Source organism: Kaistella haifensis DSM 19056 (genome assembly GCF_000735695.2).
GTDB classification, from domain to species: domain Bacteria; phylum Bacteroidota; class Bacteroidia; order Flavobacteriales; family Weeksellaceae; genus Kaistella; species Kaistella haifensis.
On record NZ_JASZ02000012.1, the window covers coordinates 1 to 57,671 of the forward strand.

Here is a 57,671-nt window from a genome sequence, read left to right on the forward strand (position 1 = left end):
TTATAAAGATGTTTCAGAAGCAAACAGCCCACCATAAAACGAATCGGATGGCTCGGATTGCCCACTTTAGAGTACAACGGCGAAAATTCGTTCTCGAAATAATTCCAATCTATTTTATCTGAAAGCAAAACGAGTTCGTGTTTATCATCAATAAAATCAACCAACATCGGGCGGAATAATTCTGGCAGTTTTTCTGGATTTTTTCCTAACATATTTGCAAGGTTTTAAAGCTCTAATATACAAATTCTTGCAATAAAAAACAAGCTATTTTAAACCCAAAATACTAATAATCAGTAAATTATAAGTGGTTTAAGGAGAGACTATTTATGGTGAGGTCTATCGAACTAACGCCACACGATGTTTTATTCAAAAATGAATCAGCAGAACTGCTTTTCGAAGGTTTTAAATAAACTCTTAATGTAATATCATTGGATACGGCATAGCAAGTAGGATCAACTCTGTTAAATGCTTTGGCATAAACGACATAATCGCCTGTTGTTGCACTCCAAAAGTAGCCAGCCATGTTCAAGTTTGGTTTTTTAGGATCGCCAACATCTACACCGGGAACAATTTCACTATTGTCAGATTTGTTATAGAACTTAATATCAAATTGATTGGTTGGATCTAATTTAGTTTTGATGGCATTAAAATCGAAACGGTTCGTATTATTATCTGTACCTGCGCAACGCTCTTGCATCGGAACGGTTGGCAAAACGGTGGCTGTTCCTCGTGTGAAACTCACGGTAGTAGTTACCGAACATCCGCCGGGAATTGTAGTTTTTACTACAACTTGTTTGCTTACGTCTACCGCACTACCATCGCCTGCACTGCTTCCATCGGTATAATTGTATTGATAAAAATAAAACGGATACGAAGGTTTCTGGAAATACGCTTTCAAGTCGAAAATAGTTGCAGAAGCACAAAGTGAAATGGTTTCTGCAGGAGGCATGCTCAGAAAACCAATTGATAACGCTCCGGTATGACAGGCATTGATACCGGAACCTTCGAAAACAGCAAATCCCAAATGCATATTGGTATTGGCAGGAAGTACAAAATTCTCTGGATCAGGAACTTCTACTCCGGTACCGCCTCCTATACTCGTATAGAATTTAATGATATAAGGTTCTCTACCCGAAGCAGGATCATATTTCGGGTAATAAATATTATATAAATTAATGGTTTTCGAAGCTAATCCTGTATTATCACAAACGGTATAGCTAGTGGTTTTCAATCCCGGGAAACGTTGTTTGTCATAGGTCAATCGGTTACTTTCATCACCGGAAGAACAAATTGGGGAACCATCCAGTTTGGTGACTTTCACATAATAATCTCCGGTTGTTTGTGTAGTACGATGAATTGGATAAACCCGATCAGTCCTTATAGGCGTTGGATCTCCTACTTTGTACCAAGTATATCTTAAGGCAGAATCATAAGTAGCATCAGAAACTTTCATTTCATAAGAACAATCCAGAGTAGCTTCAATCACCGGTGTATTCACCTTTTTAAAAGTTATTTGATCCCAAACCGCTGCACCAACCTGAGCTCCCGAAGGATCATGATAAGTTACTTCCACTTTCAGAACATCATTTGCATTGGGTAAAAAATCGTTTAAAGTATCGCTGGTTTGCCCAGTAATCTCTGTTCCATTTCTAGTCCATTTGAATTTCGGAGTTAGTTTTTGGCTGGGAGTGAAGAGCCAAGTTTGATTTGTATTACTCCATTGGCCATTGTTATAAGGTGAAGTTGTTTCTGAATCTACTGGCCATTTTGCTTGATCTCCTGTTTCGTTTTGTAAACCAATAATTGCATGACCTGTGTTATTGGATTTTGTAACTTTAATATAGATTTTGTGGTCTTCCAATATCAGCACCTGACTGGTAATGGTGGAACTATAACCTCCGGAAACTGTTCTTTCTAAAACTTTATCAAAATTGATTAGCAATCCGTTCTTTCCATTATAAATTACAGAACCGTAAGTTAGTTTGTTATAATAATTGGCATCCCAATATCCAATATCAGTATAGCCAAAGAAAATCTGCGCAAAATTTAATATTCTTGAAGGATCGGCGGAATCAATCTGGTTATACGCAACATTGGGAAGTTTAATATTGGTAGAACTACTATCATTTCCGCTATGTATTTTATCTACATATTGAGAGGTATGCAAATTATCAAAATCGGTTCCAGATCCAAAAAGCAGTCTCCCATTTGAGCCAACTACCAATTTAGAATATTGCTTACCATAGAAATCGAATGTAAAAGGAATGGAGATTGGGTTGCTAAAATGATTATTCCCTACTTTATTTGAAAAAGGAACATTAATACTTGCAGCAGGCAAATTAAAACCCGTAACTGGCGAAATGCTATAATCCCCCGTCGAAGTCGCCACTGCATCAACTTTCAGATTGAATTTTTCGCCAGTACAGAAATACTGCTGTGCAGGATATGCTGATGCTGCATTATCCGCAGGATTAATAATATTTACAGATTGGGTAAAACCTGAGACAAATGATAAAATAAACAGTAAAAAATAGATCTTCCGCATCAAATAAATGTTAGTCAAAATTACGACATTATTATGAACCAAAAATTTACCATTTTTATTATACTGAATCAAAAAAAATATAATTTTTAAAATTTTCCATTACATTTGTGTAAATTAAAATTTTTATGAACCAGCTTTTCAGAAGAAAACAATACAGTGATCAGGAAGCTCCTTCGGGCTTGCTGCGTGTTTTAGGGGTGTGGGATATTGTTTTTTTTGGCATCGCCGCCATCATAGGAGCCGGTAGTTTCAGCAGTTTGGGCGAAGCAGTTTTCCGTGGAGGACCGGGAGTCATTATTCTCTATATCATTTGTGGTTTTGCTTGTGGTTTCACCGCACTTTGCTATGCGGAATTTGCCAGTAGAATTCCGACTGCTGGTTCTGCTTATACCTATGCTTACGCAAGTTTTGGAGAACTCATTGCTTGGGTTATTGGCTGGGCACTTATTATGGAATATTCATTCGGGAATATTTATGTAGCCTTTTCTTGGAGCGATTATTTTACAAGTTTTATGGAAAGAATTGGCGTACATATTCCTGATTATCTTACTTGCAGCTACACTGAAGCCAAGAAAGCTTTCCTGGGAGGTTCGGAAAACAAAGAACTGATCAACGCTTGGAAAACCGCACCAATCATTGGAAATTTAAAAATAATTCTCGATGTTCCCGCTTTGGTCATCAATGGTTTAATCACTTGGCTTTGTTATGTTGGAGTGAAGGAATCAAAGAATTTCAACAATATTTTTGTTCTTTTAAAACTATTTATCATCCTTTTGGTTATCGCAGTAGGAATTGCGTATATCAATGCCGATAACTGGTTTCCGGTAAACACAGAAACGGGTGTTGCGTCATTTATGCCGAATGGTTTTGCAGGAGTGATGAGTGCCGTTTCGGGCGTGTTCTTTGCTTATATAGGGTTTGATGCACTCAGTGTTTTGTCAGAAGAAACCAAGAATCCTCAGAAGAATCTACCACGAGGGATGATTATTTCATTGGTTTTATGCACGGTTATCTATGTTGTTCTAACGTTGGTACTCACCGGAATGGTCGATTACCGAAAATTCGACGGCGTAGGCGATCCACTTGCTTTCATCTTCGAGAAATCGAATGCCAATGTTGCTTGGATGGAATTTGTGGTATCGTTGGCGGCCATTATTGCCATTACCACAGTTCTTTTGGTATTTCAAATGGGTCAACCGAGAATTTGGTATGCAATGAGTCGCGACGGATTAATGCCTAAAAAGTTCATGGAAATCCACCCAAAATACAAAACTCCTAGTTTTGCGACCATAATCACCGGAATTGTAGTGGGGGTTCCTATCCTATTTACGGACAAATCTTTCATCCTCGATTTCACAAGTATCGGAACCATTTTCGCGTTCGTGTTGGTATGTGGTGGAGTATTGATGTTGCCGGCAAAAGAGAAGCTAAAAGGCCGTTTCCACCTTCCATATATCAATGGAAAAATTATTTTCCCTGTTATTTTTATTGGTGGATTGGTATTTTTCTACTTTTGGCAGCCTGCATTTTTCAATCATATAACCGATTGGAATGACCCTGAAAAAGGCGAATTCCGTATTTCAATAGTCATCTTTATCATCATTAATTTGGTATTGTGCGTATTGGCTTTCCTTAAAAACCTTTCCCTAATTCCGCTGATTGGTTTAAGTTCTTGTTTGTATTTATTAACAGGAATGAGCCACAACAATTGGTTTTGGTTTCTGCTTTGGTTTGCCATCGGGATGATTATTTATTTCTCTTATGGCTACAACAATAGCAAACTCAACAATGAGTTAAATGGCGATTTAAACTAAAAGAAATGGCTGAAAGGATTAAAACATTTAAGGAATTTTACGCTCTTTATTTAAACGAACACCGCAAATTGGGAACAAGGATTTTTCATTTTGTCGGAACGCTACTTGTATTTGCTGTTTTGATTTATGTAATCCAATCAGGGAAAGAAAGATTTCTGTGGTACATTCCGATCTTTGGGTATGGATTTGCTTGGTTCAGCCATGCTGTTTTCGAAAAAAACAAACCCGCCACCTTCAAATATCCTTTATGGAGTTTAATTTCCGATTTCAAACTCTTTTTTGAACTATTAATAGGCAAACAGAAATTCAAAGTCTAGAACAAAAAAAACTCTCGATTTGTCAAGCAGATCGGGAGTTTTTAATTTTATAATTTTGTGATGAGTTCAAGATTTTTGGCTTCTATTTCACCTTCATCCAGCTTCGTTTCGCCTTTCCCTTTATCTAAATCGAGAACAACATTCGGATGATTCACCTCCATAAATGTTTTGAATTCCTCGATGTTCTTAAAGAGATTGAAAGATTCCTTTTCTGCATCATAAATCACACCTTTTGTTCTTCTAGCAGCTGCAGCAGCGATTAATCCGCCCCACATTGCCGCACTATTGCTGGTGAAATAATCTCTTACAAAAAGATAACCGCCCTTGTTTTCGGCTTTCAGGTAATAAATTCCTCCATCGTAACCTTGCCCTTTATCTTCTGAGTTGAATTTTCTAATCAAATTTACGACATGGATATACAATCCCGTTCCATCAGAAACCGCAAATACTTTTTTGAGTTTTTTACCTTTATCATCCAAATTATTGAAGCGATACGCAATTTGATCATCAGTCATCGCATTAGAAAGATTTGGAGTGGATGTTGGTGTTTTGGCTCTGAAATCTTCATACGTTTCATAAACACCTTTCGGATATTGATCCGGAGAGAAATTCTGAGAAAAACCTAAAGTAAAAGCTGCTAAAGACAAAAGTGTAATTAATTTTTTCATTGTAAATTTTTTTCTAAATATATAAATTTCTGAGAAAATAAATTATTTTTGGTAAAAAAGATTAATATAGCCCAAAGTGGCTAATAAAGAGTAGTTTACAAGAACCGAAGGTGCTATCGGTAACGATTTAGTAATGGTGCTTACTGCACTCGCTTTCATCTGATTACCTTGTAAATCATTATTGCAAATTTAATAAAAAAAGGGTTAAGTCGTAGTGTACTTAACCCTTTTTCTGCTTTTCCAATATACATCAAAAAGCGTAATTGGAAATAAATCTTTCCCAATATGGGGACACAATGTGATAATGGTTTACATATTATTTCCAAGTTTTGGTATATCAATTAAAATGTGGTTCCGAAACAAGTAGTGATAACTTTTAACAGACTAAGCTATGGAAATCGTGTTGAGTAAAATATTATCGCAAATTCAGCATCAGGAAGATAATCTTTCTTCTCAAATTATGCAAACTGCTGATGAGGCTTACCAAATGACCTTATTCCTGAAGGAAATGCTATTTACCATAAAGATGAAAGTCTTACAAACCGGATTTAAGGATGAACAGCAGGAAATCAATTTTTTCAAGAACATTAAACCGCAGATTTTAGGAAAACTAATTTATTACAATAAAGTATTCCGTATTGAAACCACCTGTCCTGTAAGTACCGGGAGAATACATCAAAGCTATTTTGAAAACCAACTGAAAATCCTGAAATCCGAATATAAGGAAAGCATATCCAATGAAGATTTTTACAGGTACTACCGTGCAGGCAGAACAGACCGTGACCACAGTTATTTCAGGCTCGGAAAAGTCAATTACCACGATGGTTTAAAGAGTGCCGTATTTGAAATTGACCTTAGCTTTTCAACCTACTACGATAACAAAGTTGCCCACATTATAGCCAATGAATTACTCTATACTTTTTTGCTTACCAAAATCAATCCTGAAAAAAATCCCGATACCATTTTAATGAACGGGGATGCAAGCAAAGACATTTCGTGGACTAATTCACAAAATGCACTGATAGAATTGATTTACGCCCTGTATGCTTCCAATTCTATTGCATACGGTAAAATAGGCATCAGAAAATTAGCTCTGATTTTTCAAATCTTATTCCGAACGCCCTTGAACGATATACACCATTCTTTCCACCGAATGAAAACAAGGGCAGGCTCCCGGACGGCGTTTTTAGACCAACTCAAAATTTCCCTCGAAGAGTATATGGATAAAGACCTTTAGCCGTAACAGCAAAAGTGTTTCAAAGCAGTACATTTTGTGTACTGCTTTTTTTGTCCATATCTGCCAATTGGCAAAAGTTGGCAAAAAGCTACAACAAAATAACTGAAACACGCTAAAACCCTTATTAAACAAGGATTTTCCTCATTGCAAAAAAAAATCAAAAAAGTGCCAAACCAATGGGTAAGCATTGGCAGACAAACACTGCCACACTTCTGAATTTTGCCCTGTGAACATTAAACAGCAGTGCAATGAATATTATAACAGTTGACGAAGAAGTGTGGAAGCACCTCAATGAGCGGTTGAAAGCCATTAGCGAATATATCCTCAAACTGGAAGATACAAGCTACGATAGTTTGTGGCTCAACAATCACGAAGTCTGCCAGTATCTCCACATCAGCGAAAAAACATTGTGGCGTATGCGCACCAATGGGCAGATAGCCTTTTCAAAAATGTACGGGCAGTATTACTATACGATTGGTGCTATCAAGGAAATGCTCAACGCTAACGCTGTGCAGACCACCGATGAATATGTAGAGCAGCTTATGGCGAAAGGCAAAAGCTATATCGAAAAAGGCAGAAAGCTGAAATCAGGTAATAATTAAAAGCGTACCCGTATGAATATCGACAAAATGGAATTTGTGGCGTGGATGGAACGCATAATGGATAGGCTGGACATTCTTGGCAATCACATAGACGATTTACAAAAGAAGCGCAACAGCATAGACGGCGAAGAATTACTGGACAATCAGGATTTATTGCAAATGCTGAAAATCAGTAACCGTTCCCTGCAACGGTATCGCTCCATAGGCAAGCTCCCTTATTATACCATTAGCGGAAAACTGTATTACAAACTGTCTGATGTGCATCAGTTCATCAGGGAAAGTTTTAACCCTCCCTTGCCCAAACTGGATGCCAATAAATGACAAACGCTGCCTTTGAATGCCACATAACGCAAATCAGTGAAGGCTTCCTTTACATTCGACCGTGAAATTTTAAAATTTTCAGACTATGAGCGAAGAAACAACAAATAAACAGGAAATGCCCGAACAGCTTTCGGACATCTTACTCGTACTGGATAAAGAGAAAATGAAAATCCAGGCGGTAAAGAGTATAGGCGAAAACGGGAAAATGGAAACCGTTGACCCTACCAAGAAGAACCAAAATCAGTTTATGCGTGTGGACAAAAGCGGCGATTTCTTTTCCAACTTCTTTTCCAATTTTTTCAGCCAGTTAAAGAACCCTACAAACTTTACTTTCTTCAAAGTGCCTGCCCCTGTTGCTGCTGAAAAAGCAGAGGAACTGCAAAAGCACGTAGATAAGCCCACTCCACAGGGCGAAAAAGTGCTGAAAGAACACGAAGTAAAAGCAGAACCCCAACCGGATAAAAAACAAGAAAATCAAAATAATATGGCAACAGCACAAACAACAACGGAAGCAAGCGAATACCGCTACAAGCCGGAGCAGATTGATTGGGACACAATGAAAAACCTCGGATTAAGCAAAGAGTATCTTGAAAAAAGAAACTTGCTCGACCCTTTGTTACGAGGTTATAAAACCAATGAACTTTTACCGATAGGTATTAACCTCGGTGGCTCTATCCTCCGCACAGATGCCCGCCTGTCTTTACAGCAAGGCGAAGACGGCAATGTTATCGTGGCAATACACGGTATCAAAAAAGAACCTAACCTGCACTTTGAGTTTTTCGGTCACAAGTTTACGGATGAAGACAAGAAAAACCTGCTTGAAACGGGCAATATGGGGCGTGTCGTTAATTTAGTAAATTCCAAAACAGGCGAACTGATGCCGTCCATTATCAGCATTGACAGGCTGACCAATGATGTGATTGCGCTACGTACGGAGTTTATCAAAATTCCCGATGAAATTAAGGGCGTAAAGCTGAATGACGAACAAAAGCAAACGCTGATGGAGGGCAAACCACTCTATTTAGAGGGTATGATTTCGACTAAGGGAACGGAGTTTTCAGCAACGGTACAATTCAATGCGGACAAACGATATGTTGAGTTCCTGTTCGACAGAAGCAATAACAATCAGCAAGCGCAAACTAACCAACAGAATACCCAACAAAGCAATCAGCAAAGCCAACCGCAGGAAGCTCCAAGAACTTTCAGGGGCAAAGAACTGGATGATGAGCAGTACAACAAGTTTAAAGCCGGACAAACCATATACGTTGAACTGAAAGATAAAAAAGACCAACCGTATAAGGGTTATATCACTTTCGATAAAGATACCGGAAAGACCAATTTTGAGTTTCCCGGTCAGTACAAAGCACGGGTAGAACCTGCCGAAACCCATAAAACGCAGACTGCCGTCAATTCGGAGGGTAAAACCAACGAAGCGACCAGGAACGTCCAAGAGCCTTTGAAGTCCGGGCAGCAAAGACCGAAAAACGAAAAGCAGCAGGAACAACAGGACAACAAGCCTGCAAAATCCAAAGGCAGAAAAATGTAGTACATTATGAAAACAATCATTGCAGAAAAACCAAGCGTAGCAAGGGAAATAGCCGGACTTGTGGGAGCATCCGATAAAAAGGACGGCTACCTGACAGGTAGCGGCTATTTTGTTACGTGGGCATTTGGTCATTTGATAGGACTGGGAATGCCCGAAGACTACGGGATTTCGGGATTTGACAAAGCATCCCTGCCAATATTGCCCAACCCCTTTTTATTGACCGTTCGCAAGGTCAAAAAGGACAAAGGGTACACCGCCGATACTGGCGCATTAAAGCAACTGAAAGTCATTGAGCAGCTTTTCAAGCTAAGCAACAGCATCATCGTTGCTACCGATGCAGGTCGTGAGGGCGAACTCATTTTCAGGTACATTTATGAATACCTGAAATGCAGCAAACCTTTTGAACGCCTTTGGATAAGTTCACTTACAGAAAAGGCAATAAAGCAGGGCTTTGACAACCTAAAAGACGGGGCAGCATTTGCCGGACTGTACCAGGCAGCACAAGGCAGAAGTCGTGCCGACTGGCTTGTGGGCATTAATGCTACGCAGGCATTGAGCATTGCCGCAGGTAACGGTATCTATTCGCTCGGAAGAGTGCAAACACCTACATTGGCTTTGATATGTAAACGCTACCTCGACAATAAGAATTTCACGGTTAAGAAATACTGGCAGATACAATTATCACACAATAAAGCACAGGTTGATTTCAAAAGTATTTCCGCAACCAAATGGGACGAAAAGCAGCTTGCCGATGATACCCTTAAAGCTATTCAGCGTGGCGCAACGCCTACCGTTAGCTCGGTAGAAACTAAAAGCGTTACAGAACAACCGCCCTTGCTTTTCGACCTGACAGGCTTACAAAAGGAAGCCAATAAAAGGCTGAAATTATCTGCTGAAGCAACGCTCAATATTGCACAAAGCCTGTACGAAAAGAAGTTTATCACTTACCCACGTACCGGAAGCAAATACATCCCTGAAGATATGTGGGCAGAAATTCCAACCCTTGTGCGTGCATTACAGAACCGTGAAGATTGCAAGCAAGCCCTTACCAAAATCAAATGGGGACGGTTCAACAAACGTATCGTGAATGACCTCCGTGTAACGGACCATCACGGTTTGTTGATTACGGACAAAGTGCCGTCCGTACTCAATGCAGACGAAAACAAGATTTATAATATGATTGCGCTCCGGTTACTTGAAGCCATATCACAAGCCTGTGTCAAAGAAATAACCGATGTATCATTACAGGTATTGCATTACGACTTTACGGCAAAAGGCTGTAAAATTCAGGAAGCGGGTTGGCGTTCCATTAAAGGGAGTTTTACAGACGATGGCGAAGACCCAGTGCAGGAACTACCTGAACTGCATAAAGGCGACGAACTTGCCATAAAGGAAGCCGCCGTTTTGGAAAAGCAGACCAAACCGCCAGTGCTTTACACCGAAGCCGGGCTTTTGTCGGCTATGGAAACCGCAGGGAAAGAAATCGAAAACGAGGAAGAACGAAAAGCCCTCAAAAATATCGGTATCGGTACGCCCGCAACAAGAGCCGCCATTATCGAAACCCTGTTTACCCGCAATTATATCGAACGTGATAAACGTTCCTTAATCCCTACGGAAAAAGGATTGCAGGTGTACGGGCTTGTCAAAGACCGGAAAATTGCGGATGTGGCAATGACCGCCGAATGGGAACTGGCATTGCAGAAAATCGAGAACAACGAAGCGGATGCCGGAACGTTCCAAAAGGAAATGGAAGCCTATGCCAAATCCATTACCGATGAATTGCTGCAAACTTCCATTGCAAGCACCAACCAACCCAAACTGACCTGCCCTAAATGCAAAAGTCAGCAGCTTATTATCCGTGACAAGATTGTGAAATGCCCTGATGAGGCTTGTAACTGGGTACAGTTCCGCACCGTCTGCGGTGTACAAATCAGTATCGAAAACATAACAAGCCTTGTCAATAAAGGCAAAACCTCTCTTATCAAAGGAATGACAAGCAAAGCCGGAAAGAAATTCGATGCGTACATCGTACTGAAAGAAAACGCCGAAAGTTCCTTTGAGTTTGAGAAAAATAAAAGCACAAAACGCAATGGAAAATAAACCGTCAATCGTACCCAAAGAAATCAGGAACCTGATTTATACCATCCGAGGCAAACAGGTAATGTTGGATAGTGACCTCGCTGCCTTATATCAAGTAGAAACAAAGAACCTGAACAAAGCCGTAAAAAGAAATATTGAGCGTTTTCCTGTATCATTCTGCTTTCAACTGACCGAAGAGGAAGTTGAAAACTTGAGGTTCCAAATTGGAACCTCAAGTTTAAATTACGGCGGCAGACGTTATTTGCCCTATGTTTTTACCGAACAAGGCGTTGCAATGGCATCTGCCATACTCCGTTCAGATATAGCCGTTAAAATGAGTGTGGAAATAATGGAAGCCTTTGTAGAAATGCGGCGTATGCTCATTAGCAACGCTTCTTTGTTTCATCGTTTGGATAATATCGAGTTAAAGCAACTGGAAGCCGACCAAAAATTTGAAGAGATTTTTAAGGCTTTGGAAAGCGACAAGCTCCACAGTGAAAAAGGCATTTTCTACGACGGACAGGTATTTGATGCCTACGCCTTTGTTTCCGATATTATCCGAAGTGCAAAAAACTCCATTATCCTATTGGATAATTATGTGGACGATACGGTGCTGACCTTATTGGGAAAACGCAATGACAATGTAACCGCCACTATCTATACCAAAAATATCGGCAATCAGTTACGGCTGGATATGCAACGGTACAACAGCCAATATCCTCCCATTGAAATAGAGATTTTTTCCGATGCTCACGACCGATTTTTGATTATTGACCATACGGAACTCTACCATATCGGAGCTTCCCTTAAAGACCTGGGCAAAAAATGGTTTGCCTTTTCGAGAATGGATATTGAGGTTGGCACGATGCTACAAATTTTACATAATCCATAGAATGAACCTCAGAATATTCAGAGGGCTTTGTAGCTGCTATTTGATTAGTTCAGTTATTTTGATATTGGTTTGAAACAATACAAAAAAATTAAATAGAATATTTCAAAATTCTTACTCTTTTAAAACTTGCATAATTCGTCCTTTTTATAGGTGTTGTCCTATATGTCCGATTAAAATTTTTCCGTTTTGTATATTCGGCAACCCTTCGTGAAAATAAATTCTTCTGTCATTAGAGTAAGCATTACTCGTGTCACTATAACAAAGTTTCAAATGAGGCTCGCAACAAACTTCTTCGGCTTCGTTCAGACTGTTTTTGAAACTGAATGTAAAATCGGGTTTACGTGCTGCATTACCTTCTAAAGATGCTGTTTCGTCTAACGCGGCAGTAGTTGAAAATACTTCCAATATCTGTGTTCTGTTTCTGTTTGTTGTGTCAATATTTTTTAATTTGTCATTAAGAGCTGATAAATGATAGACAATCTTCTTTGGACAATCATTAAGTATGGCTCTAATGCTTTCACGATTGCGTTCGTGGAAGAAAAGATTCGGAAAATACTTGATACACTCGTCAATGTAAAAATTTTCATTCTTAGGATACAATCCCAAAAAGTGCCGTCTGAAATCAAACCAACCGTTTAAGTGATAAACTATTTGAAGTTCAGGATTTACATTTGCGACGGGATTGAACGCAATTAAACCGTGACAAAGATTCTCATCGTGTTCAGGCAAAAGAACTTCTATGACTTCCTGTGAAGTAGTGTTTGTTGTGGCAGACTCAACGATAATTCTTTGCAACGCATTGTAAACATCACGGTCAATATGTGTTTTTGCCACTTGCGGATTGAACAATAAATCAGAAAGCAAAACTCCATTCAAAAAATTCACATTGTAAATATCGGGGTGAACAAGAATCTTATTCGTATCGTTATGTTTTCGGATATGAACAAAATCTTCTGCAAGTGTTTTTGTTTTAGTTTCAATTTCTGATGTTGCCAAATTTGTATTGTTGGCGAATGATTCCGCTACTATGTATAACTCTGCAACCATAGGATTTACTTTGAAAATCTAAAAATGTTTGCCAAATCAATTTCCTGCTGGTCAAAAAATCCTTCTGGCCAATTTTCGATTTTTCCTTTTTCATCAACTGACAAAGTATTAGGCGTAAACCCCTCGTTGAAGTAAGTGATGGAAATGTCGTTATGGGAAATTTTTACTTCTGGGTTTAAAGCACAAACTCGCAAACCATTCAAAATATGTTCACTGTGTGATTCAATAAAAACCTGCACACCACACGACGCAACTTTTGCGAAGAACTCTGTGATTTTTGATTGCGCTCTTGGGTGTAAGTGAGCTTCAGGATTTTCTACAATAATTATATCTCCTTCTTTTGCAATTAAACCCGTCAAAACCAATGGTAAAATGTAACTATATCCAAATCCAACATTATTTGGTTTGTAACTGTAAGAATTTTTCCTACTATTTATCAGTAGAGATAAAACGCTACTTTGTTTATCTTTACCGATGATTTCAATTTTTGCACCTTCTAAAATATAGTTTAACCATTCTTCTGTTTGCTGAATTACAGATTTTGAGTCTTGCCCTAAATATAAATTGTCGTTTACTAATGGCAACTTATCTGAATTGTGCAATATGTTTATACTGTGTTCGCCAGTAGTACCTACGTGTATAAATTCAGGCAGATTGGTTTTGTCAACATACTTAACTGGTCCTAGACGGTCAGCACTCACAAAGTGAATTTTTCTAAGAATATCGGCAAGAATTATAACATTTTCGTTTTGCTCTTTTGTCGCTTTTTGTTGTGTGCTTACTATATCTTTTGAATCAATTATTGAAATCTCTTGTAAGTCTGCGAGCAAAGCATCTGTTTCATTTTCCGTATATTCAAATTTTGCTTCTTTAAGAAGAGCAGAGTAAAATTTTAAATTGAATTGTATATTTTTTTCTCTTGTAGTTTCGCTGTTCTTAATGTCATCAAAGTTCCCAAGTTGAACAAATTCATCATTAATGAACAGTTGTTTAAGGTCAGAATTTTTACGTGCAGATTGCGATAGAATAAGAAACGTTTGAAGCAATGAAGATTTTCCTCTGCCGTTTATCCCCGTGAGTAAATTTAGTTTTGAAAAATTAAACAATGGTGAATTTTGAAAACATTTGAAGTTTTGTATCTGTAATCCTTTAATCATTTTGTATCTTTTTCTAAAAGTTCATATGCTAATCTGAATCTATCAAGAACTTTTGTTTTGTTTCCTGTAGATTTAGTAACAGATTCATAATAAACATCATTGTTAATTAATTCAGCATAATTTTCTTCAATTTGGGTTATATTCTTTTCAAGAAACTCATCGTTTTTTGATGCTATATAATTACAGACCGATTCTAATATGGCAGTATTAATTGTTCCTCTTGTTTGTTCTGTTGGTATTCTGAAATTTCGGTTTCCCCAAATCTGAAAAGACCATTTCATAACCCTCTCAAAATCGGCTTTCATTTTTTCAATTCTGCTGTCGTCAAGTTTGTTGATTCGCTTCATTGCTGTTTCAACATAATCGCTCATATCTCCTGTATATTCATCTTGATAATTAAACCACCGAAAAGCCAAATAACGCAAAACCGCTTCTCGGTCTTTCATCCTTGTGTCTTTAATACCCCAATTTATTGCTTCTTTAAAATACTGTTGTTCTGAAAGTTCTTTCAAAAGTTTAGTCGAGTTACCAATAAAAATGCAATTGCGAACCTCTTGTCTATTTAATTGTGTCCCACCAGTATTGATTCGGTTGAATAAATCGTAAATAACAACCATTGGCGTAGAAGGTTTCAAAACAAAAATTGTAAGTTTTTTGTCCTCAAACTTTGAACGAAGTGTTTCTGGTAAACTTTGGAATGTTTCACCGTTATATTTTGGCAATGCTTCAAGCCCTCCCAAAGTAATTTTACCCGAATAAAATTGACTAAGTGCAGTTGTCCTTTGCAACCCATCAATGACAATGTACTGCGCCTCTTTTGTTTCATTTAAGTAAATCGGTGGTAACGGAAAATTTAATAAAATTGATTCGATGAATTTACTTTTTTGTGTATTATTCCATACCTGATTCCTTTGAAAATCTGGCTGAACAACTATTTTCCCTTTTTCAAGTTGTCTTAAATACTCAAAAATTGAAAATGGAGCTTCTCCAATTTCAATTTCTGTATAAGCTGGGTCATAAGGATATAAACCGCCATCAGTTTTGCCATCTTCTAGCTCTGTGTCCTTGTCAAATTCTATTATATCGTTTAATGGTTCTGCCATTTTACTTTGGTTCTAAATATTACAAATATAGTATTTTATGTGCTTATAATTTTCATTCATAGAGGGATAGACATATTCCCAATATAATTGGTGATTATGTTAAAATTAGGCTGAATTACAATACTTATTTTCCCAAAAGTACAAATTAAATTCCTCCCTACTAACAACCTTACGCCAAATCCCGCCACTCAACGCCAAACCCTACCACATTCTCAAAGGCATTCGCTCCCGCATCTAATTTTAGAATTTAAGTAAAATTCTAAACAAATAAAGTATGGATGTACAGCAAAAAGACCTGTCGTATTTCAGATTACGACTGCAAGAATTATTAAACAGCAGCTTTCCCGAAAAGGCACACGACCAAAAATTTATAGACCAACGGTCTTCGTGGGCTGCCAATGCTTATGAGGGTGCTTTCCGTTCGGGAAACGCCGTTGAGCAATGCGACGAAATAGCCAATTACATACTTTTTGAGGGCTTGCACTTCTCCAAGTTCGACACGGTTTTCAAAGTGGTATGCAATGAGTTTGATACCATAATGGCAGACGAGGAACTGCGACTGTTCGCCCTGAAAATGTTCCCTGTATGTGAGCCTGTTTTCGCAGGATACAAATTAACCGATGATTTCGCCTATGGGTATGAGTTTGATGTACTCTACACCGAACTGACTGGAACCATCTCAATATGGATTGAGGAAAATGGGCTTCAGTAAACGGTTCCATCTCCAACAGAATATTGATGCCCTGCGAATTGTTTTTAAACTGGAAAAGGAGAAACGGCAAGCCACCGTAGGCGAAAGACTGCTAATGATGCGATACAACGGATTTGGCGGTCTTAAATTCGTTCTGAACCCCATAGAAAACGAAATAGATATCAATCATTGGAGAAAAACAGAACACGACCTTTTTCCACTCACGCAGGAACTCCACCAACTACTCAAAGAAAATTCCCAAGACGATAAGCAATACCGCAGGTATGTGGACAGTATGAAAAGTTCCGTACTGACGGCTTTTTATACACCGCCAAAGGTTATAGATGCCATTTCATCTGCCTTGCGGGATAATGGTCTGCACATTGATAAATTCCTCGAACCCTCCGCAGGTATCGGTTCATTCATCCAATCCTTTTCGGAAAATCAGAAAGCAAGTGTTACCGCTTATGAAAAGGACTTGCTTACAGGCAAGATTTTAAAGCAGCTTTACCCCGATAGCAATATCCGTATAAACGGTTTTGAAGAAATCCCCGAAAGGGAACAAAACAGCTATGATATAATTGCCAGTAATATCCCTTTTGGCGATACTTCCGTATTCGATTTATCCTTTTCCCGAAGCAGGGACGATGCCAAAGTACAGGCTGCCCGAAGCATACACAATTACTTTTTTCTGAAAGGTGCTGATATGCTCCGTGAGGGTGGTTTGTTGGCTTACATCACTTCGCAGGGCATTCTGAATAGCCCTAAGAACGAACCCATACGCAGGGCGTTGATGCAGGATAATAATTTGGTTTCGGTTGTAAGACTGCCCAACAATCTGTTTACCGAATATGCAGGTACGGAAGTGGGCAGCGACCTGATTATCCTGCAAAAAAATACGGCAAAACAAAATCTGACCGACAGGGAAGATCTGTTTTGCCAAAGCAAGCCAACCGAATACAATACGCCGGGCAATGCGCTCTTTCAGGACGGTACAAGAATTATCCATACCGACCAAAAATTAGATACCGACCCATACGGTCAACCTGCCTTAATCTATACGCATAAAGACGGTGTTGAGGGTATTGCCAAAGATTTGAAACAAATGCTTTCCGAAGATTTAGGGAACCATCTGAATTTGAATTTATACAAAGGCGAACGCAATGATGAGCCTATGATACAAATTCCGATTGAACCAAAGGTTACACCTCCGGTCATAGACCCTGCAATCGTTCAGCAAAAACCGCAGCTTATAACCACTCCGGTAGTCCATCAGGAAAGCCCACAGGAACTAAAACAACTAAGCATTTTTGACCTGTTTGAAAGTGCGGGTGAGCCTGTAATGGTGCTTGCTCCACCTAAAAGAACTACCCAAAACAAAAGGCAAAGTAGTAATAAAAGAAGAGGCACAATAGGTCGTCAACCCGACCTGTTCAGCAGTGCCAGGCAGCAACCTTATACACCGCTAAAATCCAATGGTGCTACCAATGGAAAAAGCCAAGTAAACAGCAAAAAACAGGAAGCCATCGGCGACCTGTTTTCACAAATAAACGGCAATGGCCAGTCTGATAAGACTGCCATTCCCGTTACCGATATTAACACCGTTCCTGAACCTGCTCCGTATAGCGGCGAACTGCAATTATTCCACCGGAATGATTGCCTTGTGGTGGATAACGGTTGGGTCGGCTATTTGCAAGAGGTGGATAAGGAAGACAAAAAAGCTATCTTTCATCCATTGCAATTGCCGTCGGCACAGAAAGCAAGAGCCGAAGCCTACATAGCCGTAAGGGACAGTTATATCAACCTGTACCAAAAAGAAGCTGAAAAACAGACCGAACACAGGGAAGAACGGGAAACCCTGAACCTGCTGTACGATGCCTTTACCAAAAAATACGGCAATCTCAATACTGCCGACAATGCCAAGCTGATAAAAACAGACAGTGCAGGTAAAGAAATCCCCTATCTGGAGCGTGTCATTGGCGGCATAATCCATAAAGCGGATATTTTCAGCCGTCCCGTTAGCTTTTCTACCATTACGTTAGCAACCGACAATCCCGAAGAGGCTTTAGCTGCCTCCCTGAACAAATACGGAAATGTGGATTTGGACTTTATGTCCGAAATCAGCAGCCTGCCTGCCGATACCCTGAAAGAAGCCCTGCACGGGCGGTTGTTCTACAATCCGCTACAACAGGAATATGAAATAGCCGAACGTTGGATTGCAGGCAACGTGGTGGAGAAAGCAGATGAAGTAAGAGCCTATCTCGAAAACTATCCCGATGATACCGAAGCCAAAGAAAGCCTTACCGCTTTAGAGGAAGCCCGACCAAAACGTATCGAATTTGAGGAACTGGATTTTAACCTCGGCGAACGGTGGATACCTACCGGAATTTATGCCCGTTTCGCTTCGCATTTGTTCGATGCGGATGTACTGGTTCATTACTCCGAAAGCTCCGACGACTTTTCCGTAAAGTGTCATCAGGGCAATATGCACATTTGGGAAAAATATGCGGTCAAAGCGGAAAGCCGCACGTTTGACGGTATTGCCCTGCTTAAACACGCCCTTGTCAATACCACGCCTGATATTACCAAAAAAGTAATGGTTGGCGACCAAGAGGTTAAAGTACGGGATATGGAAGCCATACAAATGGCGAACACCAAGATTGACGAAATCCGTACCGCCTTTACCGACTGGCTACACGCACAGAACGATGAGTTTAAAAACAGGCTGACCGACCAGTACAACGATACCTTTAATTGTTTCGTTCGCCCAAACTATGACGGAAGCCATCAGGAATTTCCGGGATTAGACCGCAAGGGAGCAGGCATTGAAGACCTGTATTCAAGTCAAAAGGACACCGTTTGGATGATAAAGCTGAACAACGGTGCTATCTGCGACCACGAAGTAGGCGCAGGAAAAACGCTGATAATGTGTACCGCAGCGCAGGAAATGAAGCGTTTGGGATTAGCCCATAAGCCGATGATTATCGGGCTGAAAGCAAATATACCTGCCATTGCCGAAGACTACCGTAAAGCCTATCCACACGCCAAAATCCTTTATCCGGGTATTGATGATTTTACGCCGAAAAAACGCCTGCGGATTTTCGGGGATATTAAAAATAATGATTGGGATTGCGTGATACTTACGCACGACCAGTTCGGAATGATACCGCAATCGCCCGAAATACAAAAGGAAATCCTCGAAATAGAACTGGACAGCGTAGAGCGCAATCTCGATGCCCTGAAATCGCAGGGCAAGGAAGTGACAAGGGGAATGCTCGCCGGGGTAATCAAGCGGAAAGAAAATCTTGAAGTAAAGCTGAAAACGCTGCAACACGATATTGAAAACCGCAAAGATGATATTGTGGACTTTAAGATGATGGGCATAGACCATTTGTTTGTGGACGAAAGCCACCAGTTCAAAAACCTGATGTTCAACACCCGTCATACACGGGTTGCCGGACTGGGTAAGGTGGACGGCAGCCAAAAGGCACTGAACCTGCTTTTTGCCATCCGCACCATTCAGGAGCGTACCAATGCAGATATGGGCGCAACCTTTCTTTCGGGTACAACTATCAGCAATTCATTAACGGAGCTGTACCTGCTGTTCAAATACCTGCGCCCCCGTGCATTGGAAAAGCAAGGCATTCATTCTTTTGATGCGTGGGCAGCTATCTATGCAAGGAAAACGACCGATTATGAATTTTCGGTAGCTAACAATATTGTCGCTAAAGAGCGTTTCCGCTACTTTATCAAAGTGCCGGAACTGGCGCAGTTCTATTCTGAAATCACGGATTACAGGACGGCAAAGGATATTGGTATTGACCGCCCCAATAAGAACGAGGTATTGTACAACATACCACCAACGCCCGACCAAGAAGCCTTTATACAAAGCCTGATGGCTTTTGCCAAAACGGGCAATGCAACTTTGCTCGGTAGAGAACCATTATCGCAAAGGGAAGAAAAAGCAAAGATGCTCATTGCTACGGACTACGCCCGTAAGATGTCGCTCGATATGCGTATGGTAAGCGGTATCTACGACGACCATCCCGACAACAAGGCTTCGCATTGTGCGGCAAATATTGCCAAGTATTATAACCAGTTCAACGCACAGAAAGGAACGCAGTTCGTTTTCTCGGATTTGGGAACCTACAAGCCAGGCGAATGGAATGTGTACTCTGAAATCAAACGCAAGCTCGTGGAAGACCACGGCATACCTGCGAATGAAGTAAGGTTTATTCAGGAGGCGAAAAATGACAAGCAACGTAGGGAACTTATCAACGGGATGAATGAGGGCAAAATCCGTGTGCTGTTCGGTTCTACAAGTATGCTTGGAACTGGCGTAAACGCACAGAAAAGAGCCGTTGCCGTTCATCACTTAGATACGCCGTGGCGACCGTCTGACCTTGCCCAACGTGATGGCAGGGCTGTAAGAAAAGGCAATGAGATTGCCAAATTCTTTGCCGATAATAAAGTGGCTGTTATCATCTATGCCGTTGAGAAATCTTTGGATAGCTACAAGTTTAACCTGTTGTACAATAAGCAGCTTTTCATAGACCAGTTAAAGACCAACAACCTGACCAAAAGAACGATTGACGAGGGAAGTATGGATGAAAAATCAGGAATGAACTTTTCGGAATATGTGGCAATCCTGTCAGGAAATACAGACCTTTTGGATAAAGCCAAACTGGAAAAACAGATTGCCGGATTGGAAAGCGAAAAGCAGGCGTTCAACCGTTCTAAATCCAGTGCCAAATTTAAGGTACAGGATTATACGGAAATGTTGCAAAGCACTCAATCCCGTTTGAACCGGATGAGTACCGACTGGGAAAACTTACAGCAACGCCTACAAAAGCGTTCGGACGGTACAATCGAAAACCCTGTGCTGTTGGATGGCTTGCCACCTAATGCAAATCCGAAACAAATCGGTGCAAAGCTGAACGAGATTGCGGACAAAGCACTCACCGGGGGGCAATATGATGAAATCGGTACACTGTATGGTTTTACCTTATTGGTAAAAACAGAAATGACGCAGAAAGACAGCAGCAGTCTTGTTGAAAAGTACAACCGTTTCTTTATTCAGGGCGATGGCAATATCAAGTACACATACAACAATGGTATAATGGCAAAAGACCCCGAAACTGCCACAATGAATTTTTTGAGGGCTTTGGAAAAATTGCCGGGCTTTGTGAAGCAGGAACAAGAGAAGATTGCTGAAATACAAAAAGACCTGCCTATACTTCAAGAAGTGGTTAACGGTACTTGGTCTAAGGAAAGCCGATTGAGTGAGCTTAAAACGGAACTGGCTGCCGTAGAAAGAAAGATACAGCTATCTATTACACCGGAAACCAAACAAGATGCTCTGGAGCAGGCAGAAAAGCAGAAAGAAACTCCAACGGTTCAGGAAAGCATTATACGGACAAAAGGCGTTCATTTGCCACGGGGCGTATTGTAAGGGTTGTTTACTTTTCGTCCTGCTCGTCCATTTTCTTTATCAGTGCTTCACACAGATTGTCAAGGAATTTTGTACGGTTTATTTTGCGGGCTTTCAGTTCCATAAACGTGTGGTAAAAGTCGCCTAATTCAATATTAAAGGCATCTTCAAAAGTTTTGGCAATCAATTTTATGTCTGTATTCCCATTGTTAAATACACCGTGGGAGTACAGTGCATAAATGAGTTCCGTGAGTGCAGTTTTACTTGCTGTCCATTTCAACGAATTGTCTGAAACCTTTTTCTGATTGATATTATTTAACCTGTCTTCCAAATAAACTTGTATCAGGTCATTGGCAATAATCTTGGCAACCTTATAATCGTGTGAAGTAGAAAAACGATGGTCTGCTTCAAAATAAAATGTGTCTAACCACAGCCTTATATCGTGCATGCCACGCACAAAGAATTTTTCGTCAACGAAAGAATTATTGCTGCGGTAATACTTGTAAAAATCAAGGTTGTTTTCAAAGAACCTTTTTAGCTTTTTCAGTTCTTTGGTAAAATATTTCTTGGTACGCTTGTTCCCGTAGGGTCTTCTTGTTTCGATTTTATAGATGGCATTGTAGTAGATGAGCTTTGAAACAATAACAGGTTTCTGATACTTGAAAAAATGGATTTCTTCTTCCATATTCTTAAAGTCATTTTTCAGTACAAAGTCCTTTAAGTCGGCAAGGCTTTGTATGATATGGTGTATAACGGCTTCAATTCTTTTTATGGGGCAGTCGGTTTCAATCTCCAGTTCCTGGATTGCAGTTTCCAATTTAAGATATGTTTCATTGTAAAATTTATCCATTCGCTTCATTTTGATGTAATATATTATTGGTTAATACAGAAAAGCTAACACTGTTCGTATTAGCTTATGATGCAATTACTGCTTAAAAAAATTCAACCTCTACCGTATTGATGATGGAACGATAGATAGATTTTTGTTGCATACTTTAAAGGGTTGTAGTATGATGCAGGTTAGTCTTTGCGAATTACACCTGCATCACCTCCTTTTTTTTACCGATATTTTTTTACGGTTATGCAGTTTACAACCCTTAGTTATTTAATTTTAATAAGTCAATGCCAGCCCCACACCAAAGCCCATATCGCTATCATAGTGGGTACGTATCCCTATATTCTTATTAATGATATACCTAAGTTCTCCCATATACTCTAAGTCGGTATTCACCATAAAACCACCTCTTAGTCTTTTTGAAATTGGTATATCTTCACGCATTAACTGCAATCTCACAATTCCATCATGATATACTTCTGCCTGAAAATTGACCAGCATCGGCAGCGTATAGATAAATCCTAAGCTAAACTGTCTGCGGGTGTCTTTCTCATTTCTTTGCCCAAACAAATTCTTTTCGTGCTCATCAATACCGAGTCTGCGGTAACGCCAGTCAAAACCTATGAATGGCATAAACCATTGCATTCTGCCCAAATACCTACCTAAATGTGTTTCTACCTCGTAGCCGTGCATATCATTGTAACCTAAACGCCATTCTGTTCCTAATTGGTAGCGTGCATTCATTAGCATAGCTTCTCCATCATTACCATTGGTTGCAAAATCGTTTTGTGCCATAAAATGAGGCATATTACTTTCTCTTTGCAATTCTTTATAGGCTTTTGCCTTATCGGGTAGATAGGGGTTATTGTAGTCTCCAACTTCAAAGACCCTGTTCATTCCCGCCATCATGTGATATAATATATGGCAATGAAAGAACCAATCACCTTCCTCATTTGCTAAAAACTCAATGGTATCTGTTTCCATAGGCATGATATCCAACACATTTTTAAGCGGCGATTTTTCGCCTTTTCCGTTTATCACCCTGAAATCAAATCCGTGAAGATGCATTGGATGCCGCATCATTGAATTATTATAAATGGTAATCCGTAGAATTTCTCCTTTTTTTACAGGTATTTTGTCAGTTTCCGAAAGTATTTTATTATCCATGCTCCATACATAGCGGTTCATGTTGCCAGTAAGTGTGAATTTCAACTCTTTTACAGGCGCATCATTTGGAAGAGAGGTGTTATAAGGTGATTGCAACATAGCATAATTTAATGTTTTGATGTCTCCCAAGGCATTAGCGTTGTAACGGTTAGCGTCGTTATCCATATCCATACCCTCATGCTTACTGTGGTCTGCTTTTTTTGTTGCATCTCCGGTAATTTCGGGATACATCACTACATTCATGTCCATTTGGTTAAGGCTCATCTTCATGCCCATATCGTTCAAATCGCCATTCATTTTCATCATATCGTTCATCATCTTCATCCCCTCGAAATACTTCAATCGTGGGAGTGGAGAAATAAGCTGTTTGACCCCATCACCTATAAAGTAACTCGCAGATTGTGTCCTGTCTTCGGTTGTTGCTAAGAACTCGTAAGCCAAACCATCTTGAGGGATAGTCACTACAATATCGTAAGTTTCAGAAACGGCAATGATTAACCTGTCCACCTCTACAGGCTCAACATCATTCCCATCATTAGCTACTACTGTAATTTTTCCTCCAGCATACCGTAGCCAGAAATATGAAGACGCCCCTCCATTGGAAACACGCAATCTGACTTTGTCGCCTGCTTTTAGCTTTTTACCATCAATTGTTTTCAAATCGGTGCTATGGCTACCATTTATTAGGATTTTATCATAGTAAACGTCACTGACATCCATCGCCAGCATCCGCTTCCACTCGTTTTTTACCTTTACCCCTAATTTTCCCTCCTTAATAGCTTCAACATATGATTGTGTTGCGCCTTTCTTAATGGCCGCCCAATCATTTGCATTGTGTAGCATACGGTTGATATTATCGGGGTTAAGATTTGTCCACTCACTTAATATAATTGGAACGGTCGGCAAATCATCAATTCCTTTTCTGAATGTCTTATCATCGCTTCTTTTCTTCATGATAAAACTACCGTACATGCCTATCTGCTCCTGCAAGCCTGAGTGCGAATGATACCAGTGCGTGCCATGCTGGATAATCGGAAAACGGTAGGTGTAGGTTGTACCCGGTGCGATGGGTTTTTGTGTAAGCCAGGGCACACCGTCTTCTTTATTGGGCAGGAACACACCATGCCAGTGCAGTGATGTGCTTTCTTTCAATTGGTTGTGCACCACTATTTCGGCAGTGTCGCCCTCGGTAAAGGTAAGGGTGGGCATGGGGATTTGCCCGTTTACGGCAATTGCCCTTTTTTGCTTACCTGCATAGTTGACAAGCGTATCTTTTACATACAGCTCGTAATGCACCACTCTCTGTGCAAACAGCGTTTGCGTGCAAAGCAGTATCAGCACTGTTTGCAAAATTCTTATAGGTATTTTATTATATCTGTTCATGATTTGAAAAATTTTATTTAATGCTGTCTTCCATTGTCCTAAACCACGCTATCAAAACCTGCTTATCCTCCGGTGACAATACTGCATTGCGATGAATTAGTGTGTATGATGACAACGGCATTTCCCCGTCCTTAACCTGCCCGGCCATAGCCCTGAACTTGTTTCGCTGCCTGCGGACAGAATAGTCGCCAAATTCGCTAAAGTTGAGTTCCTCTTTCCCCTTTTTTATATGCTCTGCCATGTACCATGCGCCGGGCTGGATACGGCTGTACCACGGATAATGGGTATTGTTGCTATGGCAGTCATAACAGGACTGAACAAGGATAGCCTTTACATTTTGGGGTACGGCGTACACTCTTTCGATATGGGTGGCTGGCACTTCAACCGCCTGGTTCCGTAAGGGCTGAAAGAACTGTATGGCAATCAGGACGACAGCCAGCCCCAATATGATTTTCTTCTTTATGGTCATAATTATTTTATTGTGGCTTCATCTTTTTGTGTCTACTGTTTTTTCACATACTTGGCATAATTCTCCTTGTTTTCAAAATAAGAAACTTCACCGTTATTTCCTGTCACAGCAATCACCGCATTAGCTTTGTCTACCTGCTTATGGGAATAGGGGTCTATCGCCATCCGCACGGTCGCATCTTTTGGAATACGTTCCTTACACATTTCGCAACATCCGTAATAGGTTTTACCATCAAATTTTACTTCAAACTGCTTTTTGCCCATATAGGCATCATTTACCATGCAGACTTCATCCAATGGCACCAATTCGCCTATTTGGACATCATGTTCGTGGCTTGCCGGAGTTGCCTGCGAATGATGCTGTGCCGCTTCATCCTTATTTGACCCTGTCTGCCCGCAAGCGGTGAATAGCAGAGTTAAAGAGGAAATAAAGCAAATTATTATTTTGCTCATGTTAAAACTATTTTTTGAAATTTTATTATTTACTTTCTTCAAACTCTTTCAGCTTGCGCTTCATCAATTCAATTTCTTCCGCTTGGGTTTCAAGTATGTTTTTTTGCAACTGTATCAGTTCCGGGTCGGTCAGCTTTGCCTTTTCGGACATCAATATTGCTGCTGCGTGATGGGGTATCATACCTTTTACAAATTGTTTGTCCCCCACATTGATTTGCTCCCTTATACCAAACCATGAAAAGATGCCAACGGCGACTGAAAATATGGCTATCATCCAGTTCATTTTCCTGTTAGCGTACATCACTTTCATTACCACTAATTCGATAAGCAACATTGCCGAAGTCATCAGCAGGGTCATATACAAATTGTTGATATTGGGTATAAGGTTGCGCAACCCGTCTATCATAGCGTACATAATAAAATACATTGCACCGAACATTACGACAGCCATAATCGCAAAGCGTTTGTACATGGCTGAAACATGGCTTGAATTGTGCGCACCATGCCCTGAAGCATGACCTGTATGGTGGTTGTTCTGCATATTATCCATAACCCTAAATTTATTTACCGTTAATTGTTTGCTGTACCTTACCGCAGCTAATCATTTTTGAACCGTAGTAAGGATTTTTGATTTCTTTGTTTTCGCTGAACCAAACAGCTCCTTTCCCGTCATTGAACATCGGGCAATGGTCTTGATACAATGTTTGTGATGTGCCGAACAAACTAACCAGGTCTTTCAAATCTTCGCTAAGCGACGCTAAATGTTCTCTTTGGTGGTCTATCTTCCCAGCATTTTCGCCAATGTGCTCGGCATTTTCTTTTGCACTTTCAAAAATTTCCATAAACTCTTTATGCTTATCGGCTGGAATAGTTTTCATATCCACCTTATTCAAAGTACCCAACAGCTTTTTTCCTGCATTGGCGGCAGCTTTGTCATTATCTGAAGCAAGTGCGTTCTTTAATGATAGATAATCGGTAACTATGGGCGCAATAGAAAAGTTTTTTGCTTCTTCTTTTCCTGTTGCTTTTGCTTCCTGACCGCTCGGAGTTTCACTCACAACGGGCGCAGCTACCGTATCATCCTCTTTTGGTTGGGAAGCTGACTGTTCTTGTGATACAACAGCAGTATCACTTGAAGACTGCTCGTTTTTGTTGGATGCCTGATTGCATGATACTGTTACAAATGCCATGATAACAGCAATGATTGATAATGTTAGATTTTTCATTTTTATTTATTTTTTGATTTTTAAAAAACTTGCGTTAATAGCCACTACAATGGCGCTTACACTCATCAGCACAGCACCCATAGCGGGACTTAAAACAAAATTCGGATAGAGTACGCCTGCCGCAAGCGGTATTGCCACCACGTTGTAGCCAACCGCCCATATCAGGTTCTGTACCATCTTTTTGTAGGTAAGTTTGCCGAAGTCAATCAGTTTGACCACATCCCTCGGGTCGCTGTCTACCAATATGATATCCGCTGTTTCGGCAGCCACGTCCGTACCGGAACCCACGGCAATGCCCACATCTGCCTGTGCCAGTGCAGGTGCATCATTTACACCATCACCAGTCATTGCTACGATTTCGCCTTTTGCCTGAAACTCCTTTACTTTCTCCTGCTTGTTGTGCGGAAGCACATTAGCCAAATACCCGTCCATACCCAATTTTCCGGCTACGGCAGCAGCAATCCTGTCGTTGTCCCCGGTGAGCAGAAAGGACTTGATGCCCATTTTTTTGAGTTCCTCAATCGCCTGTGCCGAACCCTCCCGGATGCTGTCTGCCAAAGTAATGATGCCGATTACCCGGTCATCAATGAGGACAAAGTTGACCGTTTCGGCCTCTTGATTGATTTCGTTTGGAATTTCAGGCAGGGAAAGGTGGTTTTCGGTGAAATAATTCGGGCCGCCAGCTACGACATTTTTCCCGTTCACAACACCTTTAACACCTATGCCCTGCATATAGCTGAAGTTTTCAGACTTCCATAAGGCAAGGCTCTTTTCTTTCAATGTAGCCATAATGCCTTTGGCGATATGGTGTTCCGAATTTTGCTGTACTGCGGCAGCATACTGGATAACCTCATCGGCATTATATTCGTCTGTTAACGGTATAACCTTTTCTACGGCATGGGAACCTTTGGTGAGCGTTCCGGTCTTATCAAAAATGACAGTGGAAAGTTTTCGGGTGGTTTCAAATGCTGTGCGGTTGCGGATGAGCAGACCATTGGTCGCCGATAGCGTTGTGGAAATGGCGACCACCAACGGGATAGCCACGCCCAATGCGTGCGGGCAGGCCGTTACCATTACCGTCACCATTCTTTCAAGCGCAAAGGCAATATCTCCACTGCTTGCATACCAATAGGCAAATGTGCCTATGCCCACGGCAATGGCAATAAAGGTGAGCCATTTGGCAACTTTGTCCGCAAGGTTTTGCGTATTGGACTTAGTAGCTTGTGCCTCCTGCACAAGATTGATAACCCTGTTCAGGTAGCTGTCTTTTCCAACGGCTGTTACCTTAACTTTCAGCGCACCATCACCATTGATAGAGCCTGCGATGACCTTTCCGTCCTTTTCCTTTTTTACGGGAACACTTTCTCCGGTAAGCATACTCTCGTTGATATATGAAAGCCCATCCAGAACCAATCCGTCGGCTGGAATTTTTTCACCCGGTTTTATGATAGCCGTTTCACCGCTTTGCAGGTCTTCTAGCTTTATCTTTACAGCTTCTCCGCCTCGTTCCACGGTAACATCGTTGGGCAGTAACGCTACCAATGACTGTAATGCCCGTGAAGCAGCCATTTGGGAACGCATTTCCAGCCAATGCCCTAACAGCATGATGTCAATTAGGGTTGCCAGTTCCCAAAAGAAATCCATGCCCTGCAAGCCAAATACAACGGCTACGGAATAGACATAGGCTACGGATATGGCGATAGCAACAAGTGTCATCATCCCTATGGCTTTGGCTTTCACCTCGCCAATCATTCCCTTTAGGAATGGTAAGCCTCCATAGCAATAAATCACCGTACCCAATGCCAGCAACACATATTTATCGCCATTGAAAGCAAGCGAGAAACCTAACCATTGCTGTATCATGTGCGACAGGAGCAGTATAGGGATTGTAATGACAAGGCTTATCCAAAAACGAGTGAGGAAATCACCTGTATGATGTCCCTCATGTTTATTAAAGTTTTCGTCAGCATGGCCATGTTGAGAATGCCCGGAATGCCCATGTCCTGATTTTTGTACATGAGAAACTGAGCTACCGCCAACGGGAACCAGTGCCATGCCACAAAGCGGGCATTTGCCTGGTTCGTCTTTTAGCACCTGCGGGTGCATGGGACACGTGTATTTTTTCATAATAAGGGGTTTTAAAAGTTATGTTGCACTTAATTTTTTTGCCATCTCATGGGTCATTTCTTCGGCATAAGCACCATAGGCATCCACAAGTACGCCTTTATTCTTACCATCATTGGACGATATGGCATAAATCACGGCATTGTTATCAGGACTGCTGTAGAGGCTTTCAAACCTATGGGTTTCCGTAACCGTAAAATCCTCCGGTTTTAGTTTCAGGCTCCTTGACGCACAGTACAGGCAGTCCGGCAACAGACTAAAGTCCATACTGTATCCACGCTGTCTTAGGTCTTTAAGCGCCTGCACCATGTCATTGTACTGTACCATAGCTTTCAGACCTGTTATTTAATGGTTTCGACCGTACTGCCGCAGGTAAGCATCTGTGAGCCGTAATATGGGTTTTTAACAGCATTCTCTTTACTTAGCCAATTGGCTCCCTTACCTCCATTGTACATAGGGCAGTGCTGGTAATAAACGGGAGTATCCTGTTTAGACACTTTGGCCAGTGTGTAGTTGCTTCCCGAAAGTGCCGCAAAAGCACTTCTTTGTTTTGCAACATCTTTTGATTTTGAAATGCTTTCCGCATTGGCCGTCAAGTCCTGCATCACTTTCATCCAAGCCGTATGTTCCTCTGCCGATAGCTTATTCATATCGACTGCTTTAAGGGATGCAGCCAATTCAGCGGCTTTGGCAGATGCGGTCGCCGCATCGGTTTTTATCAAAGCATCTTTCACTGAAAAGTAGTTGTCAAATACAGCCTTTAGCTGTGATTGGTTTTGGGCTGCATCTTTGTTAGCTGCCATTTGACTATGGTCGTGATTGCCATGTCCGGCATTCATGTCCATTCCCGCCTCCTTGTTTTTGGCAACCGTCTTCACGGGTCTATCATACTGGCAGCAACCAGCCAGTTTAGCATATACGTCATCCGGCGCACGGAACTTCTCACTGTCATAACCAGCCAAAGCAATACGTTTCAGGATTTCATCCTGATTTGTTTTGTCGCCGTCATAGGTGAGCGTAGCCATCTTGGTATCTTTGTTCCAGTCCACGCTGGCTACCTTTTTTACGTTACCTGCTTTTTCGATGGTGGTTTTGCACATACCACAATTGCCGTAAATCTTTACGGTTTCTGTTTTCGCATTCTTGATTTGTGCGAAGCCGTTTATTGATGATAGTAACACGGCGATTACCATCACTATTTTTGATAATGATTTCATAATAATTACATTTTGAGAAACGGGGGATAGATAAACCCGTTTCTGTTTTAAATTTTAAGTAAATGATACAAATAGGGGATTTGCAAAAGCCGGAACAGCTTCTGACAGGACACACCTATGGCTATCAGGCCATAGTTTTAGCTTATTTTAGGCGGTAGCCAAATGGAGAAAAAGCCCGAAGAATAGTAGGCTTCTTTGAAACCGAATTTTTGCTTTTTAGCTGCTGCTAAGTGATTTTTTGCCTTTAATTCGATTATGGTTGGGACATTTAGGGAAGTGGTTGAAGCACCGCACCTGCAAGAGTTGTGTGAACAGCCGCCCCCGCATTTGTCACTTTTGCATTTTTTACAGGATTTGCCCTTGCAACCTTTTTTATGTTCTGATTTTTTGGATTTCTCCTTTGAGCAGGAAGACTGCTCGGTCTTTGTTGAATTTTTGGAACAGGCATAGCTCTGACTTGGCATCATAAAGAAAACCAAACAGAACAATGTCAAAATGCCTATATGTATTCTATAATTTTTCAACGCAACAAAGTTACAAATTAGATTGGTTTTTTATATCGTTTTACGTTTTTTTTTGCTATATGGACAAAAAAATGCCATATACGCAATAACCTATCGCCTTTTTTCAGAATTGATAAAATGCCCTTTTTCAGCAACCCAACCTCATAGAAAATTCGGTCGGAAAAAGGGCATTTCAAAAAGTTGTTGGCTTAGGCGTCCAAAGGTTCAATTTTGAAGCCTGCCTTTTGCACGGTCGATATTACTTCCTGCTCGGTAATGCCCTCGGACTTCACTGTAAGTACCTTGTCCTTGTTGGCAGTGTCCACTTCCCAATGGCAGATACCCTCTGCCTTGTCCAAGTGCGGTTTTACAGATGCGATACAACCTCCGCAATTGATGTTCGTCTTGAATTGAAATTGTTTATTTTCCATTGTTAATAAATTTTAGAGTTATCTGATAATGCAAATTTCCGTACTATTCAGTTCAGTATTGTTGTGTAATTTCTTGTTTGATTTGTGAGATTTACTGTTTTATTTCTTCCATTTCAACCGCAGGCTGTTACTGACCACGCTCACGCTGCTCAATGCCATTGCCGCACCCGCAATCATCGGGTTGAGCAGGAAGCCGTTAACAGGGTAAAGGATGCCTGCCGCTACCGGAATGCCGATTACGTTGTAGATAAACGCCCAGAACAGGTTTTGCTTGATGGTGGCTACGGTCTGTTTGGACAAGCGTATTGCCTGCGGTATCTTGGTCAGGTCGGACGAAATGATGGTCATCTTGGCTACGTCCATTGCGATGTCGCTGCCTTTGCCCATTGCGATACTTACATCGGCTGTTGCCAATGCGGTGCTGTCGTTGATACCATCGCCCACCATTGCCACTACCTTTCCTTTACTTTGCAGTTCTTTCACAAAGTCGGCTTTATGCTGTGGCAAAACTTCGGCTTTGTAATGCTTGATGCCTGTCTGCTCCGCAATGGCTTTAGCGGTAGCTTCATTATCTCCGGTCAGCATATACAGGTCAATGCCCATTTCCTGCATTTCCCGGATAGCCTGCACCGATGTTTCCTTAATCTTATCGGCGATAGCGATTACAGCAAGAGCCTTTTTGCTGTTTGCAAACCAGATAACGGTTTTAGACTGTTTGCCCCATTCTTCGGCTTGGTCTTGTAATTCTCCGGCAATGGCAATGTTGTTTTCTGCCAATAGCTTTTTGTTGCCTACATAATAGGTTTCGTTGTCATGGTCTGCTTTTGCGCCTTTGCCCGTAATGCTGTCGAACATGGATAAAGAGGTGGTCGCTACATCGCCAAGATGCTTCACTACGGCTTCTGCCAATGGATGCTCGGATTGCTTTTCGATGCTCAAAAGGATTTCTTTTGCAGTGTCCTCATTGTTCAGCCATTTAATGCCCGTTACCTGTGGTCTTCCCTCGGTGATGGTTCCGGTTTTGTCCAAAACGATGGCATTTACTTTTTTGGCCAGTTCCAAACTTTCGGCATCCTTTATCAAAATGCCATTTTCAGCACCTTTACCAACGCCTACCATAATAGCGGTGGGTGTCGCTAAGCCTAAAGCACAGGGGCAGGCAATGACCAATACCGTAACGGCTGCCAACAGACCTTGAACAACCCCGTTTTCGCCTCCCAAAATCAACCATAGCGTAAATGTCAGGATGGCAATACCTATCACTGTGGGAACAAAGATGCCCGCAATCCTATCGACCAGTTTCTGTACGGGTGCTTTGCTTCCCTGTGCATCCTGCACCATTTTGATGATGTGGGCAAGCATGGTTTCTTTGCCCACTTTTACCGCCCTGAACCGGAAGCTGCCTTTTTGGTTAATCGTTCCTGCAAATACTTTTTCTTTTTCTTTTTTCAATACAGGTACAGGCTCACCGCTTAACATGCTTTCGTCCACATACGAATTGCCCGATATGACCATGCCGTCTACCGCAATCTTTTCACCGGGCTTTACGAGTATCACATCGCCTGCGCTTACGTCTTCGATAGCGGTCTGCTTTTCCGTTCCGTCCGCCTGTACCACGATGACCGTTTTTGGCTGCAAGCCCATCAGCTTCTTAATGGCTGAAGAGGTGTTGCCTTTGGCTCTTTCTTCCAGCAGTTTTCCCAAGAGGATGAATGCGATAATAACGGCAGCCGCTTCAAAATATACGTGAGCATGCAGTCCCCGTTGATGCCAAAAGTCGGCAAACAGCATATTGAAAACACTGAACAGGTAGGCAATACCTGTACTCAATGCCACCAGCGTATCCATATTGGCGGAACGGTGCTTTGCCTGCTTCCAAGCGTTTACAAAAAAATCCCTGCCCAACCATATTACAACGGGCGTGGAAAAGAGCCACATTATCGGGTCTGCATAGGGCATATCCATAAAGAACATTCCTATGATTACCACGGGCAGGGAAAGGATAATTGCCCAAATGGTCTTGTTTTTCAAGGTTCGGAATTTCTTTTCGTGGATGGCTTCGAGCGTTTCCTGCTGCTTGGTTTCGTCTTCAACCAATAGGTCGTAACCTACTCCCTGAACCGCTTTTTGCAAGGTGGAGGCATCGGTCATATTGGGCAGATATTCCACGGTAAGATTGCCCGTTGCAAAGTTCACGGAAGCATTAACTACTCCCGGTTGGTATTTCACAATGCTTTCGGCACTGCCCGCACAGGATGCACAGGTCATGCCCAATACCGGAAAAGCACTTTTAACCGTAGGAACTCCGTAACCTAAATCTTTAATTGCCTTAACAGCCTCGCCTACGGTTTCATTGCTATCTACTGTAATCGCTGCCCTTCGGTTGTTCAGCTCTACTTTATGGGTTTCTACGCCTTTTACCTGTGCCAATCCCTTTTCAACGATTAATGCACAGTGTTCGCTTTCTACATCCTCCAATGGAATGTATATATTTTCTCTGTTTGTCGCCATATTTGCCTGCTTTAATTTACAATACAAAATTGGCTATTATATTTATGGGTACTGTTGTGAAATTTTGGATTTGATTTGTAAGATTTACTTACACTTTATCCAACGGTTTTCTTTTATCCTCTTTAATCTGTTTGAAATGGCTTGGTGTTAGCCCGGTAACTTTTTTAAACTGGTTACTCAAATATGCCACGCTCGAATAATTTAGGCGGTTCGCAATCTCACTTAATAACAACTCATCATACACCAACAATTCTTTGACTTTCTCTACCTTTTGGGCGATAAAGTATTTTTCAATGGTTGTACCCTCTACCTCTGAAAACAGATTGGACAGGTAATTGTAATCGTGATGCAATTTGTCACTCAATACATCGGAAAGGTTGGTTTTTACATCACTATCCTGATGGTGTACCAGGTCAATGATAATGTTCTTTATCTTTTCTATTATCCTGCCTTTTTTATCGTCAATTACTTCAAATCCTAATGGCTCTAAAGTTTTGGACAAATTCTCTTTTTCCAGAGATGTTATTTCTTTGGAAAGAATAACTTCGCCCAGTTTTATATTTTTAGCATCTAATCCCAGTTTTTCCAATTCGTTTTGTACCACCATAATGCAACGGTCGCAAACCATATTTTTAATAAAGATTGTATTCATATTTATTTACTGACTACGTTTAGTATTTAATACATAAGCAATAAACAAATTTACAATTTAAGTTTAATTACTCTGACTTCTTGCCAAGAGGAATAAAGCCTGTGTACATATATACTTACTGTTTTTCATCTTGTTCGTCCATTTTCTTTATCAGTGCTTCACACAGCCTGTCGAGGAATTTCGTTCGGTTTATTTTGCGGGCTTTAAGTTCCATAAACGTATGGTAAAAGTCGCCTAACTCAATATTGAAGGCATCTTCAAACGTTTTGGCTATCAATTTTATTTCTGTATTCCCATTGTTAAATGCACCGTGGGAGTACAGTGCATAAATGAGTTCCGTGAGTGCAGTTTTGCTTGCTGTCCATATCAACGAATTATCTGAAACCTTTTTAACGTTGATGTTATTTAACCTGTCTTCCAAATATACCTGTATCAGGTCATTAGCAATTATCTTGGCAACCTTATAATCGTGCGAAGTAGAAAAGCGATGGTCTGCCTCAAAATAAAAAGTGTCTAACCATAGTCTTATATCGTGCTTGCCACGTACAAAAAATTGTTCGTCAAAGAAAGAATTATTGCTACGGTAATACTTATAAAAATCAAGGTTATTTTCAAAGAACCTTTTTAGCTTTTTCAGTTCTTTGACAAAATATTTCTTGGTACGCTTATTTCCATACGGTCTTCTCGTTTCGATTTTATAGATGGCATTATAATAGATGAGCTTTGAAACGATAATTGGCTTTTGATATTTAAAAAAGCGAATTTCTTCATCAACATTCTTAAATCCTCTTTTTAAAATATATTTTTTTACGTCGAATAAACATTTGATAATAAGTTGTATAACTGCTTCAATGCGTTCTATCGAACAGTCTGCTTCAATCTCAAATTCTTTGATTTCGTTTTCCAGCTTAGCCAGCGTTTCGTTATAAAATTTATCCATCCGTTATCCTAAATCTATTTTTTAAACAATAATAGAGAAGCCCAAATACTGTCATATTTGAAAGAAATTTGCATTTTCGGGTTTCTCTTTTGGAACTTTGGTTTTTGCTCGATACAGAACTAATAAGTCCATTTTTAGTGATAGGGATAGATATAATAGTGTCTAATTTTATGTATATCAAAGCAATAAGACACAGAGCTAAAAAATATCCCAAAAAGTATCATAAAGAGCGAAGGTCTTTTCTTCTTCTTCTTCTCCTTCGACAAATTGACATTTGATAACTTTTGCCTTTCTTACGAATTGTCTGTTTTATTCATCATTAGGATGTTCTAATCTTAAAATTTCATCCGCTGTATCCTTACTGCGTTTAGTATAGCTAATAAGGCAACCCCAACATCGGCAAAAACAGCTTCCCACATAGTCGCTAAGCCCCCAGCTCCCAAAACTAGTACAATAGCTTTTACTCCGAATGCTAAAGCTATATTTTGCCAAACGATTTTCTTTGTCTGCTTGCCTATATTGATTGCCATAGGTATTTTACTCGGTTTGTCGTCTTGTATTACCACATCTGCCGTTTCAATGGTCGCATCGCTTCCCAAACCGCCCATTGCAATACCCGCATCGCTCAAAGCCACAACAGGCGCATCGTTTACACCGTCGCCAACAAAAGCAACGCTTCCGCCTTTGGCTTTAATTTCTTTAACTCTGTTTACTTTATCTTCAGGCAATAAATCTCCGAAAGCATTATCTATCCCCAACTGTTCCGCTACATACTTTACAACCGTACTTTTATCTCCGCTAAGCATAGTAGCTTTAACATTGAGCTTATGCAATAGATTTATGGTTTCCTGTGCGTCTTCTTTTATGCTGTCCGCAATGGTAATGTAACCAACAAACTTTCTATCATAAGCCACTGCGATTACCGTGTAGACAATGCTGTTCGGGTCTATGTCATAAGTAATAGAAAATTTATCCATCAGCTTAAAATTCCCTACCAATAATTCTTTCCCATTTACATTAGCCTTTAGTCCGTGTCCTGCAATTTCCTCTATATTTTCTAATGGGATATTGTGGTTTACATCGCCTACATATTCTTGAATGGCAGTTGCTACGGGGTGGCTACTATGGCTTTCCAAAGCATTGACCATTTCTAAAATTTCTTTCTCATCAAATGCCTTGTCAAATACAACTTCCTGAACTTTAAATACGCCCTCCGTCATTGTACCTGTCTTATCCATTACTACATTTTGTATGCTGGCAAGAACATCCAAAAAGTTGCTTCCCTTAACCAATATTCCATTTTTACTCGCTGCCCCAATTCCGCCAAAGTAGCCTAAAGGAATACTTATTACCAATGCACAAGGGCAAGAGATAACAAGGAATACCAAAGCACGATACAACCATTGGCTGAACACATAATTTTCTACAAAGAAGTAGGGCAATGCTGTAATTAGAATAGCTAACAGTACAACTATCGGTGTGTATATTTTTGCAAACTTTCTAATGAATAATTCTGTCGGTGCTTTTTGAGCAGTAGCATTTTGCACCAATTCTAAAATTTTACTCAGCTTGCTATCAGTATATGCAGTTGTCACTTTTACCTGTGAAACGGTATTTAAGTTTATCATCCCTGCCAGTACCGTTTCACCTTTTGATTTCGTGTCAGGCTTGCTCTCACCCGTAAGAGCTGCTGTATTGAAAGATGCAGTTTCGGACAATAATTCTCCGTCCAATCCTAACTTTTCTCCAGGCTTCAATTGTATTATCTCTCCAATAGTAACTGTTTCAGCTTTTACAACTTTTGTTTGAGTGCCTTGTAAAATGGTTACTTCATCAGGACGTTGGTCGAGTAAAGATTTGATATTTGTTTTAGCTCTCTTTACTGCTAATGACTGAAAGACTTCACCAACAGCATAAAACAGCATTACAGCAACACCCTCGGGGTATTCACCAATGGTAAAGGCTCCAATAGTAGCAATACTCATCAGCAAAAATTCTGAAAAAACATCGCCTTTACCAATACTTTCAAAAGCTTCTTTAATTACAGGAAATCCGACTGGTGCATAAGCTATTATATACCAAACAGTTCTTACCCAACCTTGAAACCATTCAGGTTTCAAGACATTGTCTAAGTAAATAGCAATTAGCAATAGTACCAAAGAAATAATTCCTGGTAAAAACATTTTTACAACGCTGTTTTTATCAACAGCTTCACTTCGTTCATTGCTCTTTTGATTAACTTTTTCATCCGTTGAGCAACAAACATTATCAGTACTCTGCCCTGTATTTGTTTGGGCATCGTTTTTGTTCTCCTCCGTGCAGCAGAGTTGCTTGCCCTGCGCATCATAAATATGCTTGTGATTTTTATCTGTATTTATCATCGTTTAGTTATTATTGGTTAATCTTCGTCTTCTCCTGCATTAGATAATTTTGCGTTTACAAAAAATGCTCCTTTTACAACGATTTTGGCATTGACAGGAATTTGCTTGACAAAAGTTATTGCGGTATACCCCATATCAGATACCCCTTTCAATACTTCTACTTTTTCAAAATTTATACTTGTCTTATCTTCTTTTTCATTTTTATCTCCCTCTTTATGATTTCCTTCTTCGTGATGTTCTTCTGCTTTTTTGTCGGTTTGTACGAAAATGAAGTACTTACCATCAGTATTTACGATGGCATCATTGGGAACTGCAGGTGCGGTTGTATTGCTTGAGCTTACAATCCCTGTTATGTTCATTCCATCAATTAAACCTCCTTTATTTCCAATTACAGAACAATGAACAGAGATCGTCTTGTTATCGTTTGAAAATGATGAACCAATACTGTACACTTTTGCGTCATACTCCGCTTCTGGATTATTCGTTAGATAAAAGTGTACTACTTGTCCAACTTTTATTTTAGGTAAATCTTTTTCAAAAACTTGTAAATCTAAATGAAGTGAATTGTTGTCAATCACATCTAAAATTGGTGAAGCAATATCTACATAACTTCCAATCTGTGCGATAACATTACTCACATAACCACTAATTGGTGAAACAATTACTAAGCCATCACGCAAATTACCATTATTTACTTTTGAAGGAGATATGCCCATTAATTGTAGTTGTCTTTGTATTGAAGCACGTTGGGTACGAAGCGAATTTAATTCTGTACTCGAACTTTGTAAATTCTTTTTGGCACCTGCATCATTATCAAACAATTCCTTTTGCCTGCGATATTCCTGTTCTGCAAAAGTAATTCTACTATTTACCGTAAGATATTGTTCTTGAAGCCTTATAAAATCAGGATTTGAAATAGTTGCTACCACTTGTCCTTTTCTTATATAATCACCAATTTGTACAGGTAATCTTCTGATAATTCCACCATACAAAGAAGTTACTACTGCTTTACTGTTATTAGGAACACGCAGATTTCCATTCGCTTTTATAGTTGCAGTAAGTTCTTTCATTTCATAAGTTCCCAAAGTAATTCCAACCATTTTCATTTCTTCCTCTGTTAGCATTGCTATTGTTGGAGTTTCTTCTGTAGGTTTTTCTTTAGCTTCCGAATTAGGCTTTTCGGGTTCTACATTTTTCTTTTCATTATTACCACAACTCCATAAAAAAATAGCTAAGGCTGAATAGATGAATATATGTTTATAAAATTTCATATTATTGGTTTATTAATGCATTTATATTGATGACCGATTCATTTACTTTTTGAATGGCTTCTAAGGATTTTAGTTGAATATTTGTAGCGGTTTGCAGGGCAAATAAGTATTCCATATAGCTAATTTCACCAGTCCTATACCCCAATTGTGCTGCTTTCACAATTTTTTCGGCGTTAGGGATGGCTTGATTGCGATAGTATTCATACTGCCGAATATCTTGCTCATATTGACTTAATGTATTGGCCAATTGAGCAGAAATCTGTTGTTGCTGAAATTTTGCATTACTTTCCGCCATCTGTTTTTGAAAATCTAAAGATTGTATTCTTGCTTTTGTTGCTCCAAAAGTTAAAGGAATTGCAACACCAATATTTACGTAACTAAAACGGGTTCCAGAGTTTGCATAACGTTCACCATTTTTAAAATCTTGGATTCCGATCAATGATTGGTTGGTATATCCTAAAGTAAAATCCGGTAAACCTTCTGATTTTTCTACTTTTTTTGATTTTTCTAAAATTTCCATTTCTTGATAAAATGCTCGAATTGATGGATGTCTCGAAATTGTTGTGGAATCTACAATGGTTTCTATTCTCAACGGTTCATATTTTTTAGCCATTGAAATTTCAAAATTATCTTGAGTATTGAGTAAGATTTTTAATTGCTTGTAAGCGTTCCCTAGTAAAACAGTATTTTGCTGAAGCAACAAATTAATTTCTCCTTTCTGCGTTTCGGCTGTATTAATTTCAATTTTTTTAATATCTCCTGCGTTATAGCGAACAGTTGCAATTCGGATAAAATCTTGATACAAACTATCTAACTTGCTTAATTCAGATTCATTATATTTTAAATATTCAATTTGATAATATAAAGTTCTGATCTGCTTTGCCATTTCATTCACGGATAATTCTTTTGAAATTTCTTTTCCTTTTATTTGTTCTTGCATAAGCTCTTTTCGAGCCTTAAAAAGTGTAGGAAATGGAATATTTTGTGAAATAGAATACGACTGATCGAATTTTGGACTGTTGTATTGCCCTAATTGTGCATCAAAATTTAATTTTGGAAGCTCATTTGCTGTTTTCTTCAGAGCTTTGGATGATTGAATGTCCAAATCGGATGCTTTAATACTTTGATTATTTTGTAATGCAATGTTTATCGCTTCATCAACAGTGGATAGATTTTTCGTCTGTGCGTTTGCTGTAAAACCTACTGATGATACCAGTAAAACAATGATGGTTGTAATGGGTTTCACTTTAAGTTTTCTTTTTAAATTAATTTTTGAATTGAAGATGATATACAATAAAGGCAGTACGAATAGGGTAAGGAATGTGGCAGTTACCAAGCCACCGATAACAACTGTAGCCAATGGTTTTTGTACCTCTGCACCTGCGCTACTGCTCAAAGCCATTGGCAGAAATCCTAAACTGGCTACTGTTGCAGTCATCAAAACCGGTCTCAAACGGGTTTTAGTTCCTTCGATTACCCGTTTCAATACATCTTTTTCTCCTTCTTTTTCTAATTGATTGAAAATACCTATCAATACAATTCCGTTAAGGACTGCAACGCCAAACAATGCAATAAATCCAATACCTGCGCTGATGCTAAAAGGCATTCCCCGAAGTAATAAAGCTAGTATTCCTCCAATTGCACTCATTGGGATAGCTGTAAAAATTAATCCGGCCTGTTTAAAGGAGCTGAATGTAAAGTAAAGCAATACAAATATCAATATTAAGGAAACAGGAACAGCTATCAGTAATCTATTGCTGGCTTCCTGTAAATTTTCAAACTGCCCACCATAAGTGAAATAATATCCTGATGGTAATTTTACTTGGTTATTCAATTTTTTTTGAATTTCTTCTACTACACTTTGAACGTCTCTGTCTGCTACATTAAAACCAATTACAATTCTTCGCTTTCCCGCTTCACGGCTTATCTGCGCCGGTCCTAATTTATAATCAATTGTAGCCACTTGTGATAGAGGAATTTGACTACCTATGTTGGTGGGTATCATCATATTGTTTACATCTTCAATACTACCCCGGTAAGTACTATCTAAACGCACAACTAAATCAAATCTCCTTTCATTCTCAAAAACCACACCTGCACTTTTTCCTGCAAATGCAGTACTCACAACATTATTTACATCTTCTACATTTACTCCATAATTGGCTAAACGAGTTCGGTCGTATTCAATATTAATTTGAGGTAGCCCACTTACCAGTTCTACTTGAGGTACTGTAACTCCCTTTACTGTTTGTATAACTTTGCTAACCTTATCGGCATTTAACGCTAGTGTATCTAAATTTTCTCCGAAAATCTTAATTGCAACATCTTGTTTTATCCCTGTCATAAGTTCGTTAAAACGCATTTGAATGGGTTGGCTTTTTTCGACAATTATGCCAGGTATTACGGCTATTTTTTCTTCTATTGCATCGCCTAATTCATCGTATGTCCTTCCGGATTTCCATTCACTTTCAGGCTTAAGAATAATTATTAAATCTGTTGCACTCGGAGGCATTGGGTCAGTAGGTACTTCACCAGCTCCAGTTCTACCTACCACCATTTTTACTTCATCAAATTGTTTGGCAATTCTCGAAGCAAGCATCGAAGTTTCTATACTTTGTGATAATGAGGTCTCAATAGGCATTTTAAATTCAAACGCATATTCTCCTTCTTGTAGCTGGGGTATAAATTCTCCTCCCATTCGGCTAAACAAGAAAATACTAACCGCAAATATGGCAATGGCGATACCCACGAACCAATACTTTATACTAATCGCTTTTTCAAGCAAAGGCTGATATTTTTTTTGTAACCAATTCATCATTCTGTCAGAAAAGGTTTCTTTATACGAAGGTTTTTTGGATAAGAACAAAGCACACATCATTGGTATGTATGTTAAGGATAAAATCAAAGCTCCAAAAATGGCAAAACCTACAGTCTGTGCCATCGGACGGAACATTTTACCTTCAACACCCACTAACGTAAGAATAGGAATGTAAACAATTAGTATAATGATTTCACCAAATGCTGCACTGCTACGAATTTTGGAGGCAGACAGGAAAACCTCTTCATCCATTTCGGTTTGTGTAAGCCTTTGTTTAGATTTCCGTAAGCCTAAGTGATGTAATGTGGCTTCCACAACAATTACTGCCCCATCTACAATCAACCCAAAATCTATGGCTCCCAAACTCATTAAATTGGCGCTTACACCAAACACATTCATCATCGCTAAGGCAAACAGCATTGCTAATGGAATAGCGGAAGCTACTATTAATCCGGCTCTAAAATTTCCTAAAAAAAGTACTAATACAAAGATAACAATCAACGCACCTTCTATCAGGTTTTTTTCTACGGTACTCATTGCCTTGTCAACTAAAACTGAACGGTCTATATAGGGTTCAATAATAATATCATCAGGTAATGACTTTTGTATAGTAGGAAGTTTTTCTTTTATTTTTTCAATTACATTATTGGCATTTTCGCCTTTTAACATCATTACCACACCGCCTACTGCATCAACTTCTCCATTATATGTCATAGCCCCATATCTTACAGCATTACCAAATCGTACATCTGCCACATCTTTTATAAAAATTGGAACACTGCCAGGATTATTTTTTACACTGATGTTTTTTATATCTTCTAATGATGTAACCAAACCAATACCTCTCTAACAAAATAAGCACTTGGTTTCTTATCAATATATGCTCCCCCTGTATTTTGGTTATTTTTTTCAAGAGCGTTGAAAATATCGGTAATACTTATATCCATAGCCTTTAAGCGATTAGGATTAACAGCAACTTCATATTGCTTTAGCTCGCCACCAAAACTATTTACTTCTGCAATTCCGGGTGTACCATACAGTTGCCTTGCAACAATCCAGTCCTGCATTGTACGAAGGTCTTTGGCATTGTATTTATTTTCACTTCCCTTTTTGGGATGTATTATATATTCGTATATCTGACCAAGCCCTGTACTGACCGGAGCCAGTTCAGGTGTTCCTATTCCGTTCGGAATTTTTTCTTCTGCTTCTTTCAGTTTTTCATTAATGAGCTGTCGGGCAAAATAAATGTCTACTTTTTCCTTAAATACAACTGTAATTACGGACAAACCAAACCTAGAAATACTTCTGGTTTCTTCTAAATCGGGAATATTAGCAATGCTTTGCTCTATCGGAAAAGTTACTAATTGTTCTACTTCCTGAGCCGCCAATGTGGGGCAAACCGTAATTATTTGCACCTGATTATTTGTAATATCGGGTACGGCATCAATGGGTAATTTTGTGGCACTCCACACTCCCCAAATAATGAGCAACAATGTCATTATTCCAATGACGAGCTTGTTCTTAATGCTAAATTTTATGATACTGTCTAACACAATTCATTTGATTAATAATTAATAATAATGGATATAAATACTTTCTGTCCGTTACAGAAAGGACAGCTAAATGTGCAATTTAGATAATACACCTATCTAATAGTAAATGAATATATCATCCATTACCAATAAATACATTTGCTGAAAATATTAAGTATTAATCTTTGGCGGCTGCCAAATGTTTCCGTGATAATTGGAAATGAAATTGAAATTTTGAAGTGGGAATTTTTGTATCTTGCTAAGACTTGGCTTTGCCTCGTTTATTTTGAACGTTTGAAACGTAAAATTCACAACGGTATGACAAGTAGCACAAGAACAAAAAGGACTGCATAAATCGCCGTTTTTCGTTTGACCATTGCTTGTATTAGAAAGCTCTGATTTTGAAGTATTACTGGTATCCATACCACACGCATCAGTACACGGCATTACGGATAATGCCAGAAAATATATACTGAATATGAATATAAATAGTTTCATCAGCTACAAATATAAATAAATAGATTGTGCAATAGAATTGCAAAGTTGAAAAAATCTATTTGTTACATTTGTCGCATTTCCCCTTAAGAACTAAATTAGCTCCATCTAATTTAAAGTTTTGAGGAACTTCGATGTTCGGAATTTCTGTTTCAGTAAGGCAAAAAGTATGTTTGCAGTCGGTACAATAAAAATGTGTGTGCAGTTCTGATAAATTACAATTGCATCCTGATTGGCAAAGTGCGTATTTAATCACTCCGCTTCCATCATCAATGGTATGGACAAGTTTGTATTCCAGGAATACTTTAAGTGTTCTGAAGAGAGTAATATTATCTGCTTTTTCAAACTGTTCTGCCAGCTCTTTATGACTTACTGCATATTGTTGTTTCAATAACTTTTCAACCACCAACAAACGCATAGCGGTGGGTTTTATAGCTTTTTGCAGTAAAATTTTTTCTAATTCAGTCATTGTGATTTAATTTTCTATCGTCCAATCATCATTATCGTCCTCGTCAACTGATATTTGCTCAATGATGCTGTTTGCTGCACTGTCAGAGTATGTACCATAACCATTTACGAAAACACCTTTTGCTCCATCTTTTTGGTTTCTCATCGCATATAAGATAGCCTCATCTTCCAAGTCATTAAGCCCAGTAAAACGATAAATTTTATCAATAACAATGTCCCTTAAATTAACTTTCTCTCCGTCTATTTTGTACGAAATGTTTTCTTCCAATAGATTAAAGTCTTCCATATAACCCCTTTGTCTTAGTACTTCAATTACTTCTGATAATGTTTTTTCTGTTGATAGCATAAGTATTCTTCTTAAATTTTTGAAAATATTTTTTGAAAAAACTGAACATTTTTTTCTCTTAATTGGTTTCTAATAGCAACATTTTTTATCCTGTTGTATTGATGGACAAGGAACACTGGCATAACTACAATACACACAACAATCGCCTTGTAATGGTTTTAATCTTGTCTTGCAATTTTCACATTCATAAAAATATTGGCAAGCATCTGTTGGCATTGTTTCCTCTTTTTTGTATCCGCAATTTGGGCAAGTTATAATTGATTGTAATTTAATTTCCATTATGATATAATTTTACTTTTTAGTGATTTATAACCTGTCGAATTGATAGCTTTTTCAATTTCTATAATACTTGTTTGTTTGTTGTCAAACTTAACAATGGCATTGCCTTTCTCATAAGAAACCACAACTTCCACAATTCCTTTTAGTTTACTAACTTCCGTTTTAACGTGGTGTTCACAACCTGAACAAGTCATTCCTTTGATTGTAAACTCAACTTTCTGAATTTTGGAAGTTTGGGTAATAATTGCTTTACTTTCGGTCTTTGGAAAAAAAATGTGAGCATAAAGCGGAAATGATAAAAGTAAAGCCGCCATAACGGTAATAATTCCTAAAAATGATTTTGTTTTCATAAAGTTTGATTTTTCAGTTGTTTCACAGTTGCAGTCAATTTTCTTTTGCGGTTTCAGTTTTTGATACCAAGCAAAAGCAAGCACTAAAATAGTTAACCCGATAAAATATGGACGAAAAGGTTCGAGCCAAGAGAAAGTTGAAGCAAGTCCACTTGTTCCTGCTATGAGAGCCAAAACAGGTGTAATGCAACATAATGAAGCTGCTATTGCTGTCAAAAGTCCAGTCCCAATTAGTTTTCCGTCCGTTACCATATTGTTTCTAAATTTTTTTTATCGTCAAGTATTTTAAAAAATGGGTCCAACATTTTCTCATACTCTTTTGTCAATGAGTAAAAAATGGTTTGCGCCTCTCTTTCGGTTTCAATAAGCTTTCGGTCTTTAAGTTTTCTCAAGTGCTGAGAAATCGCTGAAATTGTCATTCCAAGAATTTCACTCACATCACAAACACAAAGTCGTTTTTCTTCATAAAGAAGAAACAGAATTTTCAGTCTTACATTGTTTCCAGTCAATTCAAGTGCGTTCGACAAATAGTCAAACGAACTGTGGAGTTCCGAAACTCTTTCTTTACAGCGATTGATTTGTTTAATGTCTGCCTGTTGTCGTTTACAAGAAGTATTATCCATAATGCAAATGTAACTAATTTGTTTATTTAAGCAAATGCTAAATTATGAGTATTAAAATTTGGCATTTTATATGTTGACGTAATGGTGCTGTTACTTTTAATTCTTCTAACAATATATTAATAGAAAAATCACAAAAATATTTAGTATAATCATTCTTTCTGCACCAAATGCTGTAAGTTAGGGTCATTCTTGATACGCTCCATTTCACTAACAACAATATTCAGAATGTCTGATTTTATCTGCTTGTAATTGTTTTCTATTTCCTGCTTCATCTTATCCTCGCCCTGCTCATTTACAAAAGATAAGATTTGCGGTATTTGCTGATAGGCTTTGCTTTCTGCCGCTACCTTTTCATTGTCCACTACAATTTCGGCGTGAAATATCTTCTGCTCGATACGTTCATCAAAGTTATCTGATACAGAACCAACAAACAAACCTTGTGTAAGTGTTGAGATTTTGGAAGCCGGAATAAGGCTGTCTAACTGTGTCGAAATAGAGGTAGATTTATCATTGCGGTTAATCGTCATACTCTGGCGTTTCTGTAATACTTTACCGAAACGTTCCGAAAGGCTTTTTGCTGTTTCGCCAACCACCTGACCACTGAATATATTACCGACAGTATTCTGTATTACCTTGCTTTCCTTGTCGCCGTAATCCCTTGTTAATTGCGAAAAATCCTGAAAACCCAAACATACCGCTACCTTATTACTTCTCGCCGTTGCGATAAGATTGTCCAGTCCCCTGAAATAAATTGTGGGCAACTCATCTATGATAACGGAACTCTTTAGCTGTCCCTTTTTGTTTATCAGCTTTACAATCCTCGAATTGTATAAACCCAAAGCTGCGGAATAAATATTTTGACGGTCGGGATTGTTACCCACGCACAAAATTTTAGGTTCTTTCGGGTTGTTAATGTCAAGCGTAAAATCATCGCCCGTCATTACCCAGTAAAGTTGTGGGCTAATCATCCTTGATAGCGGAATTTTTGCCGATGCGATTTGTCCTTGTAACTGGTCTTGCGCTCCACCTTGCCACGCATCCATAAAGGGCGACAAATAATTTTCCAAATCCGGGTATGAAGTTAAAATCGTGAATACATCCGAATACTTTTTATTCAGTAATTCAATGGCGTGAGGGAACGTACAATACTTACCATCTTCGTAGATTTTCAGATACCAAATAATCGCAGCCAAAAGAATAATTGGGCTTTCCACGAAAAAATCCCCTTGCTTCTGTATCCACGACCTGTTAAGGTTTAGCATTATAGTATATGCCGCTTCGTAAGCATCAGAAATGTCCGTCATAAAATCGGGATTGAGTGGGTTGCAACGGTGGCTCTTGCGTGGGTCGTCGAAATTTATCACGTAAAATTTCGGCTGAACTTTGTATTTATCCCGATGCTTCAGTAAGTGATTATAGGCAATAGTAGAAAGGTGGTCAAACTTGAAATCGTAGATATACATACTAAAGCCTTTTTCAATCTGCTGCTTGATGTAGTTGTTTACGATGGCATAAGATTTACCGGAACCGGGAGTACCCAACACTATTGATGCCCTGAATGGATTTACAATGTTTATCCAACCGTTGTTCCATTTGCCTTTGTAGTAAAATTTGGTGGGCAGGTTAACGGAATACTCGTTTTCCATCAGTTTGGTTTCCTGCTGAAAGCTCTCATTCTCATTATTAAATACGTCGTCCATCAGGTTGGTACGAAGCAGGCGGCTCATCCATACGCCCGCCATCAGCAAGGCGATATAACCTAATGAGATAGTAAGCATATACAGGAATGTGCCTGTTGCCGGAGATAGCTTTAACAAAGGTGTGTTCAGGAAGAACAGCACAAAGCCAACGCCCAACGCCACGTAAATTTTAGTCCAGGTTATCTTTTCGTTCTTTACGCCCTTTGTCCCTAAACAGCTTAAAGCCAGTAAGACCAAAGCGAATACTTTGGTGTAAAGAGTGTGTGAAAACAAACCCGCCGTTCGGTCGAAATTGCCTAATATCTTGTTGATTACTTCCAACGTCCAACCACGTTCTAAAAAGAAACCGTAGCAGAACCAATAAAGGTGCATCAGCACCAAAAGAATACTGACTGCCCGCATAAAAGCCATTATCTTGGAAAGCCCTCTTAAATCGTCTTCTCCCTGCATTATCTAAAGTTTTAATGTTCGGGCGTGAATTTAAAGGCTCTATGGAGTGGCTCTAAGAATGTGGCAGCCAGTGGCGTTCTGTGGCAGTGTTTGGCTGAATATTACTTCTGACCTCTTTGGCGTTTTCTTTTCTTCTTCATTTTATTGGCAAAGTCCTGTTCTTCGTAATCTTCGCCCTGGGCTTCGGGCAATAAACCTCCCAGTGCTTCAATCAAACCGTCTTCGTGTTTTTCAGTATGTAAGAAGTCGAACAAATGGTGTGGTTCTTCCGCAGGAAGATCCGCATCATTTGATGTGGATAATTTGGGTTGTAAAACGGCAGGTTCTTTAATATTCGGTTTGATGTTATTGTTCCAATAATCATTAAAGGTGTTGGCAGAAAGTTCTGTTGCCAAACGTGAACCGTTCCAAACTGCTTTGGAATTGTGGTCTATAAATGTGATGCCATAAATACGCCCTGTATCATTTCGGCGCACCACAACGTTAATACCCTGTTCCGCCAACTGCTTTTTAAATGCCTGTTCATCGCTCGTGGTTTTCAGGGCAATGGTAACGGCAGATTTTAGGGTCTGTTTGGTGGGGCTATCTTTCAAAGCCGTTTTGCATTTCGCAAAATGCAGTTCCAAAGCCGGAAGCCCTGCGCTCTTTCCGAACAGCGAAGCCTTGAACGGATGCCCGGCTCTTTCGCCTTTTTCATTTAGCGGAATATATATTAAGCCCTGCTTCATCTCTCCCTGCAATTCGCCCTCGATTTTCTCGGCGGTAATATTGAACAGGGAAAGCAGGGCATTGTATTCGCCCAAAGTTTGGTACTGGTAGTAATTCGGGAGGTGGCGAACGACCGAAGCAATTTGGCTTTTTACATCGCCTGCCCGATAATCTACCGGACGGAAAACCTTATCATTCTGATTGCGCTCTTTGTCTGTTGCGGGTATCAACCCGTGTTTTCTTTCCAGTTCACGGCATACATTCATAGACCGCATTTTCTCGAATTTATCCGAAATCTTTTTGCCCTGCTCGTCCACGCAAACCGATACAATGTGTATATGGCTACGGTCAATATCGGTATGTTTGAATACCACAAAAGGCTGTTCGCCGTAACCCATTTCCCGCATATACTGTTCTGCCATTTCCCTAAACTTATCATCGCTTACCTTATCGTTCGGGTCAGGATTTAGCGAAATATGCAGCGTGTGTTTCTCGGTATTGCGGTTGGCTATCAGGTAAGGTGCAAAAGACTGGGCTAATTGTGCCACGGAATAATGACCGCTTGCGGTTTCAATCATCTTATTGGCAAACAAAATCTGCTCGTTTTCATTCTCCACTTTAAGCTGATTGTACGCCAACGCTCCGTATAAATTTGCACTTCTTCCAATTTTTGCTATCACTTCTACATTATTTTTTTAGGTATTCTTCCTCAAATTTTTCAGTAAGCTGAATGATTTTCTGACACAGCATTGCCATTTCAGCCGTCTGTTTCTCCAGTTTATACAGGAACGCTGCGGCTTTTTTCTCGGAAAAATTCTTGTACAGCACCTTTACAATTTGGTTATAGTTCACACCTATGGAACGGAACTGGCTGTGAAAAGAGGTCAGCCGCATATAAAAATCAACCGTTCCCTTGTCAATCTGAATGGTTTTTATGGTCTTGTCAAAGATGCAGGACGTTATGAAATGAGCCTTTACCTGCATACCTGATTTATCAAACAGGGCAAGAAAATGGGCGTGTTCCTGCTCGTTAAAGGAAATCGTATAGCGGATGGTCGCCGGGTCTTCTTTGGGGCGACGTCCGGTCTTTTTCAATTGCTTTTTGTTGTTATCGTTCATCACTAATCCATTTTAAAATCCATACAAAACCCTGACTTTGGAAGGTGTTTTCTGCCCCCTGCAAAGGGCAAGTTGTTTTGAGTATCGGAAATCATTCCGAGATGCTCAAAACACAACTTGCCGTGTTCCGGTGAACACAAAAATCCGCCCTGCGGGACGGATTGAATGTAACAGGGAAAAACGGCTCGATGCCGTTCCCGTTACCCCCTGATATGTCAAAAGACTTTGCATAAATCCGTTAATAAAAATCACAATACAAAGTAAAGCCATGTTTACGATAGCCTTGCACTGTGCTACAGTGCCAAATGCTGCCTCTGAACGCCAAACACTGCCACCACTATACAAGCGAATGAATTTGATGAGTTCTTTGTCCCTGAATGTTGGCGGGCATGCAGCCCGTACTTCAGGACGAGTAGACGGCGCACATTCAAGATGGCAGGTTATCCTACCTGCAAGATTGCAGGAATGCAAGAGCGCAGGAATGACGGAAAGCGTGACAGCCTGCTATCAGACAATCACGCTTGCGTCACGGATGGAATGACGAACGGAACGAATGCAAGAACGGAATCCCGCCTGATAAGATGCCTGAATGAAAGCATTGCTGCTGTGCGGCAGGAAAGCAGGCAATCAGCAATTCCCGCAGGCAAGCCTGATAGCTATCCTGCAAGAAAGAAAGACAGAACGAAAGCAGGACTGCACGGCTGAAAGCCTGCAAGACTGAAAACAGTAAGATGTAAACTTTAAATTTTAAAAATATGGACACAAAAAAGAAACCTCTGTTCGTTGCCTTTTCCTCTCAAAAAGGCGGTGTTGGCAAAAGCACCTTTACAACGCTTGTCGCCAGTACGATGCACTATCGCTTGGGCTACAACGTAGCCGTATTTGATGCGGATTTTCCGCAGCACAGCCTTATGAAAATGAAAACCCGTGATTTGGCAATGGTAATGGAAAATGAGGCTTTGAAAAAATTGGCGTACAAACAATTTACCACTATCAACAAGAAAGCCTATCCGATAACACAGCATAAAGCAGATAGCGTATTGGATGCTGCACACGAATTTGTAACGGCTTCTGCCGTTCCGATCGATGTGGTGTTTTTTGACCTGCCCGGAACTGTGAACACGCCCGGCATTCTGAAAGCATTGGCAGGAATGCACCATATTTTCACACCCATCACAGCAGACCGTGTGGTAATGGAAAGTACGCTCATCTTCACCCAGCTTTTACAGGACGTGATTATGAAAAAGGGCGAAACTTCCATACAGACCATTAACCTGTTTTGGAACCAGGTGGACGGCAGGGAAAGCACTCCCTTATATGACGTGTACAATCAGCTTATTGAGCAACTGGGGTTAAGCCTGATGCAAAGCCAAATCAAGAACAGCACCCGTTTTCGCAAGGAAAGCGAAGCGGACAGCAAAACGGTTTTCCGTTCTACGGTAATGCCTCCCGATGAGCGTTTGATGAAAGCCTGCCAGTTAGACCTGTTCATCAGCGAATTTTTAAACATCATTCAATTGTAGTGCTATGGAAAAAGATAATAAAAGAAAAGTCACGCCGGACATTAACGAGGAAATGATGATGAACCTGATGGTGGACGGCGTTAAAAAGGACGGCTTACAGCTACCGCCCGAACCTGCTGAAGAGCAGGTAAAGGAAGCGGCAAAAGACGAGGTGCAGCAGGAAGAATTACCACAAAGCAAGCCTGCACAGCGGGAAAGGAACCGCACAAAGAAAAATCTTGACGGAAGCTATGGCGAACACTTTTTGAAAACCCACTCGATGACGAAGCGGGGCGATAAAAGTATTTATATCCGGCAGGAATACCACGAACGGCTATCCCGTATTGTACAGGTAATCGGTAAAGATGCCATACCCTTGTATGCCTATCTTGACAACATACTGGAACATCATTTTGAACTGTTTGAAAAAGCCATTACCGATGATTTCAACGAAAAGTTTAAACCCATTTTTTAAAGCACCTGATTATGGAAATAGTAATTGTGATTTGCCTGCTGATAGTCATTGCCCTGCTTTTGCAGGATAAGATTGTCATTCATAAAAGGTCGGAGCAAAAGCCCAAACAGGAAAAAGTCAACCCGAAGCTGCCCGATATTATGGGGCAGCCCAAGCCAGTAAGAAGCCTTTCAGTGCCAAACACTGCCAATGAAAGCCAAATAACGGAAACGGAGATAAACCCTGATAATTTAGACATTGAATACGACGAAAACGAAAACGTCAGCATTCAAATTCCGCAGGAAGAACTGGACGAAGTTTTCAGCAATATGCCTGATTTGGAAGAAGAGGAAGAAGAATGGAACAGGTACGGAATATCCAGTGGCGATAACGGTTTTGCCCAAGGGGTTACCTACGACGAACTAAGCTCCGTAGGGGCATTGCTCCAAAAAGAGAATTTGGAACAGGCTCAAAAGGAAACAGCGGTAGCCATAGTTCAGAAATTACAGGGAACCGAATTATTCAGCCTACTGGAAAATTCCATTGAGGGTGCTTCCCGAAAAATTGCCGAGCTTTTGGATAGCACACTTTCATCTGAAAGCGACGACGGTTCTTCCACCTTGCGGAAAAGTGATTTGGGTGATTTTGACATTGGGGAGTTTGTTTAAGCTCCCCAATGTTTTTTAAATCATATTTAAATTATTAAAAATTTCTGGGTTATTCGAAATCTACATTTATTTCAAACAATTGCTCTTTGTAAGACTGTATTTTGCTTCTTAACTCTTTTATATACTCATACTTTTCAATTACCTCTTTCTGTTTGGCAACATTTATAGTATCATCTTCGTTAAATGGAATTTTGATTATTACATTTTTCATATTCTTAATGGAAGCACGTAAACCTCTATCAAATCCATATTTATGTTTTACATTTTCTAATTGTATCATTAGATATTCAGGCAGGATTTCATCACATAAAATTCTAATTGTTCCGCAATGGTCCGTTGAAACAAATGGAGTGTTTTTGGGGATAGCATTAAATTCGAAATCTCCATCAATTCCCCATAAAACAAAGTTGTTGTTAAAATCTGTTATATTACTTTGAGTATGAAAGCCCACTGGAACTTTTACATTCGCGCTATAAATTGGTATAGTTCCAGTTATTTTAATCAAATCTCTTTTTACTACCCTTTTGCCAATTGCAAGTTCAAAATACTGTTCATCGGAAAGATTTATTTCTTTGAAAACGCTTGATAGTTTTTCTTTTCCGGCAACTGAACTAAATAAATTCGAGTACTCGGTTAATGTCGAAGAAAAATCGGTAATCATCTCACTCAAGTTTTCGAGTGTAACTGTTTCGTTTTCTTCAATTATTCCAAGTTCAATCATTTCTTCCTTAGACCACCATCTATCAATTGACCAATGATTATCAGGAGTAAATTTTGAAATATCAAAAATCTTGCAGCGTTTATCTGAATTTATTTTCTGAAATCCTACTTTATTACCTTTAAAAAAAGAGTATAAGGCTACTGCTTCGGACAAATCATCTTGTTCAATATTAAACCTGTACACATCACGGCTTTCACCAATTTCACTCACTAAATAAGTGAAAACTGGCTCTGTTTGGACAATTTTTCTATTTGACTTTTTAGTAATACAAAGTAAATAAGTCTTTTTGGGTGTGGTAAAGAATGTTTTTTCTGGCAGTGATATTATTCCATCAATATAGCATTCGTCGATTATGAATTTTCTTAAATTTTTATCGTTTTGGCGATTAAATATTCCATCCGGCACGACAATAAATGCTTTACCATTTGGCTTCAATGCTCTTACAATCCATTCCATAAAAAGTCCCTCAACACCTAAAGCATTTACTTTGTAATAATTTACAAGTTCACCGTCCTTTTTGATTTCCTCTTTTAGATTACTACTTCCGCTTGTTACATAAGGGGGGTTCGTGAGAATTAAGTCATATTCTTCTTCAACAGCGTCAGAAAGTGTTCCCAAAATGGAATTTGTTTTAAGCGTAAAACTTTCATTGAAAAGTTTTGCAAATTCCTTTGTAAGTCCTGTGTTTTCTTTTATTAAATCGGAAAAGTAAATCAGCATATTGGCTTTTGCCAATATTATGGTCTTTTGTTCGTCTTTGTCAAAACCCTTATCAAAACCGTGAATGGTAATTTTTGGTTTTATTCCTTTTTTACTGATGTCGTATAAGTAATCTAACCTGGTAACGATAGGTTCTAAGAGGAACTTCCCAACTCCGCAAGCAGGGTCGCAAATGCTTACACCATCTTTGATATCATCTTTCGCCATTTCAACAATAGCACGTACTACTTTCAGCGGTGTAAAAAATTGCCCCCAGTTTTTCTTACTAATGCTTTCTTTCAGAAAACTCTCAAATAGTTGGCTCTTGAAATCGTAATCAATATGTTCTAATTTACCATAATCACGGAATTTGAGAAGCACCTTTTTAAATACTGTACTATAACCTTTAACCGCTTTTTGGTCTTTGCTTACAAAGATAGTTCCGTTAATAATTGTTGTTTTATCAGCAGGATTTTCGGGAAAGAGGTCTTTAATTTTGGGACGTATTACACTTGCATAATTTTCAAGAATTTCATCAGCATTATTTGTTTCAAAACTGTTTATTAATGTATTGAAACTGTAAATCCCCTGCAATACATCTAAATCACTTAGATATTTAAATATAAATAATTCTACGAATGTGTATAAACAGTTTTCAGGTGTTGCCCCACTAACAGACCATATATCCTGCCAAATTTGTTTTGCTAAATCAGTAGGATTTACAAGTTGTTTAGGCTTTATATTATTATTCAGTTCATTGATTGAATAATTAATTTTTTCAATCAATGTTATGATTTTTTCATCTTTCGGGTTAAAATTGACTTTTAACTCGTTACTCTGTTCGTCGTTAATTCTTTCCCCTGTCAGAGCATTAACCCATACCGTTTCTTTAGTGTCGGTTGCAATGATTAATTTGCAGTCTAACTTCTTAGCGACTTCAATTTCCTGTTTAATTGCTTTATCTTGCTTTGTCTTTGTATTAAATTCAGAGGGTTTTTTATATTCTATAATCGCAACTACGTTTTTACGCAATACAATAATTCCGTCAACTTTTTTCTTTTCGACATTGCCGTAATCAACGTTGCGTATAATGCTATATTCTTTTAAGGCTTTAATAGAAGTTGCCCCAATGTTATAAAAATCCCATTTCCCGATTTTCTGGCAATTCTTCAGTAAATCTCTTTGTAATAATTCTTCACTCATTGGGCTAAAATATACTGCCTTGTTTGGCGTTTATGCTTTTCAAATATTTTACATTATCCTCTGCAACTATAAAAACATTATCGGAACAATGGCTTTTATATGCTTCAGTTGCGAATTTATCCGCATAAAAAAGGTCTACTACTTTTTGTGCGTCTATATCAAAAAGGTTTGCCAGTTCTTTTAATTTTGCCTTATTAAATTTTTGTGTACCATTCTCAATTTTACTAATAGCAAAAGCATTGATGCCAACTTTGGCTCCAAATTCGGTTTGTGTCCAACCGTGCTTTTCTCTTTCTACTTTTATAAACTGTCCGAAACTTGCCATTTTTTTATCTGCACTTTTTAGGCTTGGCCTTTTTTTCGCAAGTTAAGCAGTCTTTTTCAGTTCTACAAGTTTTCTTGAGCTTTGAACAATTAGGTTTTGATTAGTGCCGGAAATTTTGTATGAAAACTTACCCCTATTCTTACTTTCAACAGACATAACTTAAAGGGCAAATTGATAGTTAATTTTTACTTTTTCTTTTTATTGCTACCGACTTACACAAATCCGTAAGTTAATATTTTTTCATTAAATTTGACATAAAGTGACAAGTCATTGAAATGGAACTCCAAAACTTCGGAAAAAGGGTTAGGAAACTAAGAGAAAAGAAAGGGCTGCTGCTAAGACAAGTTGCTGCTATTTTAGAAATAGACACGGCTCTTATTAGTAAAATTGAAAGAGGTGAAAGAAAAGCTAACCGAGAGCAAGTTGCCAAATTAGCAGAAGTCTTAGATGTAGAGGTGGATGAACTTTTAGTTATTTGGCTTTCGGACAAGATTATGGAAATTTTGGAAGAAGAACCGTTGGCATACAAGGCACTTAAAAAGTCAGAAAAACGAATACAAAAGAAGTAATGATATGCAACTAAACTACTTTCCAATTAAGTTTGAGTTTGAAGAATACCAGATTAAGACAGAACCTTATTCAGAAGAACGGCTTAAGGAGCTAAGAGCATTATATAATGCTACTCATTCTTTTTTTAGGAATGGTGACTATATCTATATATCAAACAAAGAAGGAGAAGATACAAGCCTGACAGGAGAAATTATACCTAAGAGAATATTTGATGATAGTCAGGTTACCGCTTCGTTGATTAAACATCTTTTTTTCAGGACATTCAAAGAAAGATTTCCGAACTATATTCCGGTGGATTTTTATCCATTCCGTTTTTTTTCTGCACAAGCTAAAGATGATATTATTTACAATGCACTACCGGAAAATCTTAGGAAGCGTATCGCATATAAAAAACTGATTGAGGTTCAATTACGTCTAACTGAGATAAATGGAATTAAACAATTTGGTTTTCTTATCAATATAAAACGTAATTGGGTATTTAACAAATCTTGTTTAGAACTGCATTCAGAAGGCTATAACTTAATAGGTGTTGATGTTCTGTATGCGGAGATACTTCCAGGTTTAACAGAAGTTCTCGCACCTAATGAAGAACTATTAGGAGTAATTGCTGAAATAGTTGATGATAAGGCGAGAATTGAGACTAACGAAGGAATTAAGGAATACCCTCTCAACCAATTATTCATCAAGAAATCCAAATATAATATAGGTAACTATTTATCATTTGCTATTTCACAACTGAAAAGTGATGAAATAATGAACCTTATTGAGAGTAAACGTTCCGATATTTACAATACAAAAGCGTTGTACGATGAAATTTTAAAAATATCAAACCATTTATTTTGCGAAAATGCAGCCCCCATTTTATTTCACAATAAAGATGGCTTTTGTTTTACAGTTAACAGCCAACCGTTATCGGTATCAAATAGTATTGAGCTAAAAACTCCCACTTTTATTTTTGACCCCGCAGCAACTAAAACAAATAGTTCTAATCCAGACTTAGGCTTGTCAAATTATGGACCATATGATAGTTCAATTTTTGACATTAAAAGTCCTAACGTGCTTTGTATTTGTAATAGAAATAATAGGGGCAATTTCACAAAGTTTCTCTCGAATTTGAAAGATGGGATACCTCAATCTCGATATTTTCAAAAAGGACTTCAGAAAAAATACGATTTGCAGGATGTGATACTTAATATAAGGGAAATACAGGCTTATAGCATTGATGAATATCTAAATGTTATCAGTGGTTATGATGAAAACAAACCGCATTTGGCAATTATAGAAATCCCTGCAAGCTTTAAACGTCAAGCAGATTTAGCAAACCCTTATTACCGAATTAAAGCTAAGCTTTTATCATTAGAAATTCCTGTACAGTTTGTTACATCTGAGATAATAGGTAATCATAACGAATATATTCTTAATTCGGTTGCTCTTCAGATTTACGCTAAACTTGGGGGAACTCCGTGGGTTCTTCCTTCTCAACGCTCCGTTGATAAAGAAATAATTATTGGTATTGGTCATAGTTGGTTGAGAAAAAATCAATATGCCGGTGCTGAACAGAACCGAGTTGTGGGTATCACAACATTTATGTCAAGTGATGGTCAATATCTACTTGGAGATAAAGTTAAA

48 protein-coding genes and 2 pseudogenes (1 of these 50 running past the window's edge) are annotated in these 57,671 nt (G+C 39.2%); 16 read left to right on the forward strand and 34 right to left on the reverse strand.

Features of this window, described 5'->3' with window-relative positions; all coding sequences use genetic code 11:
* Together AP75_RS07185 and AP75_RS07190 are read right to left on the reverse strand one after the other, a co-directional pair.
* Nucleotides 1-212 (reverse strand): annotated as a pseudogene (locus tag AP75_RS07185) (IS5/IS1182 family transposase); the annotation flags it as partial.
* An 86-nt stretch (nucleotides 213-298) separates the two neighbouring features.
* Nucleotides 299-2,545, reverse strand: coding sequence for a hypothetical protein (locus AP75_RS07190; protein ID WP_143755833.1), 2,247 nt, complete (start codon nucleotides 2,543-2,545; stop codon nucleotides 299-301).
* A gap of 125 nt (nucleotides 2,546-2,670) precedes the next feature.
* Here AP75_RS07190 and AP75_RS07195 point away from each other — a divergent pair, with 125 nt between their 5' ends.
* Together AP75_RS07195 and AP75_RS07200 are read left to right on the forward strand one after the other, a co-directional pair.
* Nucleotides 2,671-4,359 (forward strand): APC family permease, encoded by a 1,689-nt coding sequence (locus AP75_RS07195; protein WP_088264037.1) that lies wholly within the window; start codon nucleotides 2,671-2,673, stop codon nucleotides 4,357-4,359.
* Nucleotides 4,360-4,364: 5 nt separating this feature from the next.
* Complete coding sequence (locus AP75_RS07200) at nucleotides 4,365-4,676, forward strand: DUF962 domain-containing protein (protein WP_031504370.1); 312 nt, start codon at nucleotides 4,365-4,367, stop codon at nucleotides 4,674-4,676.
* A 47-nt stretch (nucleotides 4,677-4,723) separates the two neighbouring features.
* Here the strand turns inward: AP75_RS07200 and AP75_RS07205 are convergent, their stop codons facing one another.
* A complete protein-coding gene (locus tag AP75_RS07205; protein ID WP_088264038.1) occupies nucleotides 4,724-5,344 on the reverse strand; it encodes a hypothetical protein in 621 nt (206 codons plus the stop codon).
* 391 nt (nucleotides 5,345-5,735) lie between these two features.
* Between AP75_RS07205 and AP75_RS07210 the strand changes: the two genes are divergently transcribed.
* From AP75_RS07210 to AP75_RS07235, 6 genes are all read left to right on the forward strand, one after another.
* Nucleotides 5,736-6,581 (forward strand): RteC domain-containing protein, encoded by an 846-nt coding sequence (locus tag AP75_RS07210; protein WP_048499058.1) that lies wholly within the window; start codon nucleotides 5,736-5,738, stop codon nucleotides 6,579-6,581.
* A 248-nt stretch (nucleotides 6,582-6,829) separates the two neighbouring features.
* Entirely contained in the window at nucleotides 6,830-7,183 is a 354-nt protein-coding gene (locus tag AP75_RS07215; protein ID WP_024566644.1) for a helix-turn-helix domain-containing protein, read from the forward strand.
* Nucleotides 7,184-7,195: 12 nt separating this feature from the next.
* On the forward strand, nucleotides 7,196-7,504 hold the full coding sequence (locus AP75_RS07220; RefSeq protein ID WP_002978404.1) for a helix-turn-helix domain-containing protein: 309 nt from the start codon (nucleotides 7,196-7,198) through the stop codon (nucleotides 7,502-7,504).
* Between the two features lie 85 nt (nucleotides 7,505-7,589).
* Entirely contained in the window at nucleotides 7,590-9,050 is a 1,461-nt protein-coding gene (locus tag AP75_RS07225) for a DUF3945 domain-containing protein (protein ID WP_088264040.1), read from the forward strand.
* Nucleotides 9,051-9,056: 6 nt separating this feature from the next.
* The gene (locus AP75_RS07230) at nucleotides 9,057-11,150 is read left to right on the forward strand and encodes a type IA DNA topoisomerase (RefSeq protein ID WP_031504379.1); all 2,094 of its coding nucleotides are present in this window, start codon (nucleotides 9,057-9,059) and stop codon (nucleotides 11,148-11,150) included.
* Nucleotides 11,140-12,021: an ORF6N domain-containing protein gene (locus tag AP75_RS07235; RefSeq protein WP_031504381.1), complete on the forward strand. Its 882-nt coding sequence runs from the start codon at nucleotides 11,140-11,142 to the stop codon at nucleotides 12,019-12,021. The genes AP75_RS07230 and AP75_RS07235 overlap by 11 nt, the downstream gene beginning before the upstream one ends.
* A 144-nt stretch (nucleotides 12,022-12,165) precedes the next feature.
* Here the strand turns inward: AP75_RS07235 and AP75_RS07240 are convergent, their stop codons facing one another.
* From AP75_RS07240 to AP75_RS07250, 3 genes are read right to left on the reverse strand one after another with little or no spacing between them, the layout of a single operon-like run.
* The gene (locus tag AP75_RS07240; RefSeq protein WP_088264042.1) at nucleotides 12,166-13,068 is read right to left on the reverse strand and encodes a hypothetical protein; all 903 of its coding nucleotides are present in this window, start codon (nucleotides 13,066-13,068) and stop codon (nucleotides 12,166-12,168) included.
* A gap of 5 nt (nucleotides 13,069-13,073) precedes the next feature.
* Nucleotides 13,074-14,225 (reverse strand): DUF3696 domain-containing protein, encoded by a 1,152-nt coding sequence (locus tag AP75_RS07245; RefSeq protein WP_031504387.1) that lies wholly within the window; start codon nucleotides 14,223-14,225, stop codon nucleotides 13,074-13,076.
* The gene (locus tag AP75_RS07250) at nucleotides 14,222-15,328 is read right to left on the reverse strand and encodes a DUF262 domain-containing protein (RefSeq protein WP_088264044.1); all 1,107 of its coding nucleotides are present in this window, start codon (nucleotides 15,326-15,328) and stop codon (nucleotides 14,222-14,224) included. Before AP75_RS07250 ends, AP75_RS07245 begins: the two co-directional genes overlap by 4 nt.
* 274 nt (nucleotides 15,329-15,602) lie before the next feature.
* On the opposite strand from AP75_RS07250, the gene AP75_RS07255 reads away from it, so the two are divergent.
* Nucleotides 15,603-16,040 (forward strand): DUF1896 domain-containing protein, encoded by a 438-nt coding sequence (locus AP75_RS07255; RefSeq protein ID WP_031504389.1) that lies wholly within the window; start codon nucleotides 15,603-15,605, stop codon nucleotides 16,038-16,040.
* Nucleotides 16,027-21,471, forward strand: coding sequence for an N-6 DNA methylase (locus tag AP75_RS07260; protein WP_088264046.1), 5,445 nt, complete (start codon nucleotides 16,027-16,029; stop codon nucleotides 21,469-21,471). The genes AP75_RS07255 and AP75_RS07260 overlap by 14 nt, the downstream gene beginning before the upstream one ends.
* 7 nt (nucleotides 21,472-21,478) lie before the next feature.
* On the opposite strand, the gene AP75_RS07265 is transcribed toward AP75_RS07260, so the two are convergent.
* The 26 genes and pseudogenes from AP75_RS07265 to mobA all read right to left on the reverse strand — a co-directional run bounded on the left by AP75_RS07265 (nucleotide 21,479) and on the right by mobA (nucleotide 49,900).
* Nucleotides 21,479-22,300 carry an RteC domain-containing protein gene (locus AP75_RS07265; RefSeq protein ID WP_088264073.1) on the reverse strand — a complete coding sequence of 274 codons (822 nt, stop codon included), beginning with the start codon at nucleotides 22,298-22,300 and terminating at the stop codon, nucleotides 21,479-21,481.
* A 261-nt stretch (nucleotides 22,301-22,561) separates the two neighbouring features.
* Nucleotides 22,562-24,835 carry a multicopper oxidase family protein gene (locus AP75_RS07270; protein ID WP_088264049.1) on the reverse strand — a complete coding sequence of 758 codons (2,274 nt, stop codon included), beginning with the start codon at nucleotides 24,833-24,835 and terminating at the stop codon, nucleotides 22,562-22,564.
* A 13-nt stretch (nucleotides 24,836-24,848) separates the two neighbouring features.
* Nucleotides 24,849-25,304: a heme-binding domain-containing protein gene (locus AP75_RS07275; protein WP_031502091.1), complete on the reverse strand. Its 456-nt coding sequence runs from the start codon at nucleotides 25,302-25,304 to the stop codon at nucleotides 24,849-24,851.
* A gap of 32 nt (nucleotides 25,305-25,336) precedes the next feature.
* Nucleotides 25,337-25,756, reverse strand: a complete 420-nt coding sequence (locus tag AP75_RS07280) for a hypothetical protein (protein ID WP_034735335.1) — start codon at nucleotides 25,754-25,756, stop codon at nucleotides 25,337-25,339.
* A 25-nt stretch (nucleotides 25,757-25,781) separates the two neighbouring features.
* Entirely contained in the window at nucleotides 25,782-26,297 is a 516-nt protein-coding gene (locus tag AP75_RS07285) for a DUF305 domain-containing protein (protein ID WP_242589783.1), read from the reverse strand.
* 19 nt (nucleotides 26,298-26,316) lie between these two features.
* Nucleotides 26,317-26,982 carry a DUF3347 domain-containing protein gene (locus tag AP75_RS07290; RefSeq protein ID WP_031502089.1) on the reverse strand — a complete coding sequence of 222 codons (666 nt, stop codon included), beginning with the start codon at nucleotides 26,980-26,982 and terminating at the stop codon, nucleotides 26,317-26,319.
* 6 nt (nucleotides 26,983-26,988) lie between these two features.
* On the reverse strand, nucleotides 26,989-29,088 hold the full coding sequence (locus AP75_RS07295; RefSeq protein ID WP_221404534.1) for a heavy metal translocating P-type ATPase: 2,100 nt from the start codon (nucleotides 29,086-29,088) through the stop codon (nucleotides 26,989-26,991).
* Between the two features lie 39 nt (nucleotides 29,089-29,127).
* Nucleotides 29,128-29,433, reverse strand: a complete 306-nt coding sequence (locus AP75_RS07300) for a hypothetical protein (protein WP_031503033.1) — start codon at nucleotides 29,431-29,433, stop codon at nucleotides 29,128-29,130.
* 14 nt (nucleotides 29,434-29,447) lie between these two features.
* Nucleotides 29,448-30,323: a DUF3347 domain-containing protein gene (locus tag AP75_RS07305; protein WP_088264053.1), complete on the reverse strand. Its 876-nt coding sequence runs from the start codon at nucleotides 30,321-30,323 to the stop codon at nucleotides 29,448-29,450.
* Between the two features lie 268 nt (nucleotides 30,324-30,591).
* Nucleotides 30,592-30,771 (reverse strand): hypothetical protein, encoded by a 180-nt coding sequence (locus AP75_RS07310; RefSeq protein WP_002981096.1) that lies wholly within the window; start codon nucleotides 30,769-30,771, stop codon nucleotides 30,592-30,594.
* 264 nt (nucleotides 30,772-31,035) lie between these two features.
* Nucleotides 31,036-31,257 carry a heavy-metal-associated domain-containing protein gene (locus AP75_RS07315; RefSeq protein ID WP_002981097.1) on the reverse strand — a complete coding sequence of 74 codons (222 nt, stop codon included), beginning with the start codon at nucleotides 31,255-31,257 and terminating at the stop codon, nucleotides 31,036-31,038.
* Between the two features lie 99 nt (nucleotides 31,258-31,356).
* Complete coding sequence (locus AP75_RS07320; RefSeq protein ID WP_024566624.1) at nucleotides 31,357-33,768, reverse strand: heavy metal translocating P-type ATPase; 2,412 nt, start codon at nucleotides 33,766-33,768, stop codon at nucleotides 31,357-31,359.
* Nucleotides 33,769-33,856: 88 nt separating this feature from the next.
* Entirely contained in the window at nucleotides 33,857-34,420 is a 564-nt protein-coding gene (locus AP75_RS07325; RefSeq protein ID WP_031503029.1) for a helix-turn-helix domain-containing protein, read from the reverse strand.
* A 115-nt stretch (nucleotides 34,421-34,535) separates the two neighbouring features.
* Nucleotides 34,536-35,360: an RteC domain-containing protein gene (locus AP75_RS07330; RefSeq protein ID WP_002981101.1), complete on the reverse strand. Its 825-nt coding sequence runs from the start codon at nucleotides 35,358-35,360 to the stop codon at nucleotides 34,536-34,538.
* Between the two features lie 335 nt (nucleotides 35,361-35,695).
* Complete coding sequence (locus AP75_RS07340) at nucleotides 35,696-37,741, reverse strand: heavy metal translocating P-type ATPase (protein WP_024566620.1); 2,046 nt, start codon at nucleotides 37,739-37,741, stop codon at nucleotides 35,696-35,698.
* A 17-nt stretch (nucleotides 37,742-37,758) separates the two neighbouring features.
* Nucleotides 37,759-39,012, reverse strand: coding sequence for an efflux RND transporter periplasmic adaptor subunit (locus AP75_RS07345; protein WP_088264055.1), 1,254 nt, complete (start codon nucleotides 39,010-39,012; stop codon nucleotides 37,759-37,761).
* A gap of 1 nt (nucleotide 39,013) precedes the next feature.
* Nucleotides 39,014-43,383 (reverse strand): annotated as a pseudogene (locus AP75_RS07350) (CusA/CzcA family heavy metal efflux RND transporter).
* Nucleotides 43,384-43,533: 150 nt separating this feature from the next.
* Nucleotides 43,534-43,860, reverse strand: a complete 327-nt coding sequence (locus AP75_RS07355; protein WP_031504363.1) for a DUF6660 family protein — start codon at nucleotides 43,858-43,860, stop codon at nucleotides 43,534-43,536.
* Nucleotides 43,861-43,915: 55 nt separating this feature from the next.
* Entirely contained in the window at nucleotides 43,916-44,326 is a 411-nt protein-coding gene (locus AP75_RS07360; RefSeq protein WP_024566616.1) for a Fur family transcriptional regulator, read from the reverse strand.
* A 6-nt stretch (nucleotides 44,327-44,332) separates the two neighbouring features.
* Nucleotides 44,333-44,671: a hypothetical protein gene (locus AP75_RS07365; protein ID WP_031504361.1), complete on the reverse strand. Its 339-nt coding sequence runs from the start codon at nucleotides 44,669-44,671 to the stop codon at nucleotides 44,333-44,335.
* Nucleotides 44,672-44,740: 69 nt separating this feature from the next.
* Complete coding sequence (locus tag AP75_RS14655; protein ID WP_078679374.1) at nucleotides 44,741-44,950, reverse strand: GDCCVxC domain-containing (seleno)protein; 210 nt, start codon at nucleotides 44,948-44,950, stop codon at nucleotides 44,741-44,743.
* Nucleotides 44,950-45,552: a mercuric transport protein MerTP gene (gene merTP, locus AP75_RS07375; protein ID WP_024566614.1), complete on the reverse strand. Its 603-nt coding sequence runs from the start codon at nucleotides 45,550-45,552 to the stop codon at nucleotides 44,950-44,952. The genes AP75_RS14655 and merTP overlap by 1 nt, the downstream gene beginning before the upstream one ends.
* Entirely contained in the window at nucleotides 45,546-45,923 is a 378-nt protein-coding gene (locus AP75_RS07380; RefSeq protein WP_031504358.1) for an ArsR/SmtB family transcription factor, read from the reverse strand. The genes merTP and AP75_RS07380 overlap by 7 nt, the downstream gene beginning before the upstream one ends.
* 149 nt (nucleotides 45,924-46,072) lie before the next feature.
* The gene (mobC, locus tag AP75_RS07385) at nucleotides 46,073-48,073 is read right to left on the reverse strand and encodes a conjugal transfer protein MobC (protein ID WP_031504356.1); all 2,001 of its coding nucleotides are present in this window, start codon (nucleotides 48,071-48,073) and stop codon (nucleotides 46,073-46,075) included.
* Between the two features lie 101 nt (nucleotides 48,074-48,174).
* On the reverse strand, nucleotides 48,175-49,461 hold the full coding sequence (mobB, locus tag AP75_RS07390) for a conjugal transfer protein MobB (RefSeq protein WP_088264057.1): 1,287 nt from the start codon (nucleotides 49,459-49,461) through the stop codon (nucleotides 48,175-48,177).
* Nucleotides 49,462-49,468: 7 nt separating this feature from the next.
* A complete protein-coding gene (mobA, locus tag AP75_RS07395; protein ID WP_024566610.1) occupies nucleotides 49,469-49,900 on the reverse strand; it encodes a conjugal transfer protein MobA in 432 nt (143 codons plus the stop codon).
* Nucleotides 49,901-50,437: 537 nt separating this feature from the next.
* On the opposite strand from mobA, the gene AP75_RS14255 reads away from it, so the two are divergent.
* Genes AP75_RS14255 through AP75_RS07415 form a run of 4 tightly spaced genes read left to right on the forward strand, consistent with a single transcriptional unit; the run spans nucleotide 50,438 to nucleotide 52,524 of the window.
* On the forward strand, nucleotides 50,438-50,605 hold the full coding sequence (locus AP75_RS14255; RefSeq protein ID WP_155248866.1) for a hypothetical protein: 168 nt from the start codon (nucleotides 50,438-50,440) through the stop codon (nucleotides 50,603-50,605).
* A gap of 50 nt (nucleotides 50,606-50,655) precedes the next feature.
* The gene (locus AP75_RS07405) at nucleotides 50,656-51,423 is read left to right on the forward strand and encodes a ParA family protein (RefSeq protein ID WP_031504354.1); all 768 of its coding nucleotides are present in this window, start codon (nucleotides 50,656-50,658) and stop codon (nucleotides 51,421-51,423) included.
* A 4-nt stretch (nucleotides 51,424-51,427) separates the two neighbouring features.
* Complete coding sequence (locus tag AP75_RS07410) at nucleotides 51,428-51,877, forward strand: DUF3408 domain-containing protein (RefSeq protein WP_031504351.1); 450 nt, start codon at nucleotides 51,428-51,430, stop codon at nucleotides 51,875-51,877.
* A gap of 11 nt (nucleotides 51,878-51,888) precedes the next feature.
* Nucleotides 51,889-52,524 (forward strand): conjugal transfer protein TraD, encoded by a 636-nt coding sequence (locus tag AP75_RS07415; protein WP_088264059.1) that lies wholly within the window; start codon nucleotides 51,889-51,891, stop codon nucleotides 52,522-52,524.
* Nucleotides 52,525-52,573: 49 nt separating this feature from the next.
* Here AP75_RS07415 and AP75_RS07420 read toward each other — a convergent pair whose 3' ends face one another.
* Both AP75_RS07420 and AP75_RS07425 read right to left on the reverse strand, forming a co-directional pair.
* The gene (locus AP75_RS07420; RefSeq protein WP_088264061.1) at nucleotides 52,574-55,147 is read right to left on the reverse strand and encodes an N-6 DNA methylase; all 2,574 of its coding nucleotides are present in this window, start codon (nucleotides 55,145-55,147) and stop codon (nucleotides 52,574-52,576) included.
* Nucleotides 55,148-55,151: 4 nt separating this feature from the next.
* Entirely contained in the window at nucleotides 55,152-55,472 is a 321-nt protein-coding gene (locus AP75_RS07425; protein ID WP_031504347.1) for a helix-turn-helix domain-containing protein, read from the reverse strand.
* Nucleotides 55,473-55,747: 275 nt separating this feature from the next.
* Here AP75_RS07425 and AP75_RS07430 point away from each other — a divergent pair, with 275 nt between their 5' ends.
* A complete protein-coding gene (locus AP75_RS07430; RefSeq protein WP_031504345.1) occupies nucleotides 55,748-56,041 on the forward strand; it encodes a helix-turn-helix domain-containing protein in 294 nt (97 codons plus the stop codon).
* 4 nt (nucleotides 56,042-56,045) lie between these two features.
* Nucleotides 56,046-57,671 carry the 5' portion of a Piwi domain-containing protein gene (locus tag AP75_RS07435; protein WP_088264063.1) on the forward strand. 666 nt of this gene lie beyond the right edge of the window, so only the first 1,626 of its 2,292 coding nucleotides appear in the window; the start codon lies at nucleotides 56,046-56,048; its stop codon lies off the right edge, out of view.

What these genes read in the sequence shown, in the direction of transcription:
- AP75_RS07190 (WP_143755833.1), bottom strand. Translation starts at nt 2,545, where the DNA reads ATGCGGAAGATCTATTTTTTACTGTTTATTTTATCATTTGTCTCAGGT.
- AP75_RS07195 (WP_088264037.1), top strand. Translation starts at nt 2,671, where the DNA reads ATGAACCAGCTTTTCAGAAGAAAACAATACAGTGATCAGGAAGCTCCT.
- AP75_RS07200 (WP_031504370.1), top strand. Translation starts at nt 4,365, where the DNA reads ATGGCTGAAAGGATTAAAACATTTAAGGAATTTTACGCTCTTTATTTA.
- AP75_RS07205 (WP_088264038.1), bottom strand. Translation starts at nt 5,344, where the DNA reads ATGAAAAAATTAATTACACTTTTGTCTTTAGCAGCTTTTACTTTAGGT.
- AP75_RS07210 (WP_048499058.1), top strand. Translation starts at nt 5,736, where the DNA reads ATGGAAATCGTGTTGAGTAAAATATTATCGCAAATTCAGCATCAGGAA.
- AP75_RS07215 (WP_024566644.1), top strand. Translation starts at nt 6,830, where the DNA reads ATGAATATTATAACAGTTGACGAAGAAGTGTGGAAGCACCTCAATGAG.
- AP75_RS07220 (WP_002978404.1), top strand. Translation starts at nt 7,196, where the DNA reads ATGAATATCGACAAAATGGAATTTGTGGCGTGGATGGAACGCATAATG.
- AP75_RS07225 (WP_088264040.1), top strand. Translation starts at nt 7,590, where the DNA reads ATGAGCGAAGAAACAACAAATAAACAGGAAATGCCCGAACAGCTTTCG.
- AP75_RS07230 (WP_031504379.1), top strand. Translation starts at nt 9,057, where the DNA reads ATGAAAACAATCATTGCAGAAAAACCAAGCGTAGCAAGGGAAATAGCC.
- AP75_RS07235 (WP_031504381.1), top strand. Translation starts at nt 11,140, where the DNA reads ATGGAAAATAAACCGTCAATCGTACCCAAAGAAATCAGGAACCTGATT.
- AP75_RS07240 (WP_088264042.1), bottom strand. Translation starts at nt 13,068, where the DNA reads ATGGTTGCAGAGTTATACATAGTAGCGGAATCATTCGCCAACAATACA.
- AP75_RS07245 (WP_031504387.1), bottom strand. Translation starts at nt 14,225, where the DNA reads ATGATTAAAGGATTACAGATACAAAACTTCAAATGTTTTCAAAATTCA.
- AP75_RS07250 (WP_088264044.1), bottom strand. Translation starts at nt 15,328, where the DNA reads ATGGCAGAACCATTAAACGATATAATAGAATTTGACAAGGACACAGAG.
- AP75_RS07255 (WP_031504389.1), top strand. Translation starts at nt 15,603, where the DNA reads ATGGATGTACAGCAAAAAGACCTGTCGTATTTCAGATTACGACTGCAA.
- AP75_RS07260 (WP_088264046.1), top strand. Translation starts at nt 16,027, where the DNA reads ATGGGCTTCAGTAAACGGTTCCATCTCCAACAGAATATTGATGCCCTG.
- AP75_RS07265 (WP_088264073.1), bottom strand. Translation starts at nt 22,300, where the DNA reads ATGGATAAATTTTACAATGAAACATATCTTAAATTGGAAACTGCAATC.
- AP75_RS07270 (WP_088264049.1), bottom strand. Translation starts at nt 24,835, where the DNA reads ATGAACAGATATAATAAAATACCTATAAGAATTTTGCAAACAGTGCTG.
- AP75_RS07275 (WP_031502091.1), bottom strand. Translation starts at nt 25,304, where the DNA reads ATGACCATAAAGAAGAAAATCATATTGGGGCTGGCTGTCGTCCTGATT.
- AP75_RS07280 (WP_034735335.1), bottom strand. Translation starts at nt 25,756, where the DNA reads ATGAGCAAAATAATAATTTGCTTTATTTCCTCTTTAACTCTGCTATTC.
- AP75_RS07285 (WP_242589783.1), bottom strand. Translation starts at nt 26,297, where the DNA reads ATGCAGAACAACCACCATACAGGTCATGCTTCAGGGCATGGTGCGCAC.
- AP75_RS07290 (WP_031502089.1), bottom strand. Translation starts at nt 26,982, where the DNA reads ATGAAAAATCTAACATTATCAATCATTGCTGTTATCATGGCATTTGTA.
- AP75_RS07295 (WP_221404534.1), bottom strand. Translation starts at nt 29,088, where the DNA reads ATGCACCCGCAGGTGCTAAAAGACGAACCAGGCAAATGCCCGCTTTGT.
- AP75_RS07300 (WP_031503033.1), bottom strand. Translation starts at nt 29,433, where the DNA reads ATGGTACAGTACAATGACATGGTGCAGGCGCTTAAAGACCTAAGACAG.
- AP75_RS07305 (WP_088264053.1), bottom strand. Translation starts at nt 30,323, where the DNA reads ATGAAATCATTATCAAAAATAGTGATGGTAATCGCCGTGTTACTATCA.
- AP75_RS07310 (WP_002981096.1), bottom strand. Translation starts at nt 30,771, where the DNA reads ATGCCTGTTCCAAAAATTCAACAAAGACCGAGCAGTCTTCCTGCTCAA.
- AP75_RS07315 (WP_002981097.1), bottom strand. Translation starts at nt 31,257, where the DNA reads ATGGAAAATAAACAATTTCAATTCAAGACGAACATCAATTGCGGAGGT.
- AP75_RS07320 (WP_024566624.1), bottom strand. Translation starts at nt 33,768, where the DNA reads ATGGCGACAAACAGAGAAAATATATACATTCCATTGGAGGATGTAGAA.
- AP75_RS07325 (WP_031503029.1), bottom strand. Translation starts at nt 34,420, where the DNA reads ATGAATACAATCTTTATTAAAAATATGGTTTGCGACCGTTGCATTATG.
- AP75_RS07330 (WP_002981101.1), bottom strand. Translation starts at nt 35,360, where the DNA reads ATGGATAAATTTTATAACGAAACGCTGGCTAAGCTGGAAAACGAAATC.
- AP75_RS07340 (WP_024566620.1), bottom strand. Translation starts at nt 37,741, where the DNA reads ATGATAAATACAGATAAAAATCACAAGCATATTTATGATGCGCAGGGC.
- AP75_RS07345 (WP_088264055.1), bottom strand. Translation starts at nt 39,012, where the DNA reads ATGAAATTTTATAAACATATATTCATCTATTCAGCCTTAGCTATTTTT.
- AP75_RS07355 (WP_031504363.1), bottom strand. Translation starts at nt 43,860, where the DNA reads ATGAAACTATTTATATTCATATTCAGTATATATTTTCTGGCATTATCC.
- AP75_RS07360 (WP_024566616.1), bottom strand. Translation starts at nt 44,326, where the DNA reads ATGACTGAATTAGAAAAAATTTTACTGCAAAAAGCTATAAAACCCACC.
- AP75_RS07365 (WP_031504361.1), bottom strand. Translation starts at nt 44,671, where the DNA reads ATGCTATCAACAGAAAAAACATTATCAGAAGTAATTGAAGTACTAAGA.
- AP75_RS14655 (WP_078679374.1), bottom strand. Translation starts at nt 44,950, where the DNA reads ATGGAAATTAAATTACAATCAATTATAACTTGCCCAAATTGCGGATAC.
- merTP (WP_024566614.1), bottom strand. Translation starts at nt 45,552, where the DNA reads ATGGTAACGGACGGAAAACTAATTGGGACTGGACTTTTGACAGCAATA.
- AP75_RS07380 (WP_031504358.1), bottom strand. Translation starts at nt 45,923, where the DNA reads ATGGATAATACTTCTTGTAAACGACAACAGGCAGACATTAAACAAATC.
- mobC (WP_031504356.1), bottom strand. Translation starts at nt 48,073, where the DNA reads ATGCAGGGAGAAGACGATTTAAGAGGGCTTTCCAAGATAATGGCTTTT.
- mobA (WP_024566610.1), bottom strand. Translation starts at nt 49,900, where the DNA reads ATGAACGATAACAACAAAAAGCAATTGAAAAAGACCGGACGTCGCCCC.
- AP75_RS14255 (WP_155248866.1), top strand. Translation starts at nt 50,438, where the DNA reads ATGACGAACGGAACGAATGCAAGAACGGAATCCCGCCTGATAAGATGC.
- AP75_RS07405 (WP_031504354.1), top strand. Translation starts at nt 50,656, where the DNA reads ATGGACACAAAAAAGAAACCTCTGTTCGTTGCCTTTTCCTCTCAAAAA.
- AP75_RS07410 (WP_031504351.1), top strand. Translation starts at nt 51,428, where the DNA reads ATGGAAAAAGATAATAAAAGAAAAGTCACGCCGGACATTAACGAGGAA.
- AP75_RS07415 (WP_088264059.1), top strand. Translation starts at nt 51,889, where the DNA reads ATGGAAATAGTAATTGTGATTTGCCTGCTGATAGTCATTGCCCTGCTT.
- AP75_RS07420 (WP_088264061.1), bottom strand. Translation starts at nt 55,147, where the DNA reads ATGAGTGAAGAATTATTACAAAGAGATTTACTGAAGAATTGCCAGAAA.
- AP75_RS07425 (WP_031504347.1), bottom strand. Translation starts at nt 55,472, where the DNA reads ATGGCAAGTTTCGGACAGTTTATAAAAGTAGAAAGAGAAAAGCACGGT.
- AP75_RS07430 (WP_031504345.1), top strand. Translation starts at nt 55,748, where the DNA reads ATGGAACTCCAAAACTTCGGAAAAAGGGTTAGGAAACTAAGAGAAAAG.